Here is a 56,038-nt window from a genome sequence, read left to right as displayed (position 1 = left end):
CGGATCCGCTCGGTGTGGGTGGCGACGAACTGGGCGACCTGGAAAGCGTCCGGGGACGCCGAGTGGTAGGCGACGAGGGTGTGGTCGAAGCCGCCGTCGTCGAGGGTGCGGGCGTACCTGCGCAGGTGGCGGGGTCGAAGCCGGTGCGGCTCGCGGCGGCCGGGCCCGAGGCCGCGGAGTCCGTGTGGACGGCGCTGATGAACTCGACAGGCATGTGCAGCTCCTGATCAGTTGAGAAGGGACGTGTCGGCCGACTCCGCCACGTCGACCTCGGGCTCCAGCACGCCGATCCCGTTCATGAGGTCGGCGACGTCCTGGACGGTCGTGTTCACGTCGTCCGTGATCGGCAGGACCTGGCTGTACGCGGCGGAGGCCAGTGTCTTCGCCACCGAGGCGTCGGCGCCGTTGCGGGTCTCTATGGCCTTGGCGTACGCGTCCTGGTGCGTGCTCGTCCACTTCAGGGCCGTGCCGAGGCGCTTGAGGAAGTCGGCGAGCGCGGCCTTCTTCGGGGAGTCGGCGAGAACCTGGTCGGACGCGCCGACGAAGCCGTAGCCGCTGACCCGCCCGTCGGCGCCGTCGACGAGCAGCTTGCCGCCCTGCTCAAGGCCGACGGCCTGGTAGACACCGAAGGTCGCCCAGGCCTTGATCTTCCCTGAGGCGAACGCGGCCTGTGCGTCGGTCGGCAGCAGGTACTGCACCTTCACGTCCGAGTAGCTGAGGCCGTTCTGCTTGAGCACGTTGGCCAGCAGGTACTCGGAGATGCTGCCTTTCGCCGAGGACACCACGACCTTCTGGCCCTTGAGGTCCTTGACGCTGTCGATGCCGGAGTCCTTGCCGACGACGATGCCGACATGCCGGCCGTCGTTCTTCAGCGCGGCCACGTTCTTGAACTTCACCCCGCCGCTCAGTGCCTGGAGCGCGGGCAGATCCGCGGAGTACGTGGTGTCCGCGGCACCCGCCTGCACAGCCTGGTAGAGCGGGGCGGCGCCCTCGAACTCGGCCCACTTCACCTTGTAGTCGGCGCCCTTCAGAGCGTCCGAGGCGGCGACGATCGTCTGGAGGGTCTTGGCCTGGTCGCCGATGGTGAGGGTGACCTGGCCCTTGCCGGAGGCGTCCGCCGAGGAGTCCGCGCCGCAGGCGGTCAGCGCCAGCAGGGCGGTGAGGCTCAGCGCGGCGGTGGCGATGCTGCGTGTCACGAGGGGGTTCCTTCCAGGGTGCGGGTGACGCCGAGCCAGTCGAGGAGGCGGGCGCGCAGGGTGACGAACTCGGGGGCGGTGAGGTCGCGGGGGCGGGGCAGGTCGACGGTCAGCTCGTGGGCGATGCGGCCCTCGTCCATCACCAGGACCCGGTCGGCGAGCAGCAGCGCCTCCTCCACGTCGTGGGTGACCAGGAGGATCGCGCAGCCGTGCCGCTGCCACAGCTCGGCGACCAACTGCTGCACCCTGCCCCGGGTGAGGGCGTCGAGGGCGCCGAACGGCTCGTCCAGGAGCAGCAGTTCGGGCTCGCGCACCAGGGCGCGGGCCAGCGAGACACGCTGAGCCTGGCCACCGGAGAGCGTCTTGGGCCAGACGCCCGCGCGCTCCGCGATGCCGACCTCGGCGAGGGCCTTGCCGGCCCGCGCCCGGTCGGGCCGCCCGGGCAGTCCGAGGACGACGTTGCGCCACACCTTCAGCCAGGGCAGCAGCCGCGGCGACTGGAAGGCGGCACTGCGGCGGGCGGGCACGGTCACCTCGCCGCCGATCTCGTCGTCGAGCCCGGCGAGGATCCGCAGCAGCGTCGACTTGCCGCAGCCGCTGTGACCCAGCAGAGCCACGAACTCGCCCTCGCGGATGTCGAGATCCAGGTCGTGCAGGACGGTGTTGCCGTCGAAGGCCCGCGAAAGCCCTCGTGTCTCCACGCTGTTGGCCATGACGTTCACGCCTCGCCCTCGAAGTTGGCGCGCCAGGTCAGCAGGCGGCGCGAAAGGATCCGTACGGCGAAGTCACAGGCCAGCCCGAGCAGCGCGTACACGACGAGGCACAGGACGATGACGTCCGTACGGAAGTACTGCTGGGCGTTGCTCATCAGATAGCCGAGCCCCGCGTCCGCGTTGATCTGCTCGGCGAAGACGAGGGCCAGCCACGCGGTCGACAGCGCGTACCGGAGTCCCACGAGAGCCCCGGGCAGAGCGCTCGGCAGGATCAGGTACTTGATCAGCCCGAGCCGGCCGAGCCCCATCATCCGTGCCGCCTCGACGAGTTGGGCGTCGGTGGAGCGGATGCCGCCGTAGATGTTGAAGTACAGCGGGTAGGTCACACCGAGTGCGACGAGCGCGATCTTCGGGGTCTCCTCGATGCCGAACCAGACGATGAACAGGGGGATCAGTCCCACCCAGGGGATCGCCCGGAACATGCCCATCGAGGAGTCGATGACGTCCTCGCCGAGCCGGAACAACCCGGCCAGCAGGGACAGGCTCAGCGCGATGCTCGCGCCGATCAGGAAGCCGACTGCGGCCCGGCGGCCCGACGCGGCGATGGCGTCGGGCAGTTCGCCGGTCCTGGTGAGTTCCAGGGCCTGGCGTACGACGTCCACGGGGGAGGCGAGCACGGATTCCGGGAGCAGGCCCGTGGCCGAGGTCAGGAACCACAGGAGGACCAGGCCCACCGGGCCCGCGGACCGGCGCACGGAGCGGGGGACGGTGAGGCGGCGACCGGTCCTGATCGTGCCGCGGATCGTGACACGGCCCGGCGGAGGGGGCGTGTCCAGGGGTGCCGCCTCGTGCGGCGGTACCGTCGCGGCCGGCGATTTCGTCGTCATGGGTGGTTTCCCTTCACTGCCGGACGGTCGGGATCGGCCGACCAGGCCGACCAGGAGCCGGGGAAGAGCACCGCCTCGAACCCGGCGAGCTCCAGCGCGGCGATCTGATGGGCGGCGGTGACGCCGGAGCCGCAGTACACCCCGACGCGGGATGCCCCGCCGGCGCCCTTCTCCTCGAAGCGCTTGCGCAGTTCCTCGGGCGGCAGGAAGGTGCCGTCCGCCGCGAGGTTCTCCCCGGTGGGGGCGGAGACCGCGCCCGGGATGTGCCCCGCCCGCGGGTCCACCGGCTCCACCTCGCCGCAGTACCGTTCGGCGGCCCGCGCGTCCAACAGCAGCCCGGAGGCGGCTAGTTCGGCGGCGCCGTCGGCATCGGTCACCGGCAGGCCGCCGGGACGCAGCACGACCTCTCCGGGCGGCGGGTCGGCCGGGATCCCGGACTCAAGCGGCAGCCCGGCCGCTCGCCAGGCGCCGAGTGCCCCGTCGAGGAGGGTGACCCGGGCGAGCCCCGCGTACCGCAGGAGCCACCAGGCGCGAGCCGCGGCGGTGTTGCCCAAGTCGTCATGGACGACGACGCGTCGGCCCTGCCCGATGCCCCACCGGCGTGCCGCGTCCTGCAGGTCCCCGATCCGGGGCAGCGGATGCCGGCCGCCCTCCGGGCTCGGCGGAGCGGCCAGTTCCGTGTCGAGGTCGACGTACACCGCGCCCGGGATATGGCCCTCGGCGTAGTGGTCGCGACCGTGCGGATCGCCCAGCGCCCAGCGGACGTCGAGGACGACCGGGGGAGTGCCGGAGGCGAGCAGGTCGCGGAGTTCGGGGACGCTGGTGGTGACGGTCATGCCGGGCCCTCCGCGATCGTGGGAAGCTCGGGGGAGAGGCGCAGCCGCTCCAGGAACAGCACGACGGTCGCGGCGGTCGTGCGGTGCAGCGCGTCGTTGAGGACGTCGTGCCGGCCGCCGTTGAAGGTCACCGTCCGTACCAGCGGGTGCCCCGCGTAGGCGTCCAGTGCCTGGGCGAGAGGGCTCACCCTGTCCTCCCGGCCGTGCAGCGCGAGTACGGGAACCCGCACGAGGTCCAGACGCAGCTCGGGCAGCTCCGGGTGTTCGTCGAGTGCCCCGCGCCGGAACCCGGGGTCCTCGGCGAGGCGGGACCGGTGGGTGGGGCAGGCGGTGCGGGCCTCGACCTCCGCCTCCCAACTCCCCGCCGTCCAGGGCGTGGTGGGCAGACCGGCCAGGATCAGGGCGTCGAGGCCCGGGATCTGCTCGGCGGCCAGTTGGGCGGCGTATCGGGCTCCCGTGTCCGAGCCGACCAGCACCTTCGGGCCGGGCAGCGACTCGTCGGCGAGCAGCTTCGCCACCTGGTCGAGCACGGACGGATCGGTGGACGGGTCGCCGAGGGCACGGACCCGGTAGGCGTCGAAGGCGAGCCGGCGGCCGAACCGCTCGTACACGCCGCCGTGTTCACCCCGGCCGGCCAGCACGATCAACGTGCCACGCGCGGCGAGACCTTCGGGTTCGTCCCAGGAGAAGGATGAGGGCATGAGGGGGCAGCTCCCGTTTCGGGGCAGGGGCAGGGGCATTTCCGGGCAAGGCACGACCACGCAGGGCGCTTGGGTGCAGAGCATTCCGGGAAGGGGGATGCGATCGGAAAAGGCCAGCCGACGGCGACTGTCACGTGTCAGCGAAACGGGGACCTGATCGACGCGGCTAGCGGAGAGACGCCGGTGAGCGGCGGGAGGTCAGCGACAGCGCGCGCTGCACGCCACGCCGAAGTCGATGACTCGGCGCTGCGTCAGCAGGGCAGCAGAAGCGGTCGCGTGCAACATGCGCCCATCATGACCGGCGGCGGCGGACCGCGTCCAACGACGATTCCGCATCGAAACCGATCAGCCATCGCGATCGGTCCCTGATGGCCGTTAGTGTCACGGCATGCCCCAACCCGTCCTCGACATCGTGGCCCTGCGCAGCCTGACCGCGATCGCCGACTGCGGCGGCTTCCACCGCGCCGCCCGGACCCTGTCCCTGAGCCAGTCGGCGGTCAGCCAGCACGTCCGGAAACTGGAGAAGACCCTGGGCCGGCCCGTCGTGGAACGCGAGGGACGCGGCACGCGCTTCACCCCCGAGGGCCGTCGGCTGCTGGAACAGGCCCGCCGCATCCTCGCCGTGCACGACGAAGCCGTACGCACCCTGCTGGAATCCGACGGCGACACCGTCACCGTCGGCTCCACCGAGCACGCCGCCGACCAGTTCCTGCCCCGGCTCACCGCCGCAGTGCAGGAGGTGCGGCCGGGCTGCCGGGTCCGCTTCCGCATCGACCGTTCCGCCCGCCTCGTCGAGGCCGTGGAACGCGGCAGCGTAGACGTGGCGGTGTACGTCACGGAGGCCGCCGCCACCGAGGGCACCCCCGTCGGCGGCCTCCCTCTCACCTGGCACGCCGTCCCCGGCTGGGAGCCGCCGCCCGCACCGGCCGCCGTCCCGCTGGTCGCGATCGAGGACCCCTGTGCGATCCGCCGCCGGGCCATCTCCACCCTCGCCGCGCAGGGCGTGCCCGCCACGGTCGTAGGAGACGCCGGCTACCTCGCTGGCGTCCTCGACATCGCCCGCACCGGCCAGGGCGTTGCCCTGCTCGCCGCCGTGGGCCCCGCCCCCGACGGCCTGACTCCGTACGGGGGCCTCCCGGCGGTCACCCCGATCCCGATGAGTGCGCTGGCCCGTCGCGGGGCGGATCCGGCCACGGTCGAGGCCGCCTTCGCCGCCGTACGGGATCTGCTGCGCTGAGCGGAGGTGCGGAGGTGGACGCCCCGAGGCCCCGAGGCGCCAAGAGGCGGAGGCACGGCGGACGGAGACGCTTCGAGGCGAAGGCGCGGCGAGGCGGACCGGTCCGGCGTCAGCTCAGCGTGCGGGCCAGCACCTCGCGTTGCAGCGGCAGCACCTCAGCGTGCAGGTCGCGCCCCTTGCGGGTCAGGGCGACCCACACGCCCCGCCGGTCCTCCATGCAGACCGAGCGCTCCACCAGTCCGTCCTTCTCCAGGCGTCCGATGAGGCGGGACAGCGCGCTCTGGCTGAGATGCACCCGGCCGGCAAGGTTCTGCACCCGGCACTGGTCGCCCTCCGCGGGCGCCTCGGCGGCGAGCATGTCGAGGACCTCGAAGTCGCTCGCACCCAGCCCGTGCGGGTGCAGCGCACGGTCGATCTCGCACATCGTGCGCGCGTGCACCGACAGGATGTCCCGCCACTGTTCTTCGAGCCGGGCACCGGCCGCGTTCACTGCCATACACCAATGTTAATGCGTGTGCATCGACATCCGGGCGGAGGGAGCGGCTCGGGCGTTCTGGATCAGGACCGCACGGGGCAAACGGCTCAGGAGTCCTGGACGAGCCCGACGAGATTCCCGTCCGCGTCCTTCACCGAGGCGATCATCCTGCCGCCGCCGACCTCCTGGACGTCCTGGAGCAGTTCGGCGCCCGCGTCGAGCAGGGCGGCGAGCCGGCCCCGGATGTCGGCGACGTGCCAGTAGGGGACGGGGCCGGTCATGCCCTTGGCGTGTCCGTTCGGGTCCAGGCCGACATCCTGGCCGGCGTCCTTGAAGCCGACGTAGTAGGGCTCGTCCGCGTAGGGCTCGACCTCCAGCAGGGCGCTGAACAGGGCCTTCGCCCGGGCGATGTCCTTGACGGGGTAGACGATCGTGTTGAGGCCGGCGGTCATGGCGGGCTCCTCGGTGCTGCGCGGACCGACGGATTTCGTCGGTGGTCCCACGCTAGGCCGGGGGAGCGGGGAGCGGCTTCTCCGATCCTGACCGGTTGTCGCGCAACTGCCGGGTCACCCGACTGCACGCCGGAAGGGTGGGGTGGCACGCGGGCAGATCCTCGTGCTCGCAGCCGAGCGAGCACTCGACCAGGTCGGCGAGGCCCGCGCCGCAGCGATATCGGGGTCGCAGGACGTCGGCCTCCCGCCTGGGCACCTCACGGCGGACGGTGGCGCTACATGGTGCGGATCGCGTCCAGCGACATCCGGCCTCCTTGCCGCGCAGCGTGAGGGCCATCCGCACGAGGTCCCACACGAGGTCGTAGGTGCCGTGGCGGCGCCGACCAGCGGGGTCCCGTGCGGTGCGCCTGCTTCCGGTACCGCAGCACGTGAGGGGTCGGACGGGGCTTGGCGGCCTGCGCGTAGAGGTGCGGGCGACGTTCCTCACCGGCCTGGATGCCCTGCCGCCGCCGAGCAGTCTGCCGAGGTGTGTGCGCCGCCCGGACGGCGAGCCGGGAGCGGGTCGACGGCCGGACCTCGAAGCGGCGGGAACGCGGCGGGAGACCGGCTGATCGTGGCGATGCCGATGTTCCTGGCCTCGGTCACGGCCCCGGTCTGAGCCTCAGGTCACTAGGTCACGAGCCCGGACCGATGTCTCAGGTCGACTCCCGCTTCACCAACTCCGTCGGCAGGATCACCGCCGCCGCGTCCTCGCCCCCGATCTGCGCCAGCAGCACCCGGACCATCTCGGCGCTGATGCGGTCCCAGGGCTGCCGGATCGTCGTCAGCTCGGGCCGGGAGGCCAGGGCGGCCGGCGAGTCGTCGAAGCCGCCCACCGCCACGTCGTCCGGCACCCGCCGCCCCGCCCGCTCCAGCGCCGTCAGGACGCCCTGCGCCATCAGGTCGGAGGCGACGAAGACGGCGTCCACGTCCGGGGCCTGCGCGAGCAGTCGTTCGCCGCCCGCCTCGCCGCTGGCCCGGCTGTAGTCGCCGGAGACGACGAGCCGTTCGTCGATCGCGACACCCGCCTCGGTGAGCACCTCCCGGTACCCGGCGAGGCGCTCGACACCGCCCGGCGTGTCCAGCGGGCCGGTGACCACGCCGATGCGGCGGCGGCCCAGGGACAGCAGGTGGCGCACCATGTCCCGGGCGCCGTCCCGGTCGTCGGCCGCGACGTAGCTCACCCGGGAACCGAGCCCGATCGGCTTGCCGCACGCCACGAGTGGCACGCCCGCCGCACGCAGCTCCTCGGCGATCGGGTCGCCGGAGTGGCTGGAGACCAGCAGCACCCCGTCGACGTGCCCGGCGGTGATGTAGCGCGTGATGCGCCGCCGCTCACCCTCGGTGCCGGCCAGCATCAGCAGCAGCGGAATGTCGTGGGCGGCCAGCGCCTGGGTGCAGCCGCGCAACAGGACGTTGAAGTTGGGGTCCTCGAAGAACCGCTCCTGCGGCTCGCTCAGCAGGAAGCCCACCGAGTCGGAACGCCCGGTGATCAGCGAACGCGCGTGCCGGTTGACGACGTACCCCGTCTTGCGGATGGCGGCGTTGACCGCCTCCTGGGCGGCGGGGCTGACGTAGTGCCCTCCGTTGAGCACGCGTGAGACGGTGCCGCGTGAGACCCCTGCCTCCCGCGCCACGTCGTGGATCGTCGGCGCTCTCCGCCGGCCCCCCGCACTGTTCATGGTCACGACTCTAAGGCCCTGGCGGGCCGATGACGGCAGCCCTGTCCACGGGATGACCACGAGGTGCGACCACCGCCTGTGATCGTGCACAGCACACTTCGCATGCAGAACTTTGGCAAGCCTCACCCTAGTGCGGTTATCTTGGGCCGCACGCTGCTGACGTCGTGTGTGCACGTTCCCAACCATCAGAAACGGGAGAGATCCATGCCGGAGACCACCCCCAGGGGCCTCACCAGGCTCGCCTTCGGCGGGGACTACAACCCGGAGCAGTGGCCCGAGAGCGTCTGGGAGGAGGACGTACGGCTGATGCGGGAGGCCGGCGTCACCATGGTGAGCGTCGGGATATTCTCCTGGGCGCTGCTGGAGCCCGCACCCGGCACGTACGACTTCGGCTGGCTGGACCGCCTCCTGGACCTGCTGCACGACAACGGCGTACGCGTCGACCTCGGCACGCCCACCGTGGTGCCCCCGGCCTGGTTCTACGGCGCCCACCCCGACGCGCTGCCCGTGACGGCCGACGGCATCCGCCTCGCGTTCGGTTCGCGCGGCGCGATCTGCCACAGCAACGCCGACTACCGCGCGGCCGCCGCGAACATCACCACCCGGCTCGCCGAGCGCTACGCCGGGCACCCGGCGCTGTCCATGTGGCACGTGCACAACGAGTACGGCGTCCCGGTGTCCGCCTGCTACTGCGAGTCGTGCGCCGCCCACTTCCGCCGCTGGCTGGCCACGACCTACGGGACCGTCGACGCCGTCAACGAGGCCTGGGGCACCGCCTTCTGGGGTCAGCGCTACGCCTGCCTCGACCAGATCAACCCGCCGCGCACGGCACCCACGGTCGGCAACCCGGGCCAGGCGCTGGACTACAAGCGGTTCGCCGACGCCACCATGCGCGAGAACTTCTGCAGGGAGCGGGACATCCTGCACCGCCTCTCGCCCGGCATCCCGGTCACCACCAACTTCATGACCGCGCTCAGCCAGTGCGACTCCGTCGACTACTGGGCCTGGGGCCGCGAGGTCGACCTGGTCACCAACGACCACTACCTGATCACCGACGGCCGCCGCACCCACGTCAACCTCGCGATGGCCGCCGATCTGACCCGCTCCGTCGCGGGCGGCGCCCCGTGGCTGCTGCTCGAGCACTCCACCTCGGGCATCAACTGGCAGCCCCGCAACCCCGCCAAGGCCCCCGGCCAGATGGCCCGCAACTCACTCGCGCACGTGGCGCGCGGCTCCGAGGGTGCCATGTTCTTCCAGTGGCGTCAGTCGCGGCGCGGCGCCGAGAAGTTCCACTCGGCGATGGTCCCGCACGGTGGCACGGAGACCCGTGTGTGGCGTGAGGTGGTCGAACTCGGCGCGTCCCTGGACTCGTTGAGCACCGTCCGAGGCACCCGCACCGTCGCCGACGTGGCGGTCCTGTGGGACTGGCACTCCTGGTGGGCGCAGAACCTCCAGTGGCGCCCGAGCGAGGACCACGACCCGCGCGAGCGCGCCGACGCCTTCTACGAGGCCCTCTACGACCGCCACCTCACCGTCGACTTCGCCCACCCGGAAGCCGACTTGTCGGCCTATCCCCTTGTCGTCGTGCCCGCGCTGTACCTGATGACGGAGGCAGCAGGCCGCAACGTCAAGGAGTATGTCCAGAACGGCGGCACCCTCGTGGTGTCCTACTTCTCCGGCATCGTCGACGAGCACGACGCCGTGCACGAGGGCGCCTACCCGGGGGCGCTGCGGGACGTACTCGGCCTGACCGTCGAGGAGTTCTCGCCGCTGCTGAAGGACCAGTTGGTGCGCATCACCGGCTCCGACGGCTCCGAGCTCACAGCGGACGTGTGGACCGAGTTCGTGGTGCCGCGCGGCGCCGAGACCGTGTGGACGTACGCCGACGGCCTGACCGCCGGCCACCCGGCCGTCACCCGGCACCGCGTCGGCGAGGGCACCGCCTGGTACGTCTCCACGCGCCTGACCGCCGAGGGCCTGGACGCGCTGCTGGGCTGGGCCGTCGAGGACGCCGACCTCGGCACCCGCGCCGACCTGCCCCGCGACGTCGAGGTGGTGCGCCGGGCCGGCGAGTCCGGCACCTACCTGTTCGCGATCAACCACACCGCCACGGACGTCAAGGTGCCGCTGGAAGCCGACGGCACCGAGTTGCTGACCGGTGAACGCGCCGCGGGCCGCCTCGGGATCCCGGCAGGGGCCGTACGCGTCGTACGACTCGACGGCTGAACCGACTCCCCTCCGCCCGTGCGAGCGCACGAGCCGCGGGCGGAGGGGGCCTCGCCTCGCCAGGCGTAGTCGTGTGCCGAACGACCCCTCCCCGCAAGGGAGTTCGGTACCGGACAACGTTGCGGAGTCCCGTACGCGGGCGCATCGGCTGCGTCACAGTGGGAAGACGCTGTACGAGGAGCCCGGACGGAGGGGAACGTGATGTGATGCTGAGGACTCCCACCGGCGAGAAGCGTCTTGTCATCCTGGAATGGCTGAAGGACCCGGCCGCGCACTTCCCGCCGCAGCCGTACGGCGATCCTGTGACGGACGGGGTGACTGCCGACGCCGTCGCCGGGAAACTCGGGGTCCGCCGCGCCGTCGCCGAGACCCACCTCGACCTGCTCGCGGACATCGGCCTGCTGCGCACCACGCGGATCCGGCGCCGCACCCACTACCGGCGCGACGAGATGCGGATCGCCGAGGTGGCTCGCATGTTCGAAAAGGGCTGGTAGGCGACCCGCCCGCGGGGGTACTCGCCTGCGAGGAGGATCCGCCCCCGACAGCGAAGGGCAGTCGCGCATGAACCGTCCCACGGCTCTGCTTCCCCGCCACTACGTGGCGATCGGCGGCCGCGGCCCCGAGGACGTGGTGGCCGACGCCCGCGGCCGCGTGCTGACCGGCGTCCAGGACGGCCGGATCCTGCGCCTGGACGGACTGACGGACCCCGCCACGACCCGCGTCGAGGTGCTCACCAGGACCGGCGGCAGGCCGCTCGGCCTCCAACTCCTCCCCGACGACGCCCTGTTGGTCTGCGACGCCGAACGCGGACTGCTGGGCGTGGACCTCACCGACGGCACGGTGCGGGTCCTCGCCGCCTCGTTGGCCGGGGAGCGGCTGCGCTTCTGCAGCAACGTGGTCGCCCTCTCCGACGGAAGCGTGTACTTCACGGTTTCCAGCCGCCGCTACCCCCTCGAGGAGTGGATCGGCGACCTGGTCGAGCGCACCGGCACCGGTCGGCTCCTGCGCCTGGCCCCGGGCGGTGACGAGCCCGAAGTCCTGCTGGAGGGGCTGCAGTTCGCCAACGGCCTCGCGCCGAGCGCCGACGAGACCTTCCTGGTCGTCGCCGAGACGGGCGCCTACCGGCTGACCCGGTACTGGCTCGCCGGGCCGAAGGCGGGCCGCGCCGAACCCTTCGTCGAGGACCTCCCGGGCATGCCCGACAACCTCTGGCGCGGCGCACCGGACGGCCCGATCTGGGTCCCACTGGCCGGACCCCGCGTCCCGCCCCTCGACCTGCTGCACCGCGGCACCCCCGACGTCCGCCGCACCGCCGCCCGCATCGCGGTGCGCGCCCCCTTCCGTCCCTCCGGCACGATCGGCATCCTCGCGGTCGACGACCGCGGCGAGATCGTCCACCACCTCACCCGCCGCCGCTCCGGCTTCCGCATGGTCACCAGCGTCTGCGAGACCGCCGGCCACCTGATCCTGGGCAGCCTGTGGGAGCCCGGCATCGCGGTCTGCGAGGCGCCGAACACGAAGTGACCCGGGCGCGCACCGGGGTTACGCTGTTGACCAGCCGCGATCACCACGCGGCGCGGCGGTGGGGCCCGCCGTACCCGAACCGCGGCTCGGACGCCGCCAACGGTCCCTACTTGCGATGGAGCACGCCCGTACGCCAGGGCCCCGGCGAGTAGGAGACGTACGACCATGACAGCCCAGCGGACCGACAGCCTCCGTGCACCCGCCGCACGGCAGCCCCTCTGGCGCGGCCAGGCGCCGGTCGTCGCGGTGGTCGCGCTCGGCGGTGCCCTCGGCGCCACCGCCCGGTACGCGGCCTCACTGTGGTGGCCCGCCCAGCCGGGCGGATTCCCCTGGGCGACCTTCTGGACCAATGTCGTCGGCTGTGCCGTCATCGGCGTGTTCATGGTGGTCATCACCGACGTGTGGGCCGCTCACCGGCTCGTCCGCCCCTTCTTCGGCACCGGTGTGCTCGGCGGCTTCACCACCTTCTCGACGTACGCGGTCGACATCCAGAAGCTGGTCGACTCCGGCCATCCCCGCACGGGGCTGGCCTACCTCTTCGCCACCCTGGTCGCGGCGCTCACCGCGGTGTGGCTCGCCGTCGCGGCCACCAGGCGCGCCCTGAAGTGGAGGCAGGCATGACGAGGCTGACCGGCAGCGCCCTGCGGGTGACCGTCTTCGTCGGCGAACACGACACCTGGCACCACAAGCCCCTTTACAGCGAGATCGTGCACCGCGCCCACGGGGCCGGTCTCGCGGGCGCCAGCGTCTTCCGCGGCATCGAGGGCTTCGGCGCCTCCTCCCTGATCCACACCTCCCGGCTGCTGTCCCTGAGCGAGGACCTGCCGGTGGCCGTCGTGATCGTGGACGACGAGGAGCGGGTACGGGCGTTCCTGCCGCAGCTCGACGAACTCGTCACCGAGGGACTGGTGATCCTCGACGACTGCGAGGTCATCAGGTACGTCGGCCGGGAGGACGAAAAGGGCGATCCGGGCGCGAAGGGTAAGAGGTGGTTGTGAACTGGCTGCTGGTCGTCGCGGGTGCCATGGTCGGTGCCCCGCTGCGCTACCTCACCGACCGGGCGGTGCAGTCCCGGCACGACTCGGTCTTCCCCTGGGGCACCTTCGCGGTGAACCTCACCGGCTGTCTGATCCTCGGCCTGCTGGCCGGCGCGGCGGCCTCGGGAGCCGCCGGTTCCCACCTCCAGCTGCTTCTGGGCACCGGCCTGTGCGGGGCACTGACGACGTACTCGACCTTCTCGTACGAGACGCTCCGGCTGGCCGAGTCGGGGGCGGGGTTCTACGCCGCCGTCAACGTGATCGGGAGCGTGGCCGCTGGTCTGGGGGCGGCCTTCCTGGGCGTGGCGGTGGCTCAGGCGGTGTGGGCGTAGGCGCTCGGCTGTGGCTCGCGGACAACTCGGCCGGCGTCCACGTGCAGTCCGGCTCTCGTCCGCGTGTAGTAAGACAGAGCCCGCTCCCCTGAGAAGAGCCGCACCCGCCTCCTGAGCAGAACTGGATCCCATGAGCGTCATCAGTGTCGGTCAGGCCGTCGTCCTCGGAGCCGTCGAGGGGGTGACCGAGTTCCTGCCCGTGTCCTCCACGGGCCATCTGAAGATCGTCGAGGGGCTGATGGGCATCCCGGTCGACGACGACTCCGTCGTCGGGTTCTCGGCCGTGATCCAGGTCGGGGCAATCGCCGCCGTGCTGGTGTACTTCTTCAAGGACATCGTGCGGATCGTCTCGGCGTGGGGCCGCGGGCTGGTGGACAAGGAGGAGCGCTACCACCACGACTACAAGTTCGCCTGGTGGGTGATCTGCGCGACCATTCCGATCGTGGCCGTCGGACTGGCCGCCAAGCCGCTCATCGAAGGACCGCTCGCCTCGCTGTGGGTCGTGGCGGGCTCGCTGATCGTCGGCAGCGGGGTGATGTGGGCGGCGGACCAGATGGGCCGGCACAAGCGCGGGGAGGACGACACCTCGTTCAAGGACGCCATGCTGGTGGGCAGTTCACAGATCCTCGCCCTGCTCTTCCCGGGCTTCTCGCGCTCCGGCGCCACCATGTCCACGGCGCTGATCCTGGACCTGGACCGCGTGGCCGCCACCCGGCTGTCGTTCTTCCTCGGCATCCCCGCCCTGACCGGAGCGGGCCTGTACGAACTCAAGGACGCCCTCGGGGCCGGTGTGGGCGCTGCGCCGCTCGCCGTCGGGACCGTCGTCTCCTTCGGCGTGGCCTACGCGTCCATCGCCTGGCTGCTGAGGTTCGTCGCCAAGCACTCCTTCAACGCCTTCGTGGTCTACCGGATCGTCGTGGGCGTGCTGCTGTTCGGCCTGCTGGCCACGGGCGGGCTGAGCAGCTGACCTTCGGCGGCCCGGCGGTCGCCCGCACGGGGTGTGGGGCCTCTTTCAGGCGTCGCGCCCCGTGAATTCGTTGTTTCGGAAACCTTGACAGGGGCCTCGCGGCCCCCGGAGTATCACTCCCGTGAACCTGTCAGACAGCCAGACAGCCAGTCAGGGCCCGCGGCGGATCAGTGCCATGGAAGCGGTGCTCGGGCATCTGCGCGGCGCCATCGAGCGCGGCGAGTACGCGATCGGCGACAAGCTCCCCTCCGAGGCCGAGCTGTGCCGCACCCTCGAGGTCTCCCGCCCCGTGCTGCGCGAGGCCCTCAGGGCCCTGCAGACCATGGGGCTGACCGTCTCCAAGACCGGCAAGGGCACCTTCGTGGTCGCGAGCGCCGTCGAGGACCCCACGTTCGGCGACTACGCGGCGAGCGACCTGCTGGAGGTGCGCCGCCATGTCGAGATCCCGGTCGCCGGGTACGCGGCCCGGCGCCGCACCGCGGAGAACCTCGACCACCTGGCCCACCTCCTGGACCGGATGGAGCGGGAGACCGACACGACCGCGTGGGTCGCGATGGACACGCTGTTCCACCTCGGCGTGGCCGAGGCCGCCCAGAACCCGGTCTTCCGCCGGGTCATCGAGGAGATCCGCGACGCACTGGCCCGCCAGTCGGCGTTCCTCAACGAACTGGGTGGCCGGCGTGAGCAGTCCAACCGTGAGCACCGCGCGATCGTCGAGGCGCTGATCGACGGTTCCGAGACCGACGCGGTGGAAGCCATGGCCCACCACCTCGACCGCGTCGAGACGACCCTCACCGACATCGTGCGCCCGCAGGGCGCGGACACCCCCCTGGAAGGCGGACCCGAGGCGTGAGCGAGCAGCACCTCCAAGAGGCGACCCGCAAACAGACCGCGCACGTCGACGCCGGAGACGCCGGCTACAGCAAGTCCCTGAAGTCCCGGCACGTCAACATGATCGCCATCGGCGGGGCCATCGGCACCGGCCTCTTCCTCGGCGCAGGCGGCCGCCTCGCCGACGCCGGGCCCTCCCTCTTCGTCGCCTACGCGGTCTGCGGCCTCTTCGCCTTCCTGGTCGTCCGCGCGCTCGGCGAACTCGTCCTGTACCGGCCCTCGTCCGGTGCCTTCGTGTCGTACGCCCGTGAGTTCCTCGGTGAGAAGGGCGCCTACGTCGCGGGCTGGATGTACTTCCTCAACTGGGCCACCACCGGCATCGCCGACATCACCGCCGTGGCCGTCTACACCCACTACTGGGGCATGTTCTCCGACATCCCGCAGTGGGTGATCGCGCTCGTCGCGCTCGCCGTCGTCCTCACCGTGAACCTCATATCCGTGAAGATGTTCGGCGAACTGGAGTTCTGGTTCGCGATCATCAAGGTCGGCGCGCTCGTCGCCTTCATGCTCATCGGCATCTTCCTGCTGGTCACCCAGCACCCGGTCGACGGGCACCAGCCGGGCCCGTCCCTGATCACCGACAACGGCGGCGTCTTCCCTCACGGCCTGCTGCCCATGCTGCTGATCATCCAGGGCGTCGTCTTCGCCTACGCCTCCGTCGAGCTGGTCGGAGTCGCGGCGGGCGAGACCGAGAACCCCGAGAAGATCATGCCGAAGGCGATCAACTCGATCATGTGGCGGGTCGGTCTGTTCTACGTCGGCTCGGTCGTCCTGCTGTCCATGCTGCTCCCGTGGAACAAGTACACCGCCGGCGAGAGCCCCTTCGTGACCGTGCTGTCCAACATCGGCATCCCGGCGGCCGGCGGCGTGATGAACCTCGTCGTCCTCACCGCGGCCATGTCCTCGCTCAACTCCGGCCTGTACTCCACCGGACGCATCCTGCGCTCCATGGCGATGTCCGGCTCCGCCCCGAAGTTCACGGGCGTGATGAGCCGCAGCCAGGTGCCCTACGGCGGCATCCTGCTCACCAGCGGCATCTGCGTCCTCGGCGTCGGCCTCAACTTCGTCGTCCCCGCCGACGCGTTCGAGATCGTGCTCAACTTCGCCGCGATCGGCATCCTCTCCACCTGGGGCATGATCATGGTCTGCCACCTGGTGTTCTGGCAGAAGACGCAGAAGGGCGAACTGTCCCGCCCCTCCTACCGGTTGCCGGGCTCCCCCTGGACCGAGCTCGTGACGCTGGTCTTCCTCGCCTCCGTCCTGGTCCTCATGTACGCCGACGGCGGCGCCGGCCGCACCACCGTGCTGTGCCTCCCGCTGATCGGCGGGGCGCTGGTCGTCGGATGGTTCGCCGTCCGCGGCCGTACCGCGCGCAAGTCCACCACCGGAGCCGGCGCGTGATGCACGCGCCGGCCGACCACACCCAGGCAGTGATGCACAACAGTTCCGTCGCGGACGCACCCCTGATCCGTGAGCCCCTCCACGCTCCCGTCGCCCACCTCATACGCGGCGGGGTCGTGGAAGGCATCCACTACGGCTCCGTCGTCGTCCTCGACGCCGACGGCCAGGTCCACTTCCAACTGGGCGACATCGAGGCCGCCTTCTACCCCCGCTCGGCCCTCAAGCCGGTCCAGGCCGTCGCCATGGTCCGGGCGGGACTCCCGCTCGACGGCGAGCTGCTCTCGCTCGCCGCGGCCAGCCACTCGGGCGAGGAACGCCACCTCGCCGGTGCCCGGCGGATCCTGGAGCTCGCCGGACTCACCGAGGACCACCTGCGCAACGTCACCGACCTGCCCTTCGATCCGGTAGTCCGGGACGACTGGATCCGGGACGGCAGGATGCCCTCCCGGCTGGCCCAGAACTGCTCCGGCAAGCACGCGGCCATGCTGTACCTCTGCAAGCTCAACGGCTGGTCCCTGGACGACTACATCGACCCCGGGCACCCGCTCCAGCAGGCGATCGCCGAGATCGTCGAGGACCTCACCGGGCAGCGCGTCGCGCGGGTGACCGTCGACGGTTGTGGTGCGCCGCTGTTCTCCGTCTCGCTGCACGGCCTTGCGCGTGCCGCCGCCCGGATCACCACGGCCCCGTCCGGCACCCCGGAGTCGCGTGTCGCCGACGCGATGCGCGAGCACGCCGAGATGGCGTCCGGGTCCGGCCGGGACGTGGCCGCGCTGATGCGGGCCGTGCCGGGCCTGCTCGCCAAGGACGGGTTCGAGGGCGTCCAGGTCGCGGCCCTCCCGGATGGCCGCGCGGTCGCCGTGAAGATCGCGGACGGGGCGAACCGGGCGCGCGTGCCGGTCGCCGCGGCGGCGCTTGCCCGGGCGGGTGTCGACCCTCTGGCGCTCGCCGAGTTCGCGGGGGAGCCACTGCTCGGCGGCGGCGAACCGGTCGGCTGGGTACGCCCGGTACGGGCGCTCGACCCCGTGACGTTGTCGGCCTGCGCCTGATGGCAGGTCGGCTGAGCGACGTCGGGGTGACTGTGTTCGACCGGCTGCGTCGGGTCTGGTCGCGCAGTTCCCCGCGCCCCTAGGGGCGTCCGCCGCGGCCGGTGTCGTATCGCTCGGCCTGCCCAGGTACCGCCGGACCCGTACCGTCCGCCACTTCCTCACCCTCCCCCTCAGAAAGAGGACCCGCACCCTCATGTCCGCCATCACCCGCACCGAGCACGACCTCCTCGGCGACCGTGACGTCCCCGCCGACGTGTACTGGGGTGTTCACACCCTGCGCGCCACCGAGAACTTCCCCATCACCGGCACCCGGATCTCCGCCTATCCGCACCTGATCGACGCCCTCGCCGCCGTCAAGGAGGCCGCCGCCCTCGCCAACGAGGAGCTCGGCCTGCTGGAGCCGAGGAAGGCCGCCGCCATCGTCGAGGCCTGCCGCGAGATACGTGACGGCAAGCTGCACGACCAGTTCGTCGTCGACGTCATCCAGGGCGGCGCCGGCACCTCGACGAACATGAACGCCAACGAGGTCGTCGCGAACCGGGCGTTGGAACTGCTCGGGTACGCCAAGGGGGAGTACCGGCACCTGCACCCCAACGAGGACGTCAACCTCGGCCAGTCCACCAATGACGTCTACCCGACCGCCGTCAAGATCGCGACGGTCTTCGCGGTACGTGGACTGCTCACGGCGATGTCCGTACTGCAGGACGCCTACGCCCGCAAGGCCGTCGAGTTCCGCGAGGTCCTCAAGATGGGCCGTACACAGTTGCAGGACGCGGTGCCCATGACGCTGGGGCAGGAGTTCTCCGCATACGCCGTCATGATTGACGAGGACCGCAGCCGTCTCGCCGAGGCCGTCGAGTTGATCCATGAGATCAACCTGGGCGCCACGGCGATCGGCACCGGCCTCAACGCACCCGCCGGGTACGCCGAGTCGGCCCGCCGCCACCTCGCCGAGATCACCGGCCTCCAGCTGGTCACCGCAGCCAACCTGGTCGAAGCCACTCAGGACTGCGGCGCGTTCGTCCAGATGTCCGGCGTGCTCAAGCGGATCGCCGTCAAGCTCTCCAAGAGCTGCAACGACCTGCGCCTGCTGTCCTCCGGGCCGCGCGCCGGCCTCGGCGAGATCAACCTGCCGCCCGTGCAGGCCGGTTCGTCCATCATGCCCGGCAAGGTCAACCCGGTGATCCCCGAGGTCGTCAACCAGGTCGCCTTCGAGGTGATCGGCAACGACGTCACCATCACCATGGCCGCCGAGGCCGGACAGCTCCAGCTGAACGCCTTCGAGCCGATCATCCTGCACTCCCTGTCGGAGTCCATCACCCACCTGCGTGCCGCCTGCCTCACCCTCGCCGAACGCTGTGTGGACGGCATCACCGCCAACACCGAGGCCCTGCGGGCGAGCGTGGAGAACTCCATCGGCCTGGTCACCGCCCTCAACCCGCACATCGGGTACACGGCCGCCACCGACATCGCCAAGGAGGCCCTGGCCACCGGCCGGGGCGTTGCCGAGCTGGTCCTCGAGAAGGGTCTGCTGCCCGCCGAACGCCTGGCGGACCTGCTCCGCCCGGAGGTGCTCGCCGGCAGCGGCACGGCGCCGGCCGTCTGACGAACGGCACCCGCGGGTGCGACACCGGCGTGCCGCGCCGGGCCGACACGCGGTGTCGTCACACCAAGGGATGAACCACGCCGGGGTGGTGCGCCCTTCACATCCGAGTGGTGACGGGATGGCGGGAGGCAGTCGCCCTCGTGCGGTACCGGCTGATCGGCCCAGCCCGTGTCGCCACACTCCGGAAAGTGCTATTTACGCTCATATGCTGAATTACGCGGCCCTCGAAAAGGGTCGTCTCCTGACCCGGTGAACGATCCCCGTACACCCTGCGCCGGGCGGAGCGATGGAATCCCTTCGGCGAGTCCAGGAGAATTCATGCGTGTGGCCGTGACAGGTGGCGGCGGTTTTCTCGGTTCGCATCTATGCGAAACACTCCTTCGGCGCGGTGACGAGGTCGTGTGCTTCGACGACTTCTCGACCGGCACTCCCGCGAACATCGCGACCTTTCTCGGAGACCCGGCTTTCGAACTCGTCCGCGGTGACGTCAGCCGGTCGGTCGAGGTGTGGGGGACCGTCGACGCGGTCGCCCATCTGGCCAGCCCCGCCTCGCCTCCCGACTACCTCGCCCGTCCGCTGGAAACGCTCGCCGTGGGCAGCCGCGGCACGGAGAACGCCCTGCGACTGGCGGCACGCCACGACGCCCGCTTCGTCCTGGCTTCCACGAGCGAGGTGTACGGAGACCCCGAAGTGCACCCCCAGGACGAGACGTACTGGGGCCATGTGAACCCCATCGGCCCGCGCAGCGTCTACGACGAGGCGAAAAGGTTCTCCGAGGCGCTGACCCAGGCCTACCGGACGAACCGCGGAACGAACACGGGAATCGTACGGATCTTCAACACCTATGGTCCGCGCATGCGCCCGCACGACGGCCGCGTCGTCTCCAGCTTCGTCGTCCAGGCGCTGGCCCAAGAGCCGTTGACCGTCTACGGCGACGGAAAACAGACCCGCAGTTTCTGCTACGTCGACGACCTGGTGCGCGGAATCGTCGCCATGATCGACCATGACGAACCCGGGCCGGTCAATCTCGGCAACCCCGTCGAACTGACGGTTCTGCAACTCGCCGAACTGGTCCTGAAACTGACGGGATCCCAGGCCGACGTCCAGTTCCATCCGCTGCCGGTCGACGATCCGACCCGCCGTCGGCCGGTGATCACCCGGGCGGCGCAGCGCCTGGGCTGGAGCCCCGAGGTGAGCATCGAGGACGGTCTGCGGCGAACGGTGGACTGGTTCGCCGCCCGTCCGGACGACATCGCCGCCGCTCTCACCGCGATCCGGGGCGGGCAGCCGGGCGGCGTCGTCACCGCGGAGTCCTGCCCGGTCGGCGCGACCACCGCCGCGTCGTGACCCAGACGGATCCCGGCCACGCCCGCGGCACCGCCCTGGACGGTGGTCCGGGCCTGCCGGACACCGACGGCGCGACGCTGAGGACCCACCTGTGGGTCATCTCGTCGGGCAACGTCGTCGACGTAGCGTCCGACGGACCGGTCTTCGGCAAGCCACGCAGACCGGTCACGCCGGGGCCCGCGTCCTGGATTCCCCGGCTGGGACGCCTGGACCGGATGAAGGTGTCCCTGCTCGCGGTGTGCTGGTGGACCGCCCTCGTCTGCTTCTGGGCGTGGTGGCTGCGCCCGGAACACCGGGTCGGCTGGGCGGGATTCGTGGTGAACAGCGCCCTCCTGCTGTACCTGTCGGTGCTGCCGCTGTACTTCGTCGTCGTGATGGTGCGACTGCGCACCTTCGACCCGGCCGTCGAGGTGCCCCGGCTGCGGACCGCGTTCGTCGTGACCCGGGCACCGTCGGAGCCCTGGCGGGTCGCCCGCACCACCCTGACCGCGATGCTGCGCCAGGACTTCCCGCACCCCTACGACGTATGGCTGTGCGACGAGGACCCGAGCCGCGAGATCCTGGACTGGTGCGAGGCCAACGCCGTGCGGGTGTCCTGCCGCCGCGGTGTCGCGTCCTACCACCGGGACGCCTGGCCCCGTCGCACCCGGTGCAAGGAGGGAAACCTCGCGCACTTCTACGACCGCTGGGGATACAGCGACTACGACGTGGTCGCCCAGCTCGACGTCGACCACGTGCCCCACCCCCGCTACCTGGCGGAAGTGGCCCGGCCCTTCGCCGATCCGGCCGTGGGCTACGTCGCAGCCCCCAGCGTGTGCGACGCCAACGCCCGCACATCGTGGTCGGCACGCGGACGGTTGCACCGCGAGGCCACCTTCCACGGACCGATGCAACTGGGCCACTCCGACGGTCTGGCACCGCTGTGCATCGGCTCCCACTACGCCGTACGGACCCGGGCCCTGCAGGACATCGGCGGGCTCGGCCCCGAGCTGGCCGAGGACTTCTCGACGACGTTCCTGATGAACTCGGCGGGCTGGCACGGGGCGTTCGCCATCGACGCGGAGGCGCACGGCGACGGCCCCCTCACCTTCGCCGCCATGGTGACGCAGGAGTTCCAGTGGTCGCGGAGCCTGGTGTACATGCTGCTGGGTATGCTCCCGAAGCATCTGCGGCGCATGCCCGGCCGGCTGAGGGTCCGGTTCGCGTTCGCCCTCTCGTACTATCCCCTGCTCGCGCTGACGACCACCGCCGGCCTGCTGCTGCCGCCCATCGCCGCGGTCACCGGCCACCCGTGGATCAACGTCAACTACGTAGCGTTCCTCCTGCACTTCTGGGCCATGTCGTTCTTCCTGATCCTGCTCACCGTGCTGCTCCGCAGGCGCGGCCTGCTGCGGCCCGTCGACGCGCCGCTGCTGAGCTGGGAGGGCTGGCTGTTCGGGCTGACCCGCTGGCCGTACGTGGCCTGGGGAGCCGCGGCCGCACTGACGCAGCGCCTGCGGCCGCGGCAGGTCGTCTTCAAGGTGACGCCCAAGGTCCGTGACGGCATGGAGCCGTTGCCGATGCGCCTGATGCTCCCCTATCTGCTGATCACCACCGTCCTGTCCGGCGCGGCCGTGATCGGCCAGCTGACCGGCCCCGCGATCGGCTACGTGTTCCTGTGTCTCCTCGGCTCCCTCGCCTACGCGCTGGTGACCCTCGCCGTCAGCGTGCTGCACATCCGTGAGACCGCGAGGTCCGCGGGTGTGGGCGCGCACCGGGCACTGCGGACGGCGATCCTGCCGCTGACCTCGGGGCTCGTCGCGCTGGTACCGCTGGTTTTCGCACTGCTGCTGTTCCCGACCTATGTGCGGGGATTCCTTCCGGGCTGATGCCAGTGGCCGCCCGGAGCCCCGCCCGCAACGTCCCACTCCTTCCTGACGAAGAACGAGGTCCCCGATGCCCGAAACCGTCCTGGTGACCGGTGGCGCAGGCTTCATCGGCAGCCACACCTGTGTCGAACTGCTCGCCCACGGCTACGAAGTCGTCGTCGTCGACAACCACGTCAACAGCTCGCCCCACACCCTGGACCGCATCGCCAAGACGGCGGGTCGACCGCTCGCGGCCGCCTACCGGGTCGACGTGCGCGACCGGCAGGCCCTCTCCCGGGTGTTCGCCTCCCACCAGGTGGACGCCGTCATCCACTTCGCCGCCCACAAGGCGGTCGGCGAGTCGGTGAAGCTGCCGGTGGAGTACTACGACACCAACGTCGGCGGCACCTGCGCACTGCTGTCCGTCATGCACGAACACGACGTCCACCGGCTGGTCTTCTCCTCGTCGTGCTCCGTCTACGGCGATGCGCGGACGGTGCCCCTGAGCGAGCAGAGCCCGGTGGCACCCACGAACCCCTACGCCCGCACCAAGCTGATGTGCGAGCGGATCCTGGAGGACGTCTGCGCCCACCTGACGGACATGCAGGTGCTCGCCCTGCGCTACTTCAACCCCGTCGGAGCCCACCCCGGCGGCCTGCTCGGCGAGGACCCGCAGGGCGTCCCCAACAACGTCATGCCCTACGTCGCCCAGGTCGCCGTGGGCCGGCGGCAGGAGTTGAGCGTCTTCGGGCACGACTACCCCACGCCGGACGGCACCGGCGTGCGCGACTACATCCACGTCATGGACGTCGCCGAGGGACACCGGGTGGCCGTCGAGCACCTGAACGACCACACCGGTATGCGGGTGTTCAACCTGGGCACCGGCACCGGCACCTCCGTGCTGCAACTGGTCGCCGCCTTCGGCGAGGCGAGCGGCCGCCCCATTCCCTATCAGGTCGTCGACCGCAGACCCGGCGACGTCGCCGAGCTCGTCGCCGACGTGAGCGCGGTGGCCGAGGCCTGGGACTGGACCACCACGCGGGACCTCGCCGCCATGTGCCGTGACGCCTGGCGGTTCCAGGAACTCAACCCCCACGGTTACGCACGCTGATCCCGTCGACGTCGGCGGCCCCAAGACAGGAGAACCTCCATGCGGTTGACCGTCATCGGTACGGGCTACCTCGGAGCCGTGCACGCCGCGTGCATGGCGGACATCGGACACGACGTCCTCGGTGTCGACACCGACAGCCAGAAGATCGCGGCGCTCTCGACGGGCCGGGCGCCGTTCTTCGAGCCCGGCCTGCCGGAGATTCTCATCCGGAACACCCGGGCCGGGCGGCTGCGCTTCACCACCTCGCTTCAGGAGGCGGCCGACTTCGCCGACGTGCACTTCGTGTGCGTCGGTACGCCGCAACGCGCCGACTCCCTCGCCGCCGACCTGCGCCATGTGGAGGCGGTCGTCGACGGCTTGGCACCGCTCCTCACCCGCGACAGCCTGATCGTCGGAAAATCGACCGTGCCGGTGGGCACCACCCGGACGCTCGGCCGCAGGGTGACCGCACGGGTCCGCCCCGGCGTCGACGCCGAGATCGCCTGGAACCCGGAGTTCCTGCGCGAGGGACTGGCCGTCCAGGACACGCTGCGCCCCGACCGGCTGGTCGTGGGGGTCACCTCGCCGCACGCCGACCGGACGCTGCGCGAGGTCTACGAACCGATGCTGCGGGCCGGTGTCGCCTACGTCAGCACGGATCCCGCCACCGCCGAACTGGTGAAGGTCGCCGCCAACTCCTTCCTGGCGACGAAGATCTCGTTCATCAACGCCATGGCGGAGGTGTGTGACGCCTCGGGTGCCGATGTGGTGACCCTGGCCGACGCCCTCGGCCACGACGCGCGCATCGGGCGAGCCTTCCTGTCCGCCGGTCTCGGGTTCGGCGGCGGCTGTCTGCCCAAGGACATCCGCGCGTTCCTCGCTCGGGCCGAGGAACTGCAGGTGGGGGAGGCGGTGTCCTTCCTGCGCCAAGTCGAACAGATCAACCACCGGCAGCGTCGGCGGACGGTCGACCTGGCCCGCCATCTCCTGGGCGGTGATTTCACCGGACGGCGGATCGCCGTGCTGGGCGCCACCTTCAAGCCCGACAGCGACGACGTGCGCGACTCACCGGCGCTGGCCGTCGCCGCCGAGATCGACGCACACGGCGCCGAAGTGCGCGTGCACGATCCGGAAGGCATCGACAACGCGCGCGCGGTGCTGCCCGGACCGGCCTACTGCACGGACGTCATCGAGGCGTGCCGGGACGCGGATCTGGTGCTGCACCTGACCGAGTGGCGCCAGTACCGCGCACTCGACCCGGCGCGACTGTCCGAGGTGGTCCGGGCACCGCGGATGGTCGACGCCCGCAACGCCCTGGACCCCGTGGTCTGGCGGGCGGCCGGCTGGCACCTCCGCGCCCTGGGACGCCCGGTCCACGTCCCGCCGCCAGGCCCGGGCGACATCCTCCGGGTGACGATCCCTCAGGCGGCCGGACCGACCTGCACGGCTCCCACACCGGGCGATCCGCTCAGCGGCGCTCCCAAGTAGTCCACCTGCCCGGGGTCGATCCCCATGGCCCACAGGTCCACGGCGGCACCGGCCAGCTCGTGGACGCACCGCGCCGCCAGTGCGCTGCGTGTCGGTCCTCGGCCACGCAGGTCCGGGCCGACCACGGCCAGCGGGGCCGGGGCGAGGCAGGGGTCGCGGTCGGTGCCGGTGACCCGCGCCCCCAGCACCTCCTGACGCGTCACCTGGCGCCAGGAGGCCATGTCGCGGTACGCGCGCCCTCCCCACAGCAGGGCCCAGTCGCCCCAGCTGTGGTAGTCGTTGCCCTGCAACAGCACGGCCGAGGTGTCGAGGGGCCCCTGTGCCGCGACGACGGGAGAGCCGTCCGTGACCAACACGTTGTTGCGCACGGTGACGCCGCGCAGGCTGGGCTCGAGCCGGAGCGCCGGTGCGCGGACGGCGCCGTTCGCCGTGATCAGCACCGTGTTCTGGTAGATCGCGAGGTCGCCGACCCGCGTTCCGAGCGCGACGATGCCACCGTACTGAGGGAGCTTGCGACTGTCGTCGTGGCTGATGTTGTACCGGATCGTGTTGCCCGTGTGCGCCGTGTTCGGGGCGGCGGAGTACGCCAGGAAGCCCGAACCATCGTTCCGGTAGGCCAGGTTGTACTGCATCACCGAGTGGGACACGTTGTTGTCGAGGCCGAACCCGCCGCCGTCCACCATGGAGCCGGTGTGATTGCTGTAGGAGACGTTCCTCTGCAGCGTCATCCGCGTCGAGTCGTACGTCCAGATGCCCTCGGGGCCCTCGACGGCGGCCGGCGAGGACGAGATCCCGTTGTCGTGGCTGACGGACTGCTCCACGATGCCCCGGCGGACGCTGCCCAGGACGATGCCGCTGCCGGTGTTGCGGTCGGACGCCCGGGGGTCTCCGACATTCCGGTACGCCTCCACCCTCGACACCGTCACCCCGTCGTGCGCGTAGGCGGGCGCGTCCGCGGAGAACGGGGGACCGTCCGCCACGAGACCGGCGTCCTGGTTGTCGTGCAGCGCGCAGTCGCTGATCACCACGTCGCGAAAGCCGGATGCCTCGGTGCCGCCGTGCAGCCGGATGCCGTTGCGGAAGCCCGACACCTCGACACCTGAGACCCGGACGTACGGCAGCTTCCGGTCCCCGGGCAGGTCGCTGACGAAAGCGATGCCGTCCCGCGATCTGTGGGCCGCGGCGTCGCCGACCAGGCGCAGGTCGCGGACGACGACTCCGCTCGTGTTGTGCACCTCGATGGCGCGCGTGCCGCGGGCCGCGATCGTCGCACGGCCCTCGCCGTAGGAGTCGATCACGACAGGCTTGCGGGTGTTCCCGGCGTCCCCCGGGCCGATGCTCAGCCGGCCGGGGAACCGCGCGCCTGCTTCCAGCCGCAACCGGTCGCCCGGCTTGAACCGCAAGGCGTCGGCGCGCCGGAGCGTGCGCCAGGCGGTCTTCCGTGTCCGACCGTCGTCGCTGTCGTCTCCCTGAGGACTGAGATAGAACGTTCGTCCGTTCTTCGGGTTCTCCAGCAGGGGTACGTACGGGGTGGGCATAGCGCATCCGGCCAGAAGTACCGCCGTGACGCACAGGCCGGCCGCGCTGCTTCGCCGCAGCAGACCGGCGATCGCCCCGGTGCTTGACCTGCCGGCCGGCCGCTGATTGCCGATGGCTCCGTCGCCTACGTCGCGCTGACGCAACATCTCTCCTGTCTGCTCGATGGCCGAGCGGACCCCGATTCGCAGAGACCGCAGGCTTTCACCCTGACCTGCGAGTTCGGGATCGGCGGGCCAGCACGCGGAGTTCGGCCCAAGACATGCCTGATTGGCGGCCTGTCGCCGCCGCACACGGGGCCGGGCCCCGTCCCGCACGGCGGACGCGGAGCCCAAGGCGCCCCGGGGACGCTCCGGTGGCAGGCGTGCGGCATGATGACGATCATGTCCACGCTGTTCCAACCGGTCCTGGAGCGCATCGCCGCCGAGATAGAACGGACCCCCGGCCGTGGCCGGCCCGCCGACTACATCCCGGCGCTCGCGGCCTGCGACCCGCGCAGTTTCGGCATGGCCGTCGCCGAGCTGGACGGCACGGTGTACGGGGTGGGCGACTGGCGGGAGCCGTTCTCCACGCAGTCCATCACCAAGGTCTTCACGCTCGCCCTCGACCTGGCCCGCGAGGGCGACGAACTCTGGGAGCACGTGGGCCGCGAGCCCTCCGGCAACCCGTTCAACTCCCTGATCCAGCTGGAGTACGAGAACGGCATCCCGCGCAACCCGTTCATCAACGCGGGCGCCCTGGTGGTCACCGACCGCCTCCACACCCGTACCGGCGACGCGGCCGGCGAACTGCTGGCCTTCCTCCGCTCGGAGTCCGGCAACCCCACCCTGGACTTCGACCAGGAGGTCGCCGCCTCCGAGGCCGCGCACGGCGACCGCAACGCCGCCCTGGCCCACTTCATGGCGTCGTACGGCAACATCGGCAACCCGGTCCCGGTCCTGCTCGACCAGTACTTCCGGCAGTGCTCCCTCAGGGCCTCCTGCGCCGACCTCGCCCTGGCCACCACGTTCCTGGCCCGGCACGGCGTGCGCGCCGACGGCACGCGGCTGCTCACGCAGAGCCAGGCCAAGCAGGTCAACGCGGTGCTGCTGACCTGCGGGACGTACGACGCGGCGGGCGAGTTCGCCTACCGGGTGGGCCTGCCCGGCAAGAGCGGGGTGGGCGGCGGCATCATCGCGGTGGTTCCGGGGCGTTGCACCCTGTGTGTGTGGAGCCCGGGCCTCGACGAGCGAGGCAACTCGGTGGCCGGGGTCGCGGCCCTGGACCGCTTCACGACCCTGACAGGCGTGTCGGTGTTCTGACGGGTCTGCAACCCGGGAACACCGTCAGCGGCATCTCCCTCACATGCCGGTCACGCACGGGCCCCCACCCGGAGACGGGTACGTTGCTTTCCGGCCACTCGACGTTGACACGCTTCCCGAGTGCTGGCCATGGCTTTCCCCGTCGATCTCCGTCGCTGTCAGGTACTCGGCCTGGCCGGTACCGCCTTTCTCGCGGCGGGAGGTGAGACCGCGGGAGCCCTGCCGGTGCGTGAACTCCTCGCTCCGACCTCCGTGCACGCCGTGCTCGGTCTGGTCGGCGCGTACTTCGGCGTTGTCCTGCTGATCGCGGCCTGGGCTCTGCTCGGGCGGCTGATCCACGGATCCGAGCCGCCCGGCCCGCGCGCGGTGATGGGGGTCCTGGTGATCTGGGCGGCACCGCTGCTGCTCGCGCCCCCGCTGTTCAGCCGGGACGTGTACAGCTACCTCGCGCAGGGCGCCATGGTCGACGCCCACATGGACGTCTACGCGCACGGCCCCGCCCGGCTCGGCGGTCCGCTCGCCGCCGAGGTCTCCCCGCTGTGGCGGCACACCGGAGCCCCGTACGGTCCGGTCTTCCTCGGCGTGGCCTCCGCGCTGTCCGGACTGACGCGGGGCGAACTTCCCGCCGGTGTCTTCGGGATGCGGCTCGTCGCGCTGCTCGGCGTCGGACTGATGGCCGCCGCCCTGCCCCGGCTCGCCCGGCACAGCGGCGCCGACCCGGCCGCAGCGCTCTGGCTGGGTGCCCTGAACCCGCTGGTTCTGCTGCACCTGGTCGCGGGCGCCCACAACGACGCCATCATGCTCGGTCTGCTCGGCCTCGGCCTGGTCGCGGCTCTGGGCCGGTGGCCGGCGCTGGGCGCCGTCCTCGTCACCCTTGCCGCGCTGGTCAAGGCACCCGCCCTGCTCGGACTCGCCGCGGTCGTCGTCCTCCAGGTGCGGGCGGGCCACGGTCGTACGAAGGCCGTCGTCACCACCGCGCTCGCCGCGTCGGCCACCACGGTCGCCGCGACCGCCGTGGCCGGCACGGGATACGGCTGGGTAGGTGCCCTCGACACCCCCGTGTCGCCGCAGAACTGGGCCCTGACCAGCCTGCTCGGCCGCGCGACCCGGGCGCTGCTGGAGCGGCTCGGCAGCGATCTGGCGCCCCTGGCGATCCCGGTGTGGCACGCTTTCGGGATCGTGGCGGCCGTGGTCGGCGTCCTGGTCATATGGCTGCGGCTGCGTCCCCGGCCGGTGTACGCGCTGGGTCTGAGCCTGGCGACCGTGGCCGCCCTCGGCCCGGCGATCCGCCCTTGGTACGCCCTGTGGGCACTGTTCCTCATCGCCGCCGCCGCGCCCAGCGCGCCGGTGCGGCACCGGGTGGCCGCCGTGACGGGTGTGCTCGCGCTAGCCACTCTGCCCAGCGGCGGCCCGGCCGACACCGGGCAACTGGTCCTGGCGGTCTGCGGCGGTCTGCTCGCCGTGGTCGTCCTGTGGCAGGTCCATCAGACGGCACCGGCACCCGCCACGGCGCCGGGGCGTGCGGCATGATGCCGGCCCGCACCGACCGAGCGCGGCTGCTGTTGGTGCTCGTGCTCGCCGCCGTCGTGAGCGTGTTCACCGCGACCGTGCCGCTGCTGCGCGACTGGTTCGACCTGCGCGTCTACCACGGGGCCGTGGACGGCTGGATCCATCACGGCGGACGGATCTACGACTACCGGGTGCCGGGGACGGCGTACGGCTTCACCTATCCACCGTTCGCGGCCGTCGCCATGCTGCCGATGTCGATGTTCGATCTGCGGGCCGCGATCGCCGTCGCGTTGCTGCTGAACATCGCCGCCCTGGCCGTGGTGCTGCGCATCCTCACCGGGCCGGCCTGGCGGCGCTACGGCTGGTTCGGCTGTGCCCTCGGCGCCTGTGCGCTCGCGCTGTTCGAACCGCTGCGCGACACCATCAGCTTCGGTCAGGTGAACCTCCTGCTGCTGGCTCTCGTACTCGCCGACGCCCGGCTGCTCGCCACCGGCCGGGACCGCTGGGCGGGGGTCGGGATCGGTCTCGCAGCAGCGGTGAAACTCACGCCCGCCCTCTTCATCGGACTGCTGCTGCTCGCCCGGCGTTGGCGGGCCGCCGCGGTCGCGAGTGCCGCCACCGCCGCGGCGACGGCTCTCGCGGCCTGCGTGGCGCCCGAAGCCTCGCGCTTCTACTGGACCGAGGCGATGTGGGACACGACCCGGGTGGGGCGTCTGGACTACGTCTCCAACCAGTCGCTGCAAGGGGTCCTGGCCAGACTGGGTGAACCGGACCGCGCGGTGTGGGCCGTGGCGGTTCTGCCGGTCCTGTGCGTGTGGGTGTTCCGCGCCCGCAGGGCGGCCGCCAAGGGGGAGTGGACGACCGCGTTCGCCCTCACCGGCCTGACCGCCTGCCTGGTCAGCCCGATCACCTGGGTGCACCACCTCGTCTGGCTGCTGCCGTCCTTCGCGGTCCTGGTCCGTGCCGGGCACCGGCGGATCGCGGGCGCCCTGTACGCGGTGCTGTGCACCAGCGTGGTCTGGCTGTGGTTCGACGACGCCTCCGGCGTCGGCGGATTCCTCGGCGGCAACGCCTACACCTGGATCACGCTCGGACTGCTGCTGTGGCTGCCGGTCGGTCAACTCCCTTCAACAGCAACGGTTTTGGCGCGCAGCACCAGTGCGACGGCACCGGCAGCCAGCGCGGCGACACCGGCGATCGCCCCCCTCCGCGGCCAACGAGGCCCGGCGTCCCTGGCGGGCAGCGCAGCGGCGGGCAGCGCGGTCGGGCCGGAGCGGGGCTTCGCCCTGAGCGCGTCGAGCGACCCCACCGGTTCCACTCGCCCGGCGGCGGAAAAACCCCAGTCGAGCAGCTCACGGGCCTCCTCGTACACGGCGAAACCGCCGCCCGACTGAGGGTTCATCACCGTCACGACGAGCGTGCGCCCGCTCCGGTGGGCGGCGGCGACGAGTGTGTTGCCGGCCTTGCTCGTGTAGCCGTTCTTGACGCCGATCAGTCCCCGATACCGCCGCACCCCGTCGTCTCCGGTCAGCAGCCGGTTGGTGTTCCGGATCGGGTACGACCGTCCGCCGCGGTCCGGGAACCTGGCCTCGACCGTGCCGCAGTACCGTGTGAACTCCGCGTTGCGCAGTCCCGCCCGGCCGAACACCGCGAGGTCGTAGGCCGAGGACACCTGGCCAGGCATGTCGTACCCGTCCGGAGACACCACCCGCGTGTCCCGGGCGCCGAGGGCACGGGCCTTGGCCTGCATTCGCGCGGCCGTGGAGCGCCAGCCGCCGTTGAGCTCGGCCAGCACGTGCACGGCGTCGTTGCCGGAGTTGAGGAACACCCCGCGCCACAGGTCGGCGACCCGGTACGTGCGGCCCTCGGACACTCCGACCAGACTGCTGCCGGAGCCGATCCCGGTCAGCTCCTTCTTGCGGACCGTGTGCCGGATGCCGCGCGGGAGGGCCGGCAGCACGGTGAGGGCGAACAGGGTCTTCAGGGTGCTGGCGGGCGGCAGCCTGCGGTGCGCGTTGTGTGCGGCGAGCACCTCGCCGGTGCGGGCGTCGGCCACCAGCCAGGAGAGCGCGGAGACCTCCGGAACCCCGGGCACCCCGGTGTGCGCCCGGACCGTGGTTCCGGAGCGGTACAGCAGGGCGGGCTGCGGGGTCACCGCCCGCGGTACGCCGGGCGTGGCGGGGTCCGCCCCGGTGTGTGCCGCCGCGACCGCGGGCGCGAGCAGGCTCGCCGCGCAGAGCGCACAGGCGGACAGGGCAGCCCGGGAAGTAAATCCGATCGTCATACCGCAAACGTAGGAACGAAGTCGCCGAACACGGCGCTGCCCGGGCCGAGCGGGGCCGGTGAGTACCCGGATGCCGCATGTCGGGGATGCCGTCCCGGAGCGGTTCGTCAGTCGACGGGCAGTGTCGGCTGGATGCGGCGCAGAAACGTCGCGTTGTCCGGCGTTGCGCGCATCCGCTCCAACAGGGTCTCCATGCCGGGCCGGCCGTCGCGGGACTGCAGGGCTCGGCGCAGGCCGCGCACGGTGGTCAACTCGGCCGGGGACAGGAGGAGTTCCTCCCGGCGGGTGCCGGAGGGATTGATGTCGACGGCCGGGAAGACGCGGCGGTCCGCGAGGTCGCGGCTCAGACGCAGCTCCATGTTGCCGGTGCTCTTGAGCTCCTCGAAGAAGAAGTCGTCGGCGCGCGAACCGGTCTCCACCAGCGCGGTGGCGAGGATGGTGAGCGAGCCGCCTTCCTCGGCCAGGCGGGCGGCACCGAAGAACCGCTTGGGGCCGATCAGCGCGGTCGCGTCGACACCGCCGCTGAGGGTGCGGCCACCGGCGGCGGCCGCGTTGTTGTGGGCGCGGCACAGCCGGGTCAGGGAGTCCAGCAGGATGACGACGTCCTCGCCCGCCTCGACGAGCCGCTTGGCCCGCTCGATGACGAGTTCGGCGAGGGCGATGTGCTGCCTGGGCGTCTTGTCGAAGGTCGAGGCGTACACCTCGCCGCGCACGGAGCGCCGCATGTCGGTGACCTCCTCGGGGCGTTCGTCGAGCAGCACCACCATCAGCCGGGCCTCGGGATGGTTGCCGGCGACGGCGGCCGCGATCTGCTGGAGGAGGACGGTCTTGCCGGTCTTGGGCGGGGCGACGATGAGCCCGCGCTGCCCCTTGCCGAGGGGGGCGATCAGGTCGGCGACACGGCCGGTGAGCCCGGCCGCCGGGTGTTCGAGGCGCAGCCGCTCCTGCGGGTGCAGCGGTGTGAGGTCGCGGAAGTGGCGACGGCCCCGCTGCTCCTCGGGACTGCGCCCGTTGACCCGGGCGACCTCGGTGAGGACCCGCTGGGCGGCGCGTACGCCGTCGACGTGGTCGCCCTTGCGCAGGCCGTACCGGCGGATCAGCTGGGGAGGGACCTGGAGGTCGGAGGGTGAGGGGTGGAGGTCCAGGGGGCGCAGGTGCCCCTTCCCGTTCGCGTCGATGTCGAGGACACCGGTGGCGACCCGGGCCGGGGCCTGCTGCTGGACAGGGGGGTGTTCGAGTGTGGTGGTCATGATGGGTGGTCCTTTCACGGACGGAAGTGCTCGAGGCGTGCGGAAGGAGGAAGGGGCGAGCCGCGAGGGGAGGCGGAGCGAAGACGCGCCTCGGCGGAGGGAACGCACCTCGGGTACGGCGAGTGAGGCCTTCGACGAGGTGGTGCTGGGAAGCCGATGAGCCGGCCGCGAAAACGGCGGGCGGTGTGGCTGGTTGAGAGAACTGGCACCGGCGCCCGGAACGGGCGTACACAAGTGCTAGCAGCAATGTACCACGCGGTGCGCGGTCAGCTCTGTGACGCGGGACTCAGTGGTCGGCCAGCAGGCCGTACAGCAGAGGGATGCGCGGCTCGGGGAGCCGCCACCAGCCGGACGGCGTACGGATCATCTGCGGCCAGCGCTGCCAGGGCAGTTCGTCGCTCTCCCGCAGGCGCCGGACGTTCAGTCCCACCCCCGTCAACGCGCCGATGACCTCTCCTATTCCGTGCATCCACTCGTAGCTGTCGGTGGCGCCCTCGACGGGCGGGCCGTCGGTGTAGGTGTGGGTCGCGTCCCGGCGCACGGGGCCCTCGCCGCCCAGGTAGTCGTGGCGCAGCAGCAGCTCGGGGCCCTCGCCGGGGGCGGGCTTGGGGCCCAGCGAGTTGAGCAGCGGATGGAACTCGACGATGTACAACCGGCCGCCAGGACGCAGGAGTTGGGCCACAACACCCGCCCAGCGCTCCAGGTCGGGCAGGTAGCACAGGGCGCCCTTGCCGGTGTAGACGACGTCGAACCGCCGTCCCTCCAGGGCCTCGACGGCGTCGTAGACGTTCGCGCACACGTATCCGACGTCGAGCCCGGCCCTGGCCGCGATGTCGTTCGCCGCCGCGACGGACGCCTCGGAGAAGTCGAGGCCGACGGCCCGCGCCCCGCGGCGGGCGAAGGCGAGCGTCTCCGTGCCGAGGTGACACTGGAGATGGAGCACGTCCCGGCCGGCGAGCTCACCCAGGTCGTCCCACTCGAAGGCGCCGAACCAGCGCTCGGGGTCGAGGTCCTGGTCGAGTCCGTAGAACCGGCTGGCGAGATGGACGGGGGTGCGGGCGTCCCAGTTCGCCCGGTTGGCCCGCATCAGCCGCTCGTGCTCGTCGGTGGTCATGACGGCATCCAACCGTGAACGGTCCCGGAGTACCAGCGGATACGAACCAACCCCCGACGGCCCTCGCCGACGCATTTTCTCCTTCTGGCCAAGGCCCTCCCTGTGCGAGGGACGTGCGCCGGGCCGGCCCGGCCGCCGTCGCCGTCGGTCTGACCGCCCTGCTCCGGGGCATCATCGAGGGCGGCGAGCGGGTGGGACCTGGACCCCTGCGGATCTTGTCGCTCGCCGCCGGGGCCGTCCTCGCGCTCGCCGGGATCTTCGGCTTCATCGACACCGCGTACTGCGTCCCGATCCGGCCCGGTGCCGTGATGCAGCGCCCTGACGGTACGCCTGAGAGGTCGGGACCCTTGTCCCGGCCTTTCGCGCGACGGTGGGTCGGCTCCCCCCCGGGCACTGACCAGCATTGTGGTGTGCGTCACAAAGGGAATAGGGTGAAGTCGCTTGGAGCACTCCGCCGGGCGGCACGTCGAAGAGCGGCGCGCGACCCGGCGGTCTCCGATGAGGGAAGTGATCCCCTTGTCCGTCGCCTGGGACGACATCGGCGGGCTCGTCGATGCCCACGAACGGTTTCTGGCCGGTTCGCTCGTCGACTCCACGGTCCGGGACTCGGTGCTCGACTCCTGGAAACGATGCAGGTCGGCAGGGCTCGAGCCGCGCCAGCTGCTGGTCCCCTACGCGCCGGACCTGACGCTGGAGGACCAGTTCCTGCGCGCCGCCGACCCCGTCCTGACGGATCTGAGCACGTCGCTCACCGAGGTCGGCATGACCGTCGCGCTCTGCGACGCGCGAGGCCGCATGGTCCAGCGGCTCGGCGGTGACCGGCAGCTGCGAGACCGCTTGGACGAGGTGCGGTTCGCGCCCGGCTTCGACGCTTCCGAACGGGTCGTCGGCACGAACGGTGTCGGCACCGCGCTCGCCGAGCGAAGCCCCGTCTACGTCGTCGGCCGTGAGCACTTCGCCGACTGCCTCCAGCCCTTCGCCTGCGCCGGTGCGCCCGTCCGTGACCCCTTCAGCGGACGTATCGAGGCCGTCCTCGACCTGACCTGCCTGCGCGCCGACAGCGACCCGACCATGCTGCAACTGGTCCGCGAGGCCGCCTGCAGCATCGAGGCACGGTTGCTGGAGCAGTCCACACAGCGCGAACGGGCACTGCTCGCCGCGTACCGGCGAGCGGGTCCTGACGCGGGCGGGTGGCCGCGCCAGCCCCGACTCGCGACACCCGACCTGGGAGTCGGCCACGGCGACGGCGGCCTCGGCCGCATCGACCTGGCCGTACTGCGGGAGAAGGCCGAGGAGCTCCTCGCCTCGCCCCAGCGCACCCTCGACGAGGTCGTCCTGTCCGGCGGCCGCGTCGCCACCCTGTTGCGTCGCCCGGTCATGGGCGCGGAGGGCGAGACCGGCGTGGTCGTCGAGGCCCGGATCCTCGGCGGGCCACGGCTGCGCCAGGCCGGATCGACGTCGGCCGGGGCGACCCTGGCGGCGGCAGCGGCAGGGGCTGGGACGACGACCGCGGCCGGGGCGATCTCGGCGGAACCGGCAGAGGCCGGAAAAACTGTGGCCACGACAAGCTCGGCAGCGGCAGCGGCAGCGGCAGCAGCGACAGAGGCCGGGACGACTGCGGCTGCGGCCGGGACACTCCCGTCCGACAGTGTCACGGATGTGCCGTCCGGAGCCGCACCGGCGACCGTCCAAGCCCTCGCGACCGCACCGACCCCACCGGTGCCCACGACCCCGCCGACCACCGGCACACTCCTTTCCACCGCGCCCGCCAAGCCACCCGCACCGGCCCTGATTCCGCCCGTCACGGTGCGGTCCGTGACCATCCCGGCCGCACCGCCCCCCGCGCCCGACGCAGACACCGCGCACCCGCCGTCCCGGACCCGGTCCGGCGAGGACGGCAGCGGTCCCGACGACCGGCTGTTGCTCGTCGGCGAGCCGGGCGTGGGACGGCTCGCCGTGCTGGCCCGCAGGCGCCTGGAGTGGCTGCACGACGCCGGCGTCCGCATCGGCACCACCCTCGACGTCACCCGCACGGCCGAGGAACTGACCGAGGTCGCCGTCCCGAGGTTCGCCGACTTCGCGGCCGTGGATCTCCCGGACGCGGTGCTGCTCGGCGACGAGCCGGTCTCGCTCGGAGCCGGGACCGCGCTGCGCCGGATCGCGTTGGGCTCCGTCCACGAGGTGCCCTACCTGTACGGCGTCGGCGACCCCGTCCACTACGTTCCGACCACACCGCAGGCCCGCAGCCTGGAGACCAGGCGGTCCGTGCTCGAACCCGTGCTCGTCGAGGCAGAGGGCTGGCTCGCCCAGGACCCGGCACGGCTCGAACGCGTCCTCGCGGCCGGAATCCACTCCCTGATCACCGTGCCGCTGCGGGCACGCGGCGCGACCCTCGGCTTGGTCAGCTTCTACCGCTCCGACAAGCCCGCCCCCTTCGAGGAGGACGACCTGTCCCTGGCCCAGGAACTGGCCGGCCGCGCGGCGATCTGCATCGACAACGCCCGCCGCTACACCCGCGAACACAACACTGCCCTCGCCCTGCAGCGCAGCCTGCTGCCCCGGGGCCGGCCCGAGCAGAGCGCCGTCGACGTCGCCTACCGCTACCTGCCCGCGCAGGCCGGCGTGGGCGGCGACTGGTTCGACGTCATCCCGCTCTCCGGCGCCCGGGTCGCCCTCGTCGTCGGCGACGTCGTCGGCCACGGACTGCACGCCGCGGCCACCATGGGCCGGCTGCGGACCGCCGTACACAACTTCTGCTCCCTGGACCTGCCGCCCGACGACCTCCTCACGCACCTCGACGACCTGGTCGGACGCCTCGACCGGGGCGAGGGATGGGCGGTGGACAACAGCCAGGCCGACTGCGGGATCGTGGGAGCCACCTGTCTGTACGCCGTCTACGATCCGGTGTCCCGGCGCTGCACCCTCACCCGCGCCGGGCACCCCTTCCCCGCGGTCGTCGCGCCCGACGGCACGGTGGAGTTCGTGGATCTGCCCTCGGCACCGCCGCTCGGACTCGGCGGGATGCCCTTCGAGACCGTCGAACTGGGGCTGGCCGAAGGCAGCCAACTCGTCCTGTACACCGACGGCCTGATCGAGGACCGGCACCGGGACATCGACTCCGGCCTCGACCTTCTGCGAACCGTCCTCGCCCACGCCGACCGGGCGCCGGAGGACACCTGCGAGGCGGTCCTCGACGCCCTGCTGCCGGAGCGGCCCAGCGACGACGTGGCCCTTCTCGTGGCCCGCACGCACGCCCTGGGGCCCGACCAGGTCGCCCAGTGGGACCTGCCCAGCGATCCGGCGGTCGTCTCCTGCTCCCGCGCGGCGGTCACCGAGCAGCTGGCCGCCTGGGGCCTGGACGAGCTCACCTTCACCACCGAACTCGTCGCCAGCGAACTGGTCACCAACGCCATCCGCCACGCCACCGGCCCGGTCCAGCTCCGGCTGCTCCGCGACCGCGCGCTCATCTGCGAGGTCTCCGACGGCAGCAGTACCTCACCCCGGCTGCGCCGCGCCCGCACCGAGGACGAGGGCGGACGCGGCCTCTTCCTGGTCGCCCAGCTCACCGAACGCTGGGGGACCCGCTACACCCCGAACGCCAAAATCATCTGGACCGAGCAGCCCTTGCCACGCACCGCATGAGGTGTCGAGCGCGTTGCTGGCAGCCTGCACCCGGCCGTGCGCCGCGTGCCCGCCGTCGGCCGTGATCTCCGGCCGTCGACGTGCGACGACTCGTCGGACGGCAGACAGGCCATCCAGGGGCGACCTCGTCGACCGTGCCCGCGCGGCCATGCGGAGTCATCGCCCGGTGCGCCTGGACGAGGACCGGGTTCGCCGACGTCATGGCGCCCGATCGCCGTAGGAGACCTGGCGGAGGTGCGGACTCTCACCCGAGCCGCGCCTCCGCCTCCCGGTGCGCCTAAGCTGACCCGGATGTTCAGCCCCGAAGGCCCCAGTCTCCGCGAGCTCGCCGTCCAGGCGCTGTCGTCCGTCGAACGCGGTTACGACCTGCTCGCCCCGAAGTTCGACCACACCCCCTTCCGTACGCCCGATCCGGTGCTCGACGCCGTCGCCTCGGCTCTGCGGCGCATGGGCCCTTTCGACGCCGGGCTCGACCTGTGCTGCGGGACCGGCGCCGGCCTGCCCGTGCTGGCACAGGTGTGCCGGAAGACCGTCACCGGGGTCGACTTCAGCGCGGGCATGCTCGACGTCGCACGGGAGCGCACCAGGCCCGCCGGGGCGCACGTGTCGTGGGTGCGCGCGGACGCCCGGGCCCTGCCGTTCGGCCCCGCCTTCGATCTCGTCGTCAGCTTCGGGGCCTTCGGGCACTTCCTGCCGCGAGAACTGCCCGGACTGTTCGCCCAGGTCCACGGCGTCCTGCGCCCCGGCGGAAGCTTCGCCTTCCCGGTCCTCGCCCCGCCGCGCCCCGCGTCCCGCGCCTACTGGATGCTGCTGGGCTTCGACGCGGTGATGCGGGTGCGCAACGCCGTGTGGCGGCCGCCGTTCGTCATGTACTACCGGGCTTTCCGGCTCTCGGAGGTACGGCGGGAGCTGGAGCGCACCGGATTCGAGGTGGACCTGCACGCTCTGCCCGAGTTCGGGCACCGGCGGGACGGCAGCCCACGGGTCCGGATGGTGGTGGCCCGTCGGGTGCCGTAGCCGAGCGCCGGTGTCCGAGTCGTACGGCATGACGCCCCATCAGTGCGGGCTGCGCCGCCGGGCTGATCAGAGCTCCGTCGCCACGGACCTGTCGCCCAACGCCGCCCGACGGCCGCCTCGATGCCCAACTCGCGTCCGCCGTAGCGGACTTCGGCGGAAAAGGTGTCCCCAGCCTGGGTGGCAGGCCTGAACCCGCCCGAGCCGCGGGCGGCGCATACCTGGTGGCCGCTGTGCACGAGGCGTCGACGCCGTGCGCTACGGCGGCGGGCACGGCGTGGTGCCGCTGCCGGCGACCCTGACCGCGTCCTGTGCGAGGTCTCCGACGACGGGGCGCCCGGCTCGGCGTCCCCAGCGTGCTTCCGAGGACACCTGCCGCCCGAGCCGCGACGCCGCCGGCGGCCACGGGGTGTGGCTGCCAAGGCAGTTGCGCGGACCGACTCGGCGAGCGCCTCGACGACTCGGGTTCCGTGGTGCAGCTCTCCTGCTGTCCTCCTGGTAGCCGCTGGTACCCGCTGGTACCCGCTGGTACCCGCGCCGAGGCCGGTGAGGTCACAACGCCCGGTACAGGGCGTCGATCAGCGCCATCTTCCGTGGGTCGTCGGCGATGTGCGGCCCCATGCGGTTCATCACGTACCCCAGTGACACCCCTGCCTCCGGGTCGGCCAGTCCGCACGAGCCGCCGAAGCCGTCGTGTCCGAACGCCCGCGGGTTGGGGCCGTACGATCCGTTCGGCCCGCTGAGCCACAGGCCCAGCCCGATCTCCGTCTCGTTCTCGAAGCCGGCGCCCAGCACCAGGTCGCGGCAGCCGCCCTGCCCCTCGCGCACCCGCTCGACGGCCTCGGGGGAGAGGACGCGCTGACCGTCGTACGAGCCCCGGCCCGCGAAGACGCCGTAGAGCGCGGCGACGGCCCGGGCGGTGCCGTGGCCGTTCGCGGCGGGTATCTCGGCGGCCCGCCAAGCGGGCGTGTTGGCCTCGGCCGCGCCCACCGGGGGGTTGGCCAGTGCCGCGATCGCCGCAGGCGCCAACTGGGCGAACACCGCGGCCTGTTCACTGCCCGACATGGCCGGCGGATGTACCAGCTCGGCGGCCCGCCCGGCCTCCTTCTCCGGCAGACCCACGGTGAAGTCGATCCCGAGCGGACCGGTCACCTCCCGCTCCAGGAACGCCCCCGGCAGCAGCCCGGACACGCGTCGTACGACCTCCCCGACCAGGAAGCCGTACGTCAGCGCGTGATATCCGGACCGGGTGCCCGGCTCCCACCAGGGCTCCGTCGCGGCGAGCCGCTCCACGGTGAGCTCCCAGTCGCAGAGCTGGGCCAGGGTGTGTGGTTCGCGCAGCCCCGCCAGACCGGCCCGGTGCGACAGCAGGTGCCTTACCAGGACCTTCTCCTTGCCGGCCGCGGCGAACTCGGGCCAGTACAGGGCCACCGGCGCGTCGAAGTCCAGCAGTCCGCGGTCGGCGAGGATGTGCGCGCACAGGGCGACCGGGCCCTTTGTCGTCGACCACACGTTGACCAGCGTGTCGCGCTCCCACGGGCGGGTGCCCGCCGCGTCGGACCAGCCGCCCCACAGGTCCACCACGGTCTCGCCGTCGGCCACCACGGTGACCGCGGCGCCCAGCTCCCCGCGGTCCCGGAAGTTCTCCTCGAACGCCGTCCGTACCGCGCCGAAGCGCTCGTCGCAGTGGCCGTGGACCGCCGACTCGTTCTGGGACATGGACCCTCCGTCGTCCTCCGGAAGCCCGGGCCTCCGTGCTGCGACCCGGGCCCCAAGAACATACCGACTGGTCGGACTGGGCGGAAGATGTCGTATGCGAAAGCCTCGAGGCCTCAATGCCTTGAGGCCTCGAGGCATCAGAGGAAGAAGAGCGATCCTTCCGGCTCCCGGTGCCCCGGACTCGTGTGCCAGTAGTCGCGGGTCTCGACCGCCAGGCCGGATCCGTCGAACCGCACGAAGACACACCCGGCCAGCGTGGACGCCTCGCCGGCCTCCTCGGCGAACACCCGGAACTCGGCCACCGCCACCCCGTCCCGGCCGACGACCGGCGTCGAGAACCGGACGTCCGTCACCTGCTCCTGGGCGAACGACCGGCGCAGGTACTCCGCCAGTTCGGCCCGGCCGCGGTGCGGCTCGCGGAACGGCATGGAGCGGTGCACGCAGTCCTCGGCGTACAGCTCCAGCAGCCGGTCCACGTCGTGCCCGGCCCAGGCCCGCTCCCACACCCGCACGAACCGCTCCGCGGCCTCACCCGTCTCCACGCGTGACCCCTCAGGCGTACGACCGCAGCCAGCGCACCTTGGCCGCCTCGTGGTAGGGCCCGCCGCCCTCGTGGTCGTTGAAGTCGTACACCTCGATCGTCTTCTCGTCGTGCGCCCAGCCGTTGAAGGCGGCGAAGACGGTGGAGGGCGGGCAGGTCTGGTCCTCCAGAGCCGCCGAGAACAGGGCGGGGGCCCGGCCGCGGGACGCGAAGTGCACGCTGTCGAAGTAGGAGAGGGTGCGCAGGGCGTCCTCGGTGCGGCCCCGGTGCGTCTTGAGGTAGAGGCCGATCTCCCGGTACGGGTGGCGGTCCGTGATCGTCGCCGCGCGCGGGTAGTCGCACAGGAACGGCACGTCCGGCGCGACGGCCGCCAGGTCCGGGAGCAGACCGCCCACCGCGATCGTGATGCCGCCGCCCTGGCTGGCACCGATCACCGCCGTGCGGGCGGGATCGGCCAGGGGGTGCGAGCGGGCGGCCTCGACGGCACGCACCGCGTCCGTGAACACGCGGCGGTAGTAGTAGTTCTCCGGGGCGTCGATGCCCCGCGTCATGAAACCGGGGTACGCGGGCGCGCCGCCCACCGGGTCGGCGGTGCCGCCACCGCCGCCCCAGGCGCTGCCCTGACCGCGGGTGTCCATCACGAAGTGCGCTCGGCCGGTGGACGCCCACAGCAGATGCTCGTGCGGCAGACCGCGCCCGCCGCCGTACCCGACGAACTCCACCACCAGCGGGATCGGAGCGGAGACCTCGGCGGGAATCGTGAACCAGCCCTTCACCGGGTGACCGCCGAACCCGGAGAACGTCACGTCGTACACCTTGACCGTGGACAGACCCGTGTCGACGAGTTCGAAACGGGCGTCCAGATCGTGCTCGCGTGCCTCCTCGAGCGTCTTGGACCAGAACGCGTCGAAGTCCTCGGGCTCGGTCGACGCGCTGCGGTATTCGCGGAGCTCGTCGAGCGGAAGGTCGAACAGGGCCATCTGGGACCGCCTTTGCGGAGAGAGCGTGCGGATGATCACACCGTACGGGGATGGTCGGACGACTCGCCAGGTCTTTGTCTCGCTAGGTGCCTACGATGACGCCATGACGTCTGCCGTCGAAGTGCCGGTCGAGGCAGTGGAACTGCTGGTCAGGGACGCCGAGCTGCTCGTCGTCGACGAAGGGCGGGAGATCCCGGGCGGCTGGGTGGCCGTCATGGGTGGTCGGGTCACCGGCGCCGGATCCGCCGGGACCGAACCCGAGGTCCGTACGACCGTCTCCGCGGCCGGCCGCTTCCACGCCACCCGGGCTCGGCCCGCTGCCTGGGCCGCGCGGACGAACTGGGCCACCTGCGGCCCGGGGCGTGCGCCGACCTGGTCGTGTGGGACCTGCACGAGGTCGCGTTGGTCGGCGCGTTGGAGCGATCCGGTGGAGGCGTGGCTGCGCTGCGGGCCCGCTCGGGCGTGGACGAGGGTGGTCGCCGGGAAGGTGCTGGTCGACCGGGGTGAACCAATACTGCCGGTACTGGCGGACGCGCTGCGGACACATGGGGGGATCGCGCGGCGGATGCAGCGGATCCAGCTGCCGAGGCGCGGGCCGGTCAGGCCCTGCGGCGCGTCCACTGCGGCTCGGTGAGGGCCCAGTCCCGTTCCCACTCGCCCATCCGGTGACGGTTGGCCACCCCTCGGACGACGCAGTGGCCGAGGAGCACCACCGCGGCCGCACCGCCGGCCGCGCACACGCCGATGCTGAGCGTGTGCTGCCAGACCGTGCTCTCGTCCGGCGGCGGGAGCACGCTGCGGCCCTTGGTGTCGAACCACACGTCCACCACTTCTCCCCGCTGAGAACCCGCCGGGACCCGTGCCATGGCCGTCCGCGGGCCGACGCCCGGCTCCTTCCAGCGCACGGTCGCCCGGTTCGTGTGCTCGCGGCCGCCCTGCACCGAGGGGAGCGGGTCTGTGGTCCTGCCGATGATTTCGGCGCGGACACGATGGCGCTCGGCGCGTTGTTCCACGGCGGTCGCGCGTGCCTCGGAGTGGGCCCATGAGGCGGCGAACGCCCCGACCAGGGGAGCGCCCACACAGATCAGCACCACGACGGCCAGGACCGTCCACGCCTCTATGACGTCCGACCGGCGCCGCAGCGGACTGCGCCGCCAGCGCCAGCCGCGCACCCGGGTTCGCATGTCGACCTCCGCACCGCGCACGCCTGCGAGTGCCCCCAAGCATCTAGTACCCGTTTCACCGGCATCCTTCACCGGCGGCCCCGCATCGGGCCGCCGGACCGGGGTGCCCAGCAGAGTGGCGCCGAAACGCCAAGGCGCTGCGGGGGCGGGTGAACGGGCCACGAGGGCGCGAAAGGTCGCGTCCGTGACGCGCAGGGCTCTGCCCGTGACGCGGTCGGTCCCCGCCCGTCAGCCGAAGCGTTCGATCCGGATACGGTCCACCGGCTGCCCCGCCTCGACCAGCAGGCGCGAGGCGTGCTCGGCGAAGGCATTGGACCCGCACACATAGGCCTCCCACCCACCAGGAGGCTGCTCGGCCAGGAGCGGCGCCACATGTGCGGCCGCCATACGTCCCACCGGCACATCCTCCGGCGCGCTCCGCGTGAACACCCGCGTCGTCTCGGTGCCCAACTCCCGCGCGTAGATGAGCTCCTCGGGGCTACGCGCCGACACCAGCATCCGCAGCGGCACCGGCAGGCCCCGCGCCCGGTGGTGCCGCACCATCGACATCAGCGGTACGGCACCCGATCCGGCGCCGATCAGCAGTGCCGGCCGGTCGCCGGGCCAGGCGAAGAAGCCGCTCAGCGGGCCGCGAACCTGAACCTCGTCGCCGGGCCCGGCCACCGTGTGGAACCAGCCCGAGACCTCACCGCCCTCCACGTGGTCCAGGGTCAGTTCGATGTGCCCGGAGTCGTCGGGGGCGGACGCGATCGAGTAATGGCGCTGCGCCGCGTAGCCGTCCTCGGCGGTCAGCCGCAGCATCAGGTGCTGGCCGGGCAGATGCCCGGCCCAGTCGGGCACCGCGAAGCGGTAGGTGGAGGCGCGCGGGGTCTCGCGGCGGATCTCGGTGAGCGTGGCCGTCTGCCACACCGAGGCGGCCCGGTTGCTCACGGCGATCCGCCCGGGCACGGCGAACCGCGTCGCGGGAGTGAAGCCAGGGGGAGTGGAACCGGGGGAAATGAGGTCAGGGACAGTGGAGCCGGGGGAAGCGGACGTCTCAGTCACCGGAGTACCGCTGCTCCTCCCAGGGGTTGCCCCGCTCGTGGTAGCCGTTCCGCTCCCAGAACCCGGGCTCGTCGTGGTCGAGGATCCGCAGGCCCGCGATCCACTTGGCGCTCTTCCAGAAGTACAGGTGCGGCACCAGCAGCCGTGCCGGCCCGCCGTGCTCGGCGGCCAGTGGCTTCCCGTCGTACTCCCAGGCGATCCAGGCACGCCCGCCGGTCAGGTCGGCGAGCGGGAGGTTCGTGGTGTAGCCGGTGTGCGAGTAGGCGACGGCATGGGTCGCGGAGCCATATGGCCGCACCACATCCAGGAACACGTCCAGCGGCACCCCGCCGAACCGCACCCCGAACTTCGACCAGCTCGTGACGCAGTGGATGTCGCCCTCGTAGGCGGACGCGGGCAGCTCGTGCGCCTGCGCCCAGTCCCAGGTGCGGGGCGCCTCGACCAGCCCGTCGACACGGAACGTCCAGTCGGCGGGCGTCAGGTCGGGCGTGACCTCCGCGGACAGGACGGGCCAGTCGTCGCCGGCGTCGTACTGTCCGGGCGGCAGGCCCGGGTTGTGGACACGGGCGCGTCCGGTGAAGCCTCGGGTGACGTTCATATGGGTCCAGCGTGTCAGCGACGGCCATTCCTTACGCGCTCCACCGTACGCGCACGTCGGACATGCCCCGGTTCCGGGGCGGCCCCCGATCATGAAGGCCGCGTGAACTCTCCGGCGCCCCGGGAATAGCGGACCGCCGGTCCTCCTTGCCGACTGGTGTCACGACCCGTGGCCCGTACAACCGCCTGACCGGCGACCCGAAGGAGAGTGGGAGCAGTGCCCGACGCGTACGTCTTCACGCGGTACGGCGGTCCGGAGACCGAGGCCCTCGTCGAGGTGGACCGGCCCGTGCCCGGCCCCGACCTGCTCCTGATCGCGGTACGAGCCGCCGGGGTCAACCCCGTCGACTGGAAGGTGCGCACCGGGTACCGCCGGACCGGTGAGACCGGTGACCGCGAGTTCCCCGCCGTCCTCGGCAGCGAGGCCTCAGGGGTCGTCGAGGAGGTCGGCGAGGGCGTCGAGGGCTTCGCCGCCGGGGACGAGGTCTTCGGCAGCACGGTCGCCGGCGGCTACGCCGAGTACGCCCTGCTGCCTGCCGCGGTGGCCGCGCACAAGCCTGCCGAGCTGTCCTTCGCCGACGCCGCGACCCTGCCTGTCGCCGCCGCGACCGCGTACGACGGGATCCGCCAGCTCGACCTGCCGTCCGGCGCGACCGTGCTCGTCACCGGCGCGGGCGGCGGCGTCGGCGCTGCGGTCCTGCAGATCGCCCGCGCCTTCGGACTGGGCGCCGTCGGCGTCGCGAGCGAGGGCAAGAAGGACTTCGTCGAGTCGCTCGGCGCGGTGCACGTCCCGTCCGGGCCTGACTGGGCCGAGCGGGCACGGGCCGCCGCGCCCCAGGGCATCGACGGGGTCTACGACCTCGTGGGCGGCGACGTGCTGTCCGAGGCTGCCCCCCTGCTCACCGACCGGACGAAGCTGATCACCGCCGGTGCCCCGACCGAGGACGTGGAGCGGCTGGGCGGTGCCCGGGTGGCCCGAGCCCGCAACGCGGCGGTCCTGGAGGCGGTGGCGCACCTCGTGGTGAACGGCGACCTGAACCCGCACATCACCGAAACGTTCCCGCTCGACCGGGCCGGCGAGGCCCTGCGCACGGTCGAGGACGGCCACGCCCGCGGCAAGGTCGTGATCGAGGTCGCCCGATGACCACCGAAGCCGCACAGACCACGGACGGACCCCGGCCCACCCCGCAGTCCGGCGACCGCCCGAGGATCAGCGACGCCCCCCACGTCCTCGACAACCCCGCCCGCGCCGCACTGACCGGACCGCATGCCCGCTTCGCCGAGCGGCACGGCCGGATCCTGCGCTACCCCGTGGACGTCACACCGTGGCTGGCCCTCTCCGACGAGCCCGACGCCGACGACTGGACCGACCTCGCGGCCCTCGCCGGCCCCGGCGCCGAGGTGCCGCTGCTCGGGTTCCGCGGACGGGTCCCCGACGACTGGGAGATCACTTTCCGGATAGAGGGCGTCCAGTTCGTGGACGACGGTCTGAGCACCGCCCCGGAACCCGAGGCGGTCCGCCTCGGCCCCGACGACGTGCCCGAGATGCTCGACCTGGTCGCCCGCACTCGGCCCGGCCCCTTCCTGGCCCGCACCGTCGAGCTCGGCACCTACCTCGGCATACGGCGGGACGGGGCCCTCGTGGCCATGGCCGGCGAGCGGCTGCATCCGCCGGGCTGGACCGAGATCAGCGCGGTCTGCACGGACCCCGCCTTCCGCGGCGAAGGCCTGGCGACCCGGCTGATCCTCGCCGTCGCGCACGGCATCCGCGAACGCGGCGAGACCCCGTTCCTGCACACCGGGGCCGGCAACACCCATGCCATGCGGCTCTACGAGTCCTTGGGCTTCCGCCTGCGCCGTACCACCGCCTTCATGGCCGCCCGGGTCCCGGAACGGCTGCCGGAGGGACGTCCGGTCGTACCGATGTCGTAGGCGTAGGCGTGGTCGTGCTCGCAGGTTCAGGGAAGAGGGGGAGTGGTCAGTCCTCCCCGGAGCCGACCGCCGACCAGGCGTTGTACCGCACGAGATACCGGGCGAACCGCTCCAGGTCCTCCGCGGGCCAGTCCGCGAGCCGCTCCCGGAAGGCCGCGCGGCGGCTCTCGGTGACCTGGGCCAGGATGCGCCGACCCGCCCCCGTGAGGTCCAGGACCTGGACGCGGTGGTCCTCCGGGTCCTGGCGCCGCTCGACGAGCCCGGCACGCTCCAGGGCGGCCACCTGGCGGCTGACCGTCGACTTGTCGAGGGCGTAGTGCTCGGCCAGGTCGGTGGCGCGGCAGCCGCCGCTCTCCTCCAGGTGCCCGAGCAGGGTGTACGAGACCAGCGACAGCTCGGGATGCATCCGTCCGGCCGAGGCCCGGGCCCGGCGGGCGAAGGACGTCATCTCGCGCTGGATGGTCTCCACGGCCGCGTCGCCGACGGCCGCTGCGGGTGCTTTCACGGTTCCTCCCTCATGCCACTGGTTGCATAATACAACTCGTGATCGTTGGGGTAGTGTGTCCGCGCTGTGCCCGTCGTGAACGACCAAGGAGGTGAGACCCATTACCGCTGTGTCAGGTCGGGTGCTCTCTCCTCGAACCGGCGCGGGTCACCGCCGGTAGGCGGCCGCGAGAGCACCCTTCGGCTTCCGAAAGGCTCTCGGCTTCCATGCCTTCACTTCCCCCCTCGTCTCCTTCCTCTCCCTCTTCGCCTGCATCTCTCTCTTCGCCGCAGCCCTCCCCCTCGTCCCGTGACTCCGTCGTGGCCGCGCTCCGCGCCGCCGGCTGTGTCTTCGCCGAGGACGAGGCGAGGTTGATCCTCGCCGCCGCCCGTACCCCGGCCGAGCTGGTCGCCATGGTCGACAGCCGCGTCCTGGGCCGGCCCCTCGAACTCGTCCTGGGCTGGGCGGAGTTCCGGGGACTGCGGATCACCGTGGAACCCGGCGTCTTCGTGCCCCGCCGCCGTACCGAGTTCCTCGTCGAGCAGGCCCTCGCCCAGGTTCCCGAGGCGTCCGTCGTGGTGGACCTGTGCTGCGGTTCGGGTGCCGTCGGCGCCGCCCTCGCCACCGCGCTCGGCCAGGTCGAACTGCACGCCGCCGACATCGCACCCGCCGCGGTGCGCTGCGCCCGCCGCAACGTCGCCGCGGTCGGCGGTCACGTCCACGCGGGCGACCTCTTCGACGCCCTCCCCGCCGAACTGCGCGGCCGCGTCGACATCCTGGCGGCCAACGTGCCGTACGTCCCCACCGGCGAGGTCGCCCTCCTGCCCGCCGAGGCACGCGACCACGAGCCGCTGGTCGCTCTCGACGGCGGCGCGGACGGCCTGGACGTGCTGCGCCGGGTCTCGGCCGAGGCCTCCCGATGGCTCGCCCCCGGCGGCTGCCTGCTGGTCGAGACGAGCGAACGTCAGGCGCCGGCGGCCGTCGATGCCTTCCTTCGTGGCGGCCTGGAGACGCGCCTGGCCGTGTCCGGGGAGATGTACGCCAACGTGGTGGTCGGGACCCGGCCGTAGATAGAGGGCCGTAGCGCGCCCGTGGGGCGGTGGCGCCCCGCCGGGGGGTTGGCGAGCGGAGCCGTCGGCCCGCGACCCCGGCCGCGCCTGACACTCCCAGGTCAAGGGGCGGTCTGCACCCGCGCGATGAGCAGCGCCACGTCGTCGGAGTTGTCGGGCTGGTGCAGGGTGCGCAGCAGGAGGTCGCAGACCTCCTCCAGCGGGCGGTCGGGGCCGTCGAGCAGGGCCAGCAGGGCGTTCAGGCGCTCGTCGAGCGGGTGTTGCCGGGTCTCGACGAGGCCGTCCGTGTAGAGCACCAGCCGGTCGCCGGGTTCGAGGTCGACGGTCGTGGTGGAGAAGGCGACGCCGCCCACGCCCAGCGGTGCCCCGGTGGGCAGTTCGAGCAGCTCAGGCGGGCAGCCCGGACGCAGCCGGGCGGGCGGCAGGTGCCCGGCGTTGGCGATCCGGCACTGCCGCAGCTCCGGGTCGTGGACGACGTACACACAGGTCGCGATCGACTGGTCCGGGCCGTCGGTGATCCGGTCGAGGTGCTCGAGGAGCCGGGCCGGATCGAGGTCGAGGGAGGCCAGCGTGTTCGTCGCCGTGCGCAGTCGGCCCATGGTCGCCGCCGCGTTGAGGCCGCTGCCCATCACGTCGCCCACCACGAGCGCGGTCTTGCCGCCGTCCAGCGGGATCACGTCGAACCAGTCGCCCCCGACCTCGGCGGTGGCGCCCGCGGGCTGGTAGCGCGAGGCGACCTCGAGGCCGCCCGTCACGGCCGGATGGCTGGGCAGCAGGCTGCGCTGGAGGGTGAGGGCGGTGTCGCGGGCGTTCTGGTACCAGCGCGCGTTGTCGATCTGCACGGCCGCGCGGGACGCCAGTTCACGGGCGAGCAGCACGTCGTCCTCGGTGAACGGCAGCGGGTTGCGGGTGCGCTTGAGATCGAGGGCGCCGAGCACCTCGCCGCGCGCGATGAGCGGCACGGCCAGATAGGAGTGCACGCCCGCCCGGGCCAGCAGCTCGACCGCCTCGGGGGAGCGGGCGATGCGGGGCAGGTCCCCGGCCGCGACCTGCGCGACCAGGACCGGCTGTCCGGTGCGCACGCACTCGGTGACCAGGCGGTCGTAGGCGTACCGGGCCACCTGTCCGGGCGGGTCGGCGGCACGCAGGGCTTCCGGGGCGCGGTCCGCCTCGACGGCCAGTGCCCGCATGACGGCCGGTTCCGCCGGGCCGAGCGTGCTGGGCCTGCCCTGCACCACCGCTTCGAGGAGATCCACGGCCGCGATGTCGGCGAGGTCGGGCACGGCGACCTCGGCCAGCTCCCCGGCGGTGCGGTCCAGGTCCAGGGTGGTGCCGATCCGGGTGGTGGCGTCGGCGACGAGGGCCAGCCGTCGCCGCGCGGCCTCGGCCTCGACGGCCGCCCGGTGCTGCTCGGTGACGTCCGCGACCGAGCAGGCCACGCCCAGCACGGTCCCGACCGCGTCCTCCAGCCGGTAGAGCGAGACCGACCAGGCGTGCTCCTCGTCCGGATGGGCCGGCGTCCGGCCCACGCTCCGCCGGTCGAGCAGCGGCACTCCGGTCTCCAGCACCTGACGGGCCGCGGACTCGAGGGCCTCGGCGTCGACCTCCGGCAGGACCTCGCCGATGGCACGTCCGACGTGGTCCTCGGCCGGGATGCCGTTGAGCCGCTCCAGCGCCGGGTTGACGGAGACGTACCGCAGGTCGGTGTCGAGGACGGCCAGCCCGGTCGGGGCCTGCGCGACCATCCGCGTGGACAGCGCCACGTCCCGTTCCAGCCGCCGTACGGTCGACTGGTCGGCGGCCAGGCCCAGGGCGTAGACGTCGCCCCGGTCGTCGATCAGCCGCATGTTGCGGAACTCCACCAGCTTCGTACTGCCGTCCTTGTGCCGGACGGGGAACGCGCCGGCCCAGCTCTGACCGGTCTCCATGACGTCGGCGAACAGCTTGGCCACCAGGTCGACATGCTGCTCGTGGATCATCAGGTGCGCCGCGTAGTGCCCGAGCGCCTCCCGGGCCGGGTAGCCGAACAGCTCCTCGGCCTGCGGGCTCCACAGCACGATGCGCCCTTCGGTGTCCAGGACGATCGATGCCACCCCGAGCACGTCGAGGAGCCCGCTCGGCTGCACCGGACCACGCACCGGCCGGGCGGCGGGCTCGCCGGGCCGTACCTGCTGCTCGCCGCCCTCGGTCACCGGACTCTCCCGGCTGCTCTCATCGCACGCACCGCCTTCGGCCGCCCTCGCGGCACGCCGTTCCCCCGTATGACTCCCCTGTTCTACCGCGTCCAGCCGTCTCTGGGACGTCTCCGGAGGCTTCTTCCACCATCCCTCAACACGGCGGTGGCCGTCCGGCGAAGCCGGAGCGCGGCATCGTGACCATGCCGACGCCCTCCGTTCTCCCTTTGGTCTGTACATGACTATGCGGACGGGCCACACTGTCCGCCGAGTACGCCCACCCCCCGAGGAGCCCTTTCATGCCCCTGCGTGCCCGGCAACGTTGTCACACGGTCCTGACGGCCGCCGTCGCCCTCACCGCCGCCACTGTGCTGTCGGCCGCCCCGCCCGCCCTTGCCGCCGACACCTGGACCGAGGCGGGCTCCGACCGGGCCGACCCGCTGACCGAGAGCCAGGGACTCACCTCCGTCGAGGTCCCGGCCGGGGCGGCCAACCGCTACACGGGTATCGGCACCATCCCCGTCGGCCTGAGCGGCCGCGGCTGGAACCACGTGGGCGACCCCGACGCCTCCTACGACGGCCACTACGTCGAGCCCTACCAGCGGGACTCCGGCACCACGAAGATGTTCCGCGTGCAGTCGCCGGGCGGGACCTGGTCGGAGTACGTCCACACGCTGAGCTCCGGGGAGGCGCTGAACAACTCCTGGGTCGCCGTGTCGCCCGGCGGCCAGTGGATGCTGGCGGGGGAGTACGGCACCATGAGCCGGCTGCTGGTCTTCCCCACTCCGGGCGTCAACCCGGGCACCTCGCCCTCGGCGAACCTCCCGCAGGCCGCCACCGTGCGCCTCGACCACGCCGTACGCGACGTACAGGGCTGCGACTTCGTCGGCGCGACCCAGCTGCTGTGCTCCTCCGACGATCCCGCGGGCACGCTCTTCGGCATCACCAAGCCGCTGCTCCAGATCGACCTGTCGGCCGAACCGAACGGCACGTCCGACGTCACCGGTCACGTCACCGCCCTGCGTCAACTGCCCCTGCGCAGTTCCTGCTCGGGCACCTTCGAGGCGGAGGGCATCGACTACGACCGCCGTACCGGCACCCTGCGCGTGGTCGTCGTGTCGCCGGGGTTCTGCGTCCTGACCGACAGCAGGACGTACCGCTTCACGCGGGGCTGACCGCCCCGGCCGAGGATGTGGGGCGGCGCCGGTAGTGCTCTGCTCGCGGTGGTGCTTATCTGGGGGTGGGGTGCGGTATCGCAGGGTTTGCCCCGCGGTACCGCGGCGCGGCCACGAGAGGAGCGACCACGATGGACAGTGAGCGACCGCACCCGGAATCCGTCTCCGTGGAACTGAGCGGCAGCAAGGAAGACGCCCGGATCGTGTTCGACACCCTCTGTGCGTGCTTCGGGTCCGACCGCCGCGCGGACGACGTACCCCGGGACTACCACGAGGTACGTCCGACCGTGTGGCTCGGCACCTTCGACGTGGCCGACGAGCACGAGGGCTGCCCGCCGGCCAGTCTCGGCGCGTCCGTCACCGCCGACGTGCAGGGCGGCTACTGGGCCGTCGACCGGTTCCGTACGACCCTCCACTCCCACTTCACCGTGCACGACCTCGCCACGGTCTCCGGCGACCAGGAGAGGGAACTGCACGTACGGCTGGAGAGCCACTAGACCGGGGCACGGATCGGCCCTGCCGACGCCGGCGCGACGTCCGGCCGGGCCATGTCGGCGTGCGGCACGGAGAGCCGATCGTAGGAGTACCACGGCCACCTTGAGAGCCCCTGCGGGCCGACGGTCCGGCCTAGGGTCGAGGGCAGGGACAGCGACAACCGGCTCGGCCGGTTCCCGCCTGCCCGCCGAGCCCTCGGCCGGGGCATTGCCTCGGACGAGCGAGCGCCAGGCGCTCCTGGTGCCGGGCAGTCTCGTCGCGGACGAGGCGCACGGAGGCGGCTGCCGCTGATCACCGAATCCCCCGAACCGTCTGACAAGGAATTCTCCCCGTGAACGACGACACTCCGGTCTGGTTCATCACCGGCTGCTCCACCGGCCTCGGCCACGCCCTCGCCACCACCGCCCTGGAACGCGGTCACCGCGTCGCGGCCACCGCCCGCGACCCACGCACCCTCGCCCGACTGGCCGCCGGCCACGGCGACCGCGCCCTCACCCTGGCCCTGGACGTCACGCGACCCGACCAGGTCACCGAGGCCGTCGAGCGGACGGAAGCGGAGTTCGGGCGGATCGACGTCCTCGTGAACAACGCCGGATACGGCTATCTCGCCGCCGTCGAGGAGGGCGAGGACGAGGAGATCCGCGCCCTGTTCGACACCAACGTCTTCGGTCTCGTCGAGACCACCCGGGCCGTGCTGCCGGGCATGCGGGTCCGCCGCGCCGGCCACATCGTGAACGTCTCCTCGCTCGGCGGCCTCGCCGCCTTCGGCGCCACCGGCTACTACCACGCCACCAAGTTCGCGGTGGAGGGCCTGTCCGAGTCCCTCGCGGCCGAGGTCGCCGCGCTGGGCATCAGGGTGACGATCGTCGAGCCCGCCGCGTTCCGCACCAACTGGTCCGGCCCCTCGATGCGCCAGTCCGCGACCGTGATCGACGACTACGCGGACACCGCGGGCGCCCGACGCGCCGGCACCCTCGCCACCTACGGTCGGCAGCCGGGGGACCCGCTGCGCGCCGCCGCCGCCGTGGTCGACGCCGTCGAGTCGGCCGAGCCCCCGCTTCGTCTGTTACTGGGGAAGGCCGCGTACGACATCGCGACCGCGCGGCTCGACACCCTCAGGGACTCCTTCGACACCTGGCGGGACGTCACCCTCGGCGCGGACTTCCCCGCCGCCTGACGTGGTCGGCATCACTCCTCTCCGATTGTGCAACTAGTTGCATAAAGCGGGTCCGGTCCTCTAGAACAGGAGGGCACGACACCGCCGCGCACGGAGGGCCCGATGAGCCGTTACCCGCACCTGTTGTCCCCGCTCGACCTGGGCTTCACCACACTGCCCAACCGCGTCCTCATGGGCTCGATGCACGTCGGCCTGGAGGAGGCCGAGCGGGGCTTCGAGCGGATGGCGGAGTTCTACGCCGCGCGGGCGCGCGGGGGAGTGGGGCTGATCGTCACCGGCGGCATCGCGCCCAACGACGAGGGACGGCCGGGCGAGGGCGGCGCGAAGCTCACCACCGACGCCGAGGCCGAGCAGCACGCGCTCATCACCGAGGCCGTGCACCGCGAGGGCGGCCGCATCGCGATGCAGATCCTGCACTTCGGCCGGTACGCCTACCACCAGGACCTCGTCGCCCCGAGCCCTCTCCAGGCGCCGATCAGCCCGCTCGTGCCGCGCGAACTCACCGAAGCCGACGTCGAGCGGACCATCGACGACTACGCCCGCACCGCCCGCCTGGCCCGCCAGGCCGGGTACGACGGCGTCGAGATCATGGGCTCCGAGGGCTACCTGATCAACGAGTTCATCGCCGCGCAGACCAACCACCGCACCGACCGCTGGGGCGGCTCGTACGAGAACCGCATGCGCTTCCCCGTCGAGATCGTCCGGCGGGTGCGCGAGGCCGTCGGTGAAGACTTCATCATCATCTACCGGCTGTCCATGCTGGACCTGGTCCCGGGCGGCTCGACGCTCGACGAGGTGATCACCCTCGCCAAGGCCGTCGAAACCGCCGGCGCCACCATCATCAACACCGGCATCGGCTGGCACGAAGCCCGCATCCCCACCATCGCCACCTCGGTGCCACGCGGCGCCTACACGTGGGTGACCAAGCGGCTGATGGGCGAGGTGTCCGTCCCGCTCGTGACCACCAACCGCATCAACACCCCCGAGGTCGCCGAGGAACTGCTCGCCGGCGGGTGCGCCGACATGGTGTCCATGGCCCGCCCGATGCTCGCCGACCCCGACTTCGTCGCCAAGGCGGCGGCCGGCCGCCCCGAGGCGATCAACACCTGCATCGGCTGCAACCAGGCCTGCCTCGACCACACCTTCAGCGGCCGGATCACCTCCTGCCTGGTCAACCCGCGCGCCTGCCACGAGACCGAGCTGGTCCTCTCCCCGACCCGACTGCGCAGGCGGGTGGCCGTCGTGGGTGCGGGACCTGCCGGTCTCGCCTGTGCCGTCAGCGCGGCCGAACGCGGCCACGAGGTGACCCTCTTCGACGCCGCCGGCGAGATCGGCGGCCAGCTCAACGTCGCCCGCAGGGTTCCCGGCAAGCAGGAGTTCGACGAGACCCTGCGCTACTTCCGCCACCAGCTCGACGCCCACGGTGTCGACGTACGGCTCAACACGTGGGTGGCCGCCGACGACCTCGCCGACCACGACGAGGTCGTGGTCGCCACCGGCGTCAGCCCGCGCACCCCCGACATCCCCGGCGTCGACCACCCGAGCGTCGTCGGCTACCTCGACGTCCTGCGCGACGGCGCCCCGGTCGGTGACCGCGTCGCGATCCTCGGCGCGGGCGGCATCGGCTTCGACGTCGCCGAGTTCCTCACCGACGGCGGTGACAAGGCGAGCGAGGACCCGGCGACGTACTTCCGCCAGTGGGGCGTGGACATGGACTACGCGGCACCCGGCGGACTCACCGCCCCCGAGCGCCCCGCCCCGCCGCGCACCGTCCACCTCCTCCAGCGCAAGGCCACCAAGGTCGGCGCCGGCCTCGGCAAGACCACCGGCTGGATCCACCGCACCGAACTCAAGCACCGCGGCGTCACGATGGTCCCGGGTGTGCGCTACGACCGTATCGACGACGCCGGCCTGCACGTCACCGTCGGTGACGTGAGCACGGTGCTGGAGGTCGACACCGTCGTGCTGTGCACGGGGCAGGACCCGCGCCGCGACCTGTACGAGGCACTGCTCGCCGCGGGCCGCAGCGTCCACCTCATCGGCGGTGCCGACCTGGCCGCCGAACTGGACGCCAAGCGCGCCATCAAGCAGGGCACCGAGCTGGCGGCGACGCTGTAGTGCCGTCCGACGGCCTCCCTAGGATGACCCCATGTCACTCCCGCACGCGATCCTCATCGCCCTGCTCGAAAGGCCGTCGTCGGGCCTCGATCTGACCCGCCGTTTCGACAGGTCGATCGGCTACTTCTGGTCGGCGACGCATCAGCAGATCTATCGCGAGCTGGGGAAACTGGAGGCCGAGGGCTACATCAGAGCGCTGCCCGCCGAGCAGCCGGCGCGCGGCCAGAAGAAGAGCTACGAGGTCCTGCCCGCCGGCCGCGCCGAACTGGGCCGGTGGACGGCCGCGGCGCAGGACCCCAAGCCGCACCGCGACGCACTGCTGCTGCGCCTGCGCGCCGCGGCCGTCGTCGGCACCGCGGGTCTGGAGTCCGACCTGCGCCGCCATCTCGACCTGCACCGGCTGCAGTTGGCCGAGTACGAACAGATCGAGAAACGCGACTTCCCGCCCGGCAACGACAGCGCGCAGGCCAGGCTCCAGCACCTGGTCCTGCGCGCGGGCATCGAACTGGAGACGTTCTGGACGCAGTGGCTCACCGAGGCCCTGGCGGAACTGCCCGCTCTCGAAGAGGGGCTCGGCTAGTACTCCAGCAGCGTTTCGCTATCTGGCCTGGTCAGAGGCATCGTCGGGAGTGTAGTGGGCTGGTGGCATGTCAGGGGCGGTCTTGCCGGACCGCC

The 56,038-nt window shown here is 71.9% G+C and carries 49 protein-coding genes and 2 pseudogenes (1 of these 51 cut by a window edge); 30 read left to right on the top strand and 21 right to left on the bottom strand.

Translation table 11 applies throughout. The annotated features are described in order from the left end of the window. The 6 genes and pseudogenes from ACFWWR_RS19745 to ACFWWR_RS19720 form a co-directional block, all read right to left on the bottom strand. Positions 1-214: pseudogene (locus ACFWWR_RS19745) on the bottom strand (LLM class flavin-dependent oxidoreductase) (it extends 886 nt beyond the left edge of the window). 13 nt (positions 215-227) lie between these two features. Continuing rightward, complete coding sequence (locus ACFWWR_RS19740; protein WP_383863539.1) at positions 228-1,196, bottom strand: ABC transporter substrate-binding protein; 969 nt, start codon at positions 1,194-1,196, stop codon at positions 228-230. Continuing rightward, complete coding sequence (locus ACFWWR_RS19735; protein ID WP_383863536.1) at positions 1,193-1,909, bottom strand: ABC transporter ATP-binding protein; 717 nt, start codon at positions 1,907-1,909, stop codon at positions 1,193-1,195. The genes ACFWWR_RS19740 and ACFWWR_RS19735 overlap by 4 nt, the downstream gene beginning before the upstream one ends. Before the next feature lie 5 nt (positions 1,910-1,914). Further along, positions 1,915-2,796, bottom strand: a complete 882-nt coding sequence (locus ACFWWR_RS19730) for an ABC transporter permease (RefSeq protein WP_384304445.1) — start codon at positions 2,794-2,796, stop codon at positions 1,915-1,917. After that, complete coding sequence (locus ACFWWR_RS19725; RefSeq protein ID WP_384304442.1) at positions 2,793-3,632, bottom strand: sulfurtransferase; 840 nt, start codon at positions 3,630-3,632, stop codon at positions 2,793-2,795. Before ACFWWR_RS19725 ends, ACFWWR_RS19730 begins: the two co-directional genes overlap by 4 nt. Next, positions 3,629-4,333 (bottom strand): alpha/beta hydrolase, encoded by a 705-nt coding sequence (locus ACFWWR_RS19720; protein WP_383863527.1) that lies wholly within the window; start codon positions 4,331-4,333, stop codon positions 3,629-3,631. Before ACFWWR_RS19720 ends, ACFWWR_RS19725 begins: the two co-directional genes overlap by 4 nt. A gap of 388 nt (positions 4,334-4,721) precedes the next feature. Between ACFWWR_RS19720 and ACFWWR_RS19715 the strand changes: the two genes are divergently transcribed. Further along, a complete protein-coding gene (locus tag ACFWWR_RS19715; protein WP_383863524.1) occupies positions 4,722-5,570 on the top strand; it encodes a LysR family transcriptional regulator in 849 nt (282 codons plus the stop codon). A 109-nt stretch (positions 5,571-5,679) separates the two neighbouring features. Here ACFWWR_RS19715 and ACFWWR_RS19710 read toward each other — a convergent pair whose 3' ends face one another. The 3 genes from ACFWWR_RS19710 to ACFWWR_RS19700 form a co-directional block, all read right to left on the bottom strand. Continuing rightward, a complete protein-coding gene (locus tag ACFWWR_RS19710) occupies positions 5,680-6,066 on the bottom strand; it encodes a MarR family winged helix-turn-helix transcriptional regulator (RefSeq protein WP_384304440.1) in 387 nt (128 codons plus the stop codon). Positions 6,067-6,152: 86 nt separating this feature from the next. Further along, positions 6,153-6,497 carry a VOC family protein gene (locus ACFWWR_RS19705; RefSeq protein WP_383863518.1) on the bottom strand — a complete coding sequence of 115 codons (345 nt, stop codon included), beginning with the start codon at positions 6,495-6,497 and terminating at the stop codon, positions 6,153-6,155. Between the two features lie 695 nt (positions 6,498-7,192). Beyond that, positions 7,193-8,224 (bottom strand): LacI family DNA-binding transcriptional regulator, encoded by a 1,032-nt coding sequence (locus ACFWWR_RS19700; protein ID WP_383863512.1) that lies wholly within the window; start codon positions 8,222-8,224, stop codon positions 7,193-7,195. Between the two features lie 198 nt (positions 8,225-8,422). Between ACFWWR_RS19700 and ACFWWR_RS19695 the strand changes: the two genes are divergently transcribed. The 15 genes from ACFWWR_RS19695 to ACFWWR_RS19625 all read left to right on the top strand — a co-directional run bounded on the left by ACFWWR_RS19695 (position 8,423) and on the right by ACFWWR_RS19625 (position 25,023). Beyond that, positions 8,423-10,444 carry a beta-galactosidase gene (locus ACFWWR_RS19695; RefSeq protein WP_384304437.1) on the top strand — a complete coding sequence of 674 codons (2,022 nt, stop codon included), beginning with the start codon at positions 8,423-8,425 and terminating at the stop codon, positions 10,442-10,444. A gap of 206 nt (positions 10,445-10,650) precedes the next feature. Next, positions 10,651-10,938: an ArsR family transcriptional regulator gene (locus ACFWWR_RS19690; protein ID WP_383863506.1), complete on the top strand. Its 288-nt coding sequence runs from the start codon at positions 10,651-10,653 to the stop codon at positions 10,936-10,938. 67 nt (positions 10,939-11,005) lie between these two features. Next, positions 11,006-11,968, top strand: a complete 963-nt coding sequence (locus ACFWWR_RS19685; RefSeq protein WP_384304434.1) for an SMP-30/gluconolactonase/LRE family protein — start codon at positions 11,006-11,008, stop codon at positions 11,966-11,968. Positions 11,969-12,133: 165 nt separating this feature from the next. Further along, positions 12,134-12,589 (top strand): fluoride efflux transporter CrcB, encoded by a 456-nt coding sequence (gene crcB, locus ACFWWR_RS19680; RefSeq protein WP_383863500.1) that lies wholly within the window; start codon positions 12,134-12,136, stop codon positions 12,587-12,589. Next, entirely contained in the window at positions 12,586-12,966 is a 381-nt protein-coding gene (locus ACFWWR_RS19675) for a DUF190 domain-containing protein (protein WP_383863497.1), read from the top strand. Before crcB (ACFWWR_RS19680) ends, ACFWWR_RS19675 begins: the two co-directional genes overlap by 4 nt. Then, the gene (gene crcB, locus ACFWWR_RS19670; protein ID WP_383863650.1) at positions 12,963-13,337 is read left to right on the top strand and encodes a fluoride efflux transporter CrcB; all 375 of its coding nucleotides are present in this window, start codon (positions 12,963-12,965) and stop codon (positions 13,335-13,337) included. The genes ACFWWR_RS19675 and crcB (ACFWWR_RS19670) overlap by 4 nt, the downstream gene beginning before the upstream one ends. A 130-nt stretch (positions 13,338-13,467) precedes the next feature. After that, positions 13,468-14,304 (top strand): undecaprenyl-diphosphate phosphatase, encoded by an 837-nt coding sequence (locus tag ACFWWR_RS19665; RefSeq protein ID WP_384304432.1) that lies wholly within the window; start codon positions 13,468-13,470, stop codon positions 14,302-14,304. A gap of 175 nt (positions 14,305-14,479) precedes the next feature. Then, positions 14,480-15,157: a FadR/GntR family transcriptional regulator gene (locus ACFWWR_RS19660; protein ID WP_383863647.1), complete on the top strand. Its 678-nt coding sequence runs from the start codon at positions 14,480-14,482 to the stop codon at positions 15,155-15,157. Further along, on the top strand, positions 15,154-16,596 hold the full coding sequence (locus ACFWWR_RS19655; RefSeq protein WP_384304431.1) for an amino acid permease: 1,443 nt from the start codon (positions 15,154-15,156) through the stop codon (positions 16,594-16,596). The genes ACFWWR_RS19660 and ACFWWR_RS19655 overlap by 4 nt, the downstream gene beginning before the upstream one ends. Positions 16,597-16,628: 32 nt before the next feature. Continuing rightward, on the top strand, positions 16,629-17,645 hold the full coding sequence (locus ACFWWR_RS19650) for an asparaginase (RefSeq protein ID WP_384304428.1): 1,017 nt from the start codon (positions 16,629-16,631) through the stop codon (positions 17,643-17,645). A 193-nt stretch (positions 17,646-17,838) separates the two neighbouring features. Next, on the top strand, positions 17,839-19,251 hold the full coding sequence (gene aspA / locus ACFWWR_RS19645) for an aspartate ammonia-lyase (protein ID WP_383863488.1): 1,413 nt from the start codon (positions 17,839-17,841) through the stop codon (positions 19,249-19,251). 318 nt (positions 19,252-19,569) lie between these two features. Beyond that, positions 19,570-20,598, top strand: a complete 1,029-nt coding sequence (locus tag ACFWWR_RS19640; protein ID WP_383863485.1) for a UDP-glucuronic acid decarboxylase family protein — start codon at positions 19,570-19,572, stop codon at positions 20,596-20,598. Further along, on the top strand, positions 20,595-22,466 hold the full coding sequence (locus ACFWWR_RS19635; protein WP_383863482.1) for a glycosyltransferase: 1,872 nt from the start codon (positions 20,595-20,597) through the stop codon (positions 22,464-22,466). Before ACFWWR_RS19640 ends, ACFWWR_RS19635 begins: the two co-directional genes overlap by 4 nt. Before the next feature lie 67 nt (positions 22,467-22,533). Continuing rightward, positions 22,534-23,556: a UDP-glucose 4-epimerase GalE gene (galE, locus tag ACFWWR_RS19630; protein ID WP_384304426.1), complete on the top strand. Its 1,023-nt coding sequence runs from the start codon at positions 22,534-22,536 to the stop codon at positions 23,554-23,556. A gap of 39 nt (positions 23,557-23,595) precedes the next feature. Then, positions 23,596-25,023: a UDP-glucose dehydrogenase family protein gene (locus tag ACFWWR_RS19625; RefSeq protein ID WP_383863476.1), complete on the top strand. Its 1,428-nt coding sequence runs from the start codon at positions 23,596-23,598 to the stop codon at positions 25,021-25,023. Here ACFWWR_RS19625 and ACFWWR_RS19620 read toward each other — a convergent pair. Continuing rightward, on the bottom strand, positions 24,957-26,561 hold the full coding sequence (locus ACFWWR_RS19620) for a right-handed parallel beta-helix repeat-containing protein (RefSeq protein ID WP_383863473.1): 1,605 nt from the start codon (positions 26,559-26,561) through the stop codon (positions 24,957-24,959). The genes ACFWWR_RS19625 and ACFWWR_RS19620 overlap by 67 nt on opposite strands. Positions 26,562-26,930: 369 nt before the next feature. Here ACFWWR_RS19620 and ACFWWR_RS19615 point away from each other — a divergent pair, with 369 nt between their 5' ends. From ACFWWR_RS19615 to ACFWWR_RS19605, 3 genes are all read left to right on the top strand, one after another. Further along, positions 26,931-27,860, top strand: coding sequence for a glutaminase (locus tag ACFWWR_RS19615; protein WP_383863470.1), 930 nt, complete (start codon positions 26,931-26,933; stop codon positions 27,858-27,860). Positions 27,861-27,989: 129 nt separating this feature from the next. Beyond that, complete coding sequence (gene mptB / locus ACFWWR_RS19610) at positions 27,990-29,390, top strand: polyprenol phosphomannose-dependent alpha 1,6 mannosyltransferase MptB (protein ID WP_384304423.1); 1,401 nt, start codon at positions 27,990-27,992, stop codon at positions 29,388-29,390. Continuing rightward, entirely contained in the window at positions 29,387-30,763 is a 1,377-nt protein-coding gene (locus tag ACFWWR_RS19605; protein ID WP_384304568.1) for a glycosyltransferase 87 family protein, read from the top strand. Before mptB ends, ACFWWR_RS19605 begins: the two co-directional genes overlap by 4 nt. A gap of 59 nt (positions 30,764-30,822) precedes the next feature. Here the strand turns inward: ACFWWR_RS19605 and ACFWWR_RS19600 are convergent. The 3 genes and pseudogenes from ACFWWR_RS19600 to ACFWWR_RS19590 form a co-directional block, all read right to left on the bottom strand. Then, a pseudogene (locus ACFWWR_RS19600) lies at positions 30,823-31,653 on the bottom strand (D-alanyl-D-alanine carboxypeptidase family protein); the annotation flags it as partial. 107 nt (positions 31,654-31,760) lie between these two features. Further along, positions 31,761-32,903, bottom strand: coding sequence for a transcription termination factor Rho (rho, locus tag ACFWWR_RS19595; RefSeq protein ID WP_383863464.1), 1,143 nt, complete (start codon positions 32,901-32,903; stop codon positions 31,761-31,763). A 286-nt stretch (positions 32,904-33,189) separates the two neighbouring features. Beyond that, entirely contained in the window at positions 33,190-34,017 is an 828-nt protein-coding gene (locus ACFWWR_RS19590) for a class I SAM-dependent methyltransferase (RefSeq protein ID WP_384304421.1), read from the bottom strand. A 498-nt stretch (positions 34,018-34,515) separates the two neighbouring features. Here ACFWWR_RS19590 and ACFWWR_RS19585 point away from each other — a divergent pair, with 498 nt between their 5' ends. Then, positions 34,516-37,659, top strand: coding sequence for a SpoIIE family protein phosphatase (locus ACFWWR_RS19585; RefSeq protein ID WP_384304418.1), 3,144 nt, complete (start codon positions 34,516-34,518; stop codon positions 37,657-37,659). 291 nt (positions 37,660-37,950) lie between these two features. After that, positions 37,951-38,676, top strand: a complete 726-nt coding sequence (locus ACFWWR_RS19580) for a class I SAM-dependent methyltransferase (protein ID WP_383863455.1) — start codon at positions 37,951-37,953, stop codon at positions 38,674-38,676. Between the two features lie 549 nt (positions 38,677-39,225). Here ACFWWR_RS19580 and ACFWWR_RS19575 read toward each other — a convergent pair. From ACFWWR_RS19575 to ACFWWR_RS19565, 3 genes are all read right to left on the bottom strand, one after another. Continuing rightward, positions 39,226-40,392: a serine hydrolase domain-containing protein gene (locus tag ACFWWR_RS19575; protein WP_383863453.1), complete on the bottom strand. Its 1,167-nt coding sequence runs from the start codon at positions 40,390-40,392 to the stop codon at positions 39,226-39,228. 137 nt (positions 40,393-40,529) lie between these two features. After that, positions 40,530-40,934: a nuclear transport factor 2 family protein gene (locus ACFWWR_RS19570; protein ID WP_384304415.1), complete on the bottom strand. Its 405-nt coding sequence runs from the start codon at positions 40,932-40,934 to the stop codon at positions 40,530-40,532. Positions 40,935-40,944: 10 nt separating this feature from the next. Continuing rightward, entirely contained in the window at positions 40,945-41,913 is a 969-nt protein-coding gene (locus tag ACFWWR_RS19565; RefSeq protein ID WP_383863447.1) for an acetylxylan esterase, read from the bottom strand. Between the two features lie 103 nt (positions 41,914-42,016). Here ACFWWR_RS19565 and ACFWWR_RS19560 point away from each other — a divergent pair, with 103 nt between their 5' ends. After that, complete coding sequence (locus ACFWWR_RS19560; RefSeq protein ID WP_383863444.1) at positions 42,017-42,547, top strand: hypothetical protein; 531 nt, start codon at positions 42,017-42,019, stop codon at positions 42,545-42,547. On the opposite strand, the gene ACFWWR_RS19555 is transcribed toward ACFWWR_RS19560, so the two are convergent. The 3 genes from ACFWWR_RS19555 to ACFWWR_RS19545 all read right to left on the bottom strand — a co-directional run bounded on the left by ACFWWR_RS19555 (position 42,513) and on the right by ACFWWR_RS19545 (position 44,739). Continuing rightward, positions 42,513-43,097, bottom strand: a complete 585-nt coding sequence (locus ACFWWR_RS19555) for a hypothetical protein (RefSeq protein ID WP_383863441.1) — start codon at positions 43,095-43,097, stop codon at positions 42,513-42,515. The genes ACFWWR_RS19560 and ACFWWR_RS19555 overlap by 35 nt on opposite strands. Positions 43,098-43,325: 228 nt before the next feature. Then, entirely contained in the window at positions 43,326-44,096 is a 771-nt protein-coding gene (locus ACFWWR_RS19550; protein WP_384304565.1) for a ferredoxin reductase, read from the bottom strand. Positions 44,097-44,133: 37 nt separating this feature from the next. After that, positions 44,134-44,739 carry a sulfite oxidase-like oxidoreductase gene (locus ACFWWR_RS19545; protein WP_383863438.1) on the bottom strand — a complete coding sequence of 202 codons (606 nt, stop codon included), beginning with the start codon at positions 44,737-44,739 and terminating at the stop codon, positions 44,134-44,136. Between the two features lie 216 nt (positions 44,740-44,955). Here ACFWWR_RS19545 and ACFWWR_RS19540 point away from each other — a divergent pair, with 216 nt between their 5' ends. Both ACFWWR_RS19540 and ACFWWR_RS19535 read left to right on the top strand, forming a co-directional pair. Continuing rightward, positions 44,956-45,882 carry an NADP-dependent oxidoreductase gene (locus tag ACFWWR_RS19540; protein ID WP_384304413.1) on the top strand — a complete coding sequence of 309 codons (927 nt, stop codon included), beginning with the start codon at positions 44,956-44,958 and terminating at the stop codon, positions 45,880-45,882. Next, on the top strand, positions 45,879-46,670 hold the full coding sequence (locus ACFWWR_RS19535; protein ID WP_383863432.1) for a GNAT family N-acetyltransferase: 792 nt from the start codon (positions 45,879-45,881) through the stop codon (positions 46,668-46,670). The genes ACFWWR_RS19540 and ACFWWR_RS19535 overlap by 4 nt, the downstream gene beginning before the upstream one ends. Positions 46,671-46,716: 46 nt before the next feature. Here ACFWWR_RS19535 and ACFWWR_RS19530 read toward each other — a convergent pair whose 3' ends face one another. Continuing rightward, positions 46,717-47,118 carry a MarR family winged helix-turn-helix transcriptional regulator gene (locus tag ACFWWR_RS19530; protein WP_383863638.1) on the bottom strand — a complete coding sequence of 134 codons (402 nt, stop codon included), beginning with the start codon at positions 47,116-47,118 and terminating at the stop codon, positions 46,717-46,719. 263 nt (positions 47,119-47,381) lie between these two features. Here ACFWWR_RS19530 and ACFWWR_RS19525 point away from each other — a divergent pair, with 263 nt between their 5' ends. Continuing rightward, positions 47,382-48,224, top strand: coding sequence for a putative protein N(5)-glutamine methyltransferase (locus ACFWWR_RS19525; RefSeq protein ID WP_383863430.1), 843 nt, complete (start codon positions 47,382-47,384; stop codon positions 48,222-48,224). 101 nt (positions 48,225-48,325) lie between these two features. Here ACFWWR_RS19525 and ACFWWR_RS19520 read toward each other — a convergent pair whose 3' ends face one another. Beyond that, positions 48,326-50,416 (bottom strand): SpoIIE family protein phosphatase, encoded by a 2,091-nt coding sequence (locus tag ACFWWR_RS19520; RefSeq protein ID WP_383863427.1) that lies wholly within the window; start codon positions 50,414-50,416, stop codon positions 48,326-48,328. A 281-nt stretch (positions 50,417-50,697) separates the two neighbouring features. On the opposite strand from ACFWWR_RS19520, the gene ACFWWR_RS19515 reads away from it, so the two are divergent. From ACFWWR_RS19515 to ACFWWR_RS19495, 5 genes are all read left to right on the top strand, one after another. Beyond that, entirely contained in the window at positions 50,698-51,573 is an 876-nt protein-coding gene (locus ACFWWR_RS19515; RefSeq protein WP_383863424.1) for a hypothetical protein, read from the top strand. Positions 51,574-51,704: 131 nt separating this feature from the next. Further along, positions 51,705-52,070: a hypothetical protein gene (locus tag ACFWWR_RS19510; RefSeq protein WP_383863422.1), complete on the top strand. Its 366-nt coding sequence runs from the start codon at positions 51,705-51,707 to the stop codon at positions 52,068-52,070. Positions 52,071-52,399: 329 nt separating this feature from the next. Continuing rightward, positions 52,400-53,245 carry an oxidoreductase gene (locus ACFWWR_RS19505; RefSeq protein WP_384304411.1) on the top strand — a complete coding sequence of 282 codons (846 nt, stop codon included), beginning with the start codon at positions 52,400-52,402 and terminating at the stop codon, positions 53,243-53,245. A gap of 102 nt (positions 53,246-53,347) precedes the next feature. Beyond that, positions 53,348-55,363, top strand: coding sequence for an FAD-dependent oxidoreductase (locus ACFWWR_RS19500; protein WP_383863416.1), 2,016 nt, complete (start codon positions 53,348-53,350; stop codon positions 55,361-55,363). A gap of 31 nt (positions 55,364-55,394) precedes the next feature. Continuing rightward, positions 55,395-55,943, top strand: a complete 549-nt coding sequence (locus tag ACFWWR_RS19495; RefSeq protein ID WP_383863413.1) for a PadR family transcriptional regulator — start codon at positions 55,395-55,397, stop codon at positions 55,941-55,943. Positions 55,944-56,038 lie beyond the last annotated feature (95 nt).

This window comes from Streptomyces sp. NPDC058678 (genome assembly GCF_042714835.1).
Lineage (GTDB): Bacteria > Actinomycetota > Actinomycetes > Streptomycetales > Streptomycetaceae > Streptomyces.
The sequence above is the reverse complement of the archived record's forward strand: the minus strand, read 5'-3'. Positions and strand labels throughout refer to the sequence as shown.

What these genes read in the sequence shown, in the direction of transcription:
- ACFWWR_RS19735 (WP_383863536.1), bottom strand. Translation starts at nt 1,909, where the DNA reads ATGGCCAACAGCGTGGAGACACGAGGGCTTTCGCGGGCCTTCGACGGC.
- ACFWWR_RS19730 (WP_384304445.1), bottom strand. Translation starts at nt 2,796, where the DNA reads ATGACGACGAAATCGCCGGCCGCGACGGTACCGCCGCACGAGGCGGCA.
- ACFWWR_RS19725 (WP_384304442.1), bottom strand. Translation starts at nt 3,632, where the DNA reads ATGACCGTCACCACCAGCGTCCCCGAACTCCGCGACCTGCTCGCCTCC.
- ACFWWR_RS19720 (WP_383863527.1), bottom strand. Translation starts at nt 4,333, where the DNA reads ATGCCCTCATCCTTCTCCTGGGACGAACCCGAAGGTCTCGCCGCGCGT.
- ACFWWR_RS19715 (WP_383863524.1), top strand. Translation starts at nt 4,722, where the DNA reads ATGCCCCAACCCGTCCTCGACATCGTGGCCCTGCGCAGCCTGACCGCG.
- ACFWWR_RS19710 (WP_384304440.1), bottom strand. Translation starts at nt 6,066, where the DNA reads ATGGCAGTGAACGCGGCCGGTGCCCGGCTCGAAGAACAGTGGCGGGAC.
- ACFWWR_RS19705 (WP_383863518.1), bottom strand. Translation starts at nt 6,497, where the DNA reads ATGACCGCCGGCCTCAACACGATCGTCTACCCCGTCAAGGACATCGCC.
- ACFWWR_RS19695 (WP_384304437.1), top strand. Translation starts at nt 8,423, where the DNA reads ATGCCGGAGACCACCCCCAGGGGCCTCACCAGGCTCGCCTTCGGCGGG.
- ACFWWR_RS19690 (WP_383863506.1), top strand. Translation starts at nt 10,651, where the DNA reads ATGCTGAGGACTCCCACCGGCGAGAAGCGTCTTGTCATCCTGGAATGG.
- ACFWWR_RS19685 (WP_384304434.1), top strand. Translation starts at nt 11,006, where the DNA reads ATGAACCGTCCCACGGCTCTGCTTCCCCGCCACTACGTGGCGATCGGC.
- crcB (WP_383863500.1), top strand. Translation starts at nt 12,134, where the DNA reads ATGACAGCCCAGCGGACCGACAGCCTCCGTGCACCCGCCGCACGGCAG.
- ACFWWR_RS19675 (WP_383863497.1), top strand. Translation starts at nt 12,586, where the DNA reads ATGACGAGGCTGACCGGCAGCGCCCTGCGGGTGACCGTCTTCGTCGGC.
- ACFWWR_RS19665 (WP_384304432.1), top strand. Translation starts at nt 13,468, where the DNA reads ATGAGCGTCATCAGTGTCGGTCAGGCCGTCGTCCTCGGAGCCGTCGAG.
- ACFWWR_RS19660 (WP_383863647.1), top strand. Translation starts at nt 14,480, where the DNA reads ATGGAAGCGGTGCTCGGGCATCTGCGCGGCGCCATCGAGCGCGGCGAG.
- ACFWWR_RS19650 (WP_384304428.1), top strand. Translation starts at nt 16,629, where the DNA reads ATGCACAACAGTTCCGTCGCGGACGCACCCCTGATCCGTGAGCCCCTC.
- aspA (WP_383863488.1), top strand. Translation starts at nt 17,839, where the DNA reads ATGTCCGCCATCACCCGCACCGAGCACGACCTCCTCGGCGACCGTGAC.
- ACFWWR_RS19640 (WP_383863485.1), top strand. Translation starts at nt 19,570, where the DNA reads ATGCGTGTGGCCGTGACAGGTGGCGGCGGTTTTCTCGGTTCGCATCTA.
- galE (WP_384304426.1), top strand. Translation starts at nt 22,534, where the DNA reads ATGCCCGAAACCGTCCTGGTGACCGGTGGCGCAGGCTTCATCGGCAGC.
- ACFWWR_RS19625 (WP_383863476.1), top strand. Translation starts at nt 23,596, where the DNA reads ATGCGGTTGACCGTCATCGGTACGGGCTACCTCGGAGCCGTGCACGCC.
- ACFWWR_RS19620 (WP_383863473.1), bottom strand. Translation starts at nt 26,561, where the DNA reads ATGCCCACCCCGTACGTACCCCTGCTGGAGAACCCGAAGAACGGACGA.
- ACFWWR_RS19615 (WP_383863470.1), top strand. Translation starts at nt 26,931, where the DNA reads ATGATGACGATCATGTCCACGCTGTTCCAACCGGTCCTGGAGCGCATC.
- mptB (WP_384304423.1), top strand. Translation starts at nt 27,990, where the DNA reads ATGGCTTTCCCCGTCGATCTCCGTCGCTGTCAGGTACTCGGCCTGGCC.
- ACFWWR_RS19605 (WP_384304568.1), top strand. Translation starts at nt 29,387, where the DNA reads ATGATGCCGGCCCGCACCGACCGAGCGCGGCTGCTGTTGGTGCTCGTG.
- rho (WP_383863464.1), bottom strand. Translation starts at nt 32,903, where the DNA reads ATGACCACCACACTCGAACACCCCCCTGTCCAGCAGCAGGCCCCGGCC.
- ACFWWR_RS19590 (WP_384304421.1), bottom strand. Translation starts at nt 34,017, where the DNA reads ATGACCACCGACGAGCACGAGCGGCTGATGCGGGCCAACCGGGCGAAC.
- ACFWWR_RS19585 (WP_384304418.1), top strand. Translation starts at nt 34,516, where the DNA reads ATGAGGGAAGTGATCCCCTTGTCCGTCGCCTGGGACGACATCGGCGGG.
- ACFWWR_RS19580 (WP_383863455.1), top strand. Translation starts at nt 37,951, where the DNA reads ATGTTCAGCCCCGAAGGCCCCAGTCTCCGCGAGCTCGCCGTCCAGGCG.
- ACFWWR_RS19575 (WP_383863453.1), bottom strand. Translation starts at nt 40,392, where the DNA reads ATGTCCCAGAACGAGTCGGCGGTCCACGGCCACTGCGACGAGCGCTTC.
- ACFWWR_RS19565 (WP_383863447.1), bottom strand. Translation starts at nt 41,913, where the DNA reads ATGGCCCTGTTCGACCTTCCGCTCGACGAGCTCCGCGAATACCGCAGC.
- ACFWWR_RS19560 (WP_383863444.1), top strand. Translation starts at nt 42,017, where the DNA reads ATGACGTCTGCCGTCGAAGTGCCGGTCGAGGCAGTGGAACTGCTGGTC.
- ACFWWR_RS19555 (WP_383863441.1), bottom strand. Translation starts at nt 43,097, where the DNA reads ATGCGAACCCGGGTGCGCGGCTGGCGCTGGCGGCGCAGTCCGCTGCGG.
- ACFWWR_RS19545 (WP_383863438.1), bottom strand. Translation starts at nt 44,739, where the DNA reads ATGAACGTCACCCGAGGCTTCACCGGACGCGCCCGTGTCCACAACCCG.
- ACFWWR_RS19535 (WP_383863432.1), top strand. Translation starts at nt 45,879, where the DNA reads ATGACCACCGAAGCCGCACAGACCACGGACGGACCCCGGCCCACCCCG.
- ACFWWR_RS19530 (WP_383863638.1), bottom strand. Translation starts at nt 47,118, where the DNA reads ATGACGTCCTTCGCCCGCCGGGCCCGGGCCTCGGCCGGACGGATGCAT.
- ACFWWR_RS19525 (WP_383863430.1), top strand. Translation starts at nt 47,382, where the DNA reads ATGCCTTCACTTCCCCCCTCGTCTCCTTCCTCTCCCTCTTCGCCTGCA.
- ACFWWR_RS19515 (WP_383863424.1), top strand. Translation starts at nt 50,698, where the DNA reads ATGCCCCTGCGTGCCCGGCAACGTTGTCACACGGTCCTGACGGCCGCC.
- ACFWWR_RS19510 (WP_383863422.1), top strand. Translation starts at nt 51,705, where the DNA reads ATGGACAGTGAGCGACCGCACCCGGAATCCGTCTCCGTGGAACTGAGC.
- ACFWWR_RS19500 (WP_383863416.1), top strand. Translation starts at nt 53,348, where the DNA reads ATGAGCCGTTACCCGCACCTGTTGTCCCCGCTCGACCTGGGCTTCACC.
- ACFWWR_RS19495 (WP_383863413.1), top strand. Translation starts at nt 55,395, where the DNA reads ATGTCACTCCCGCACGCGATCCTCATCGCCCTGCTCGAAAGGCCGTCG.